39 protein-coding genes are annotated in these 44,805 nt (G+C 66.9%); 17 read left to right on the plus strand and 22 right to left on the minus strand.

Annotated features, from left to right (window positions below; translation table 11 throughout):
* Positions 1-388: 388 nt before the first annotated feature.
* The gene (locus N7367_RS13350) at positions 389-1,366 is read right to left on the minus strand and encodes a 2-oxoglutarate and iron-dependent oxygenase domain-containing protein (protein WP_111186385.1); all 978 of its coding nucleotides are present in this window, start codon (positions 1,364-1,366) and stop codon (positions 389-391) included.
* A 149-nt stretch (positions 1,367-1,515) separates the two neighbouring features.
* Between N7367_RS13350 and N7367_RS13355 the strand changes: the two genes are divergently transcribed.
* The 3 genes from N7367_RS13355 to N7367_RS13365 are packed head-to-tail and all read left to right on the plus strand — an operon-like array spanning position 1,516 to position 5,414.
* The gene (locus tag N7367_RS13355; protein ID WP_111186386.1) at positions 1,516-3,399 is read left to right on the plus strand and encodes a DUF3413 domain-containing protein; all 1,884 of its coding nucleotides are present in this window, start codon (positions 1,516-1,518) and stop codon (positions 3,397-3,399) included.
* Between the two features lie 19 nt (positions 3,400-3,418).
* Positions 3,419-4,564 (plus strand): glycosyltransferase family 4 protein, encoded by a 1,146-nt coding sequence (locus N7367_RS13360; protein ID WP_279942561.1) that lies wholly within the window; start codon positions 3,419-3,421, stop codon positions 4,562-4,564.
* Positions 4,557-5,414, plus strand: coding sequence for a polysaccharide deacetylase family protein (locus tag N7367_RS13365; protein WP_279942562.1), 858 nt, complete (start codon positions 4,557-4,559; stop codon positions 5,412-5,414). The genes N7367_RS13360 and N7367_RS13365 overlap by 8 nt, the downstream gene beginning before the upstream one ends.
* Positions 5,415-5,499: 85 nt before the next feature.
* Here N7367_RS13365 and glmM read toward each other — a convergent pair whose 3' ends face one another.
* The 5 genes from glmM to trpB all read right to left on the minus strand — a co-directional run bounded on the left by glmM (position 5,500) and on the right by trpB (position 10,659).
* Positions 5,500-6,864, minus strand: a complete 1,365-nt coding sequence (gene glmM, locus N7367_RS13370) for a phosphoglucosamine mutase (protein ID WP_053520077.1) — start codon at positions 6,862-6,864, stop codon at positions 5,500-5,502.
* Positions 6,864-7,739 carry an acetyl-CoA carboxylase, carboxyltransferase subunit beta gene (gene accD, locus N7367_RS13375; RefSeq protein WP_053520076.1) on the minus strand — a complete coding sequence of 292 codons (876 nt, stop codon included), beginning with the start codon at positions 7,737-7,739 and terminating at the stop codon, positions 6,864-6,866. Before accD ends, glmM begins: the two co-directional genes overlap by 1 nt.
* A gap of 205 nt (positions 7,740-7,944) precedes the next feature.
* Positions 7,945-8,754: a tryptophan synthase subunit alpha gene (trpA, locus tag N7367_RS13380; protein WP_279942563.1), complete on the minus strand. Its 810-nt coding sequence runs from the start codon at positions 8,752-8,754 to the stop codon at positions 7,945-7,947.
* 1 nt (position 8,755) lies between these two features.
* The gene (locus N7367_RS13385) at positions 8,756-9,445 is read right to left on the minus strand and encodes a hypothetical protein (RefSeq protein WP_279942564.1); all 690 of its coding nucleotides are present in this window, start codon (positions 9,443-9,445) and stop codon (positions 8,756-8,758) included.
* The gene (gene trpB / locus N7367_RS13390) at positions 9,442-10,659 is read right to left on the minus strand and encodes a tryptophan synthase subunit beta (protein ID WP_180876068.1); all 1,218 of its coding nucleotides are present in this window, start codon (positions 10,657-10,659) and stop codon (positions 9,442-9,444) included. Before trpB ends, N7367_RS13385 begins: the two co-directional genes overlap by 4 nt.
* Positions 10,660-10,755: 96 nt before the next feature.
* Here trpB and N7367_RS13395 point away from each other — a divergent pair, with 96 nt between their 5' ends.
* Complete coding sequence (locus N7367_RS13395; protein ID WP_279942565.1) at positions 10,756-11,643, plus strand: LysR family transcriptional regulator; 888 nt, start codon at positions 10,756-10,758, stop codon at positions 11,641-11,643.
* Positions 11,644-11,666: 23 nt separating this feature from the next.
* Here the strand turns inward: N7367_RS13395 and N7367_RS13400 are convergent, their stop codons facing one another.
* The 8 genes from N7367_RS13400 to prmB all read right to left on the minus strand — a co-directional run bounded on the left by N7367_RS13400 (position 11,667) and on the right by prmB (position 19,673).
* Positions 11,667-12,323 carry a phosphoribosylanthranilate isomerase gene (locus tag N7367_RS13400; protein ID WP_053520071.1) on the minus strand — a complete coding sequence of 219 codons (657 nt, stop codon included), beginning with the start codon at positions 12,321-12,323 and terminating at the stop codon, positions 11,667-11,669.
* Positions 12,320-13,090 carry a tRNA pseudouridine(38-40) synthase TruA gene (truA, locus tag N7367_RS13405; RefSeq protein ID WP_053520070.1) on the minus strand — a complete coding sequence of 257 codons (771 nt, stop codon included), beginning with the start codon at positions 13,088-13,090 and terminating at the stop codon, positions 12,320-12,322. The genes N7367_RS13400 and truA overlap by 4 nt, the downstream gene beginning before the upstream one ends.
* Positions 13,091-13,122: 32 nt before the next feature.
* Complete coding sequence (locus tag N7367_RS13410) at positions 13,123-13,482, minus strand: VOC family protein (RefSeq protein ID WP_065174912.1); 360 nt, start codon at positions 13,480-13,482, stop codon at positions 13,123-13,125.
* Positions 13,483-13,508: 26 nt separating this feature from the next.
* Entirely contained in the window at positions 13,509-15,425 is a 1,917-nt protein-coding gene (locus N7367_RS13415; protein WP_279942566.1) for a FimV/HubP family polar landmark protein, read from the minus strand.
* Positions 15,426-15,495: 70 nt separating this feature from the next.
* Entirely contained in the window at positions 15,496-16,524 is a 1,029-nt protein-coding gene (locus tag N7367_RS13420; protein WP_053516858.1) for an aspartate-semialdehyde dehydrogenase, read from the minus strand.
* 89 nt (positions 16,525-16,613) lie between these two features.
* Positions 16,614-17,651 carry a D-glycerate dehydrogenase gene (locus N7367_RS13425; RefSeq protein ID WP_279942567.1) on the minus strand — a complete coding sequence of 346 codons (1,038 nt, stop codon included), beginning with the start codon at positions 17,649-17,651 and terminating at the stop codon, positions 16,614-16,616.
* Positions 17,644-18,747: a chorismate synthase gene (aroC, locus tag N7367_RS13430; RefSeq protein ID WP_279942568.1), complete on the minus strand. Its 1,104-nt coding sequence runs from the start codon at positions 18,745-18,747 to the stop codon at positions 17,644-17,646. Before aroC ends, N7367_RS13425 begins: the two co-directional genes overlap by 8 nt.
* Positions 18,744-19,673 (minus strand): 50S ribosomal protein L3 N(5)-glutamine methyltransferase, encoded by a 930-nt coding sequence (gene prmB / locus N7367_RS13435; RefSeq protein ID WP_065174898.1) that lies wholly within the window; start codon positions 19,671-19,673, stop codon positions 18,744-18,746. Before prmB ends, aroC begins: the two co-directional genes overlap by 4 nt.
* 122 nt (positions 19,674-19,795) lie before the next feature.
* Here prmB and N7367_RS13440 point away from each other — a divergent pair, with 122 nt between their 5' ends.
* Both N7367_RS13440 and asd read left to right on the plus strand, forming a co-directional pair.
* Complete coding sequence (locus tag N7367_RS13440; protein ID WP_065174897.1) at positions 19,796-20,446, plus strand: SCO family protein; 651 nt, start codon at positions 19,796-19,798, stop codon at positions 20,444-20,446.
* Complete coding sequence (gene asd, locus N7367_RS13445) at positions 20,443-21,285, plus strand: archaetidylserine decarboxylase (protein WP_053516850.1); 843 nt, start codon at positions 20,443-20,445, stop codon at positions 21,283-21,285. The genes N7367_RS13440 and asd overlap by 4 nt, the downstream gene beginning before the upstream one ends.
* 61 nt (positions 21,286-21,346) lie before the next feature.
* Here the strand turns inward: asd and N7367_RS13450 are convergent, their stop codons facing one another.
* Both N7367_RS13450 and N7367_RS13455 read right to left on the minus strand, forming a co-directional pair.
* Positions 21,347-21,694, minus strand: a complete 348-nt coding sequence (locus N7367_RS13450) for a ribonuclease E inhibitor RraB (RefSeq protein WP_053516848.1) — start codon at positions 21,692-21,694, stop codon at positions 21,347-21,349.
* 23 nt (positions 21,695-21,717) lie between these two features.
* Complete coding sequence (locus N7367_RS13455; RefSeq protein ID WP_065174896.1) at positions 21,718-23,328, minus strand: transglycosylase SLT domain-containing protein; 1,611 nt, start codon at positions 23,326-23,328, stop codon at positions 21,718-21,720.
* Positions 23,329-23,451: 123 nt separating this feature from the next.
* Here N7367_RS13455 and N7367_RS13460 point away from each other — a divergent pair, with 123 nt between their 5' ends.
* Together N7367_RS13460 and greB are read left to right on the plus strand one after the other, a co-directional pair.
* Positions 23,452-24,957 carry a helicase HerA-like domain-containing protein gene (locus N7367_RS13460; RefSeq protein ID WP_279942569.1) on the plus strand — a complete coding sequence of 502 codons (1,506 nt, stop codon included), beginning with the start codon at positions 23,452-23,454 and terminating at the stop codon, positions 24,955-24,957.
* Between the two features lie 35 nt (positions 24,958-24,992).
* Entirely contained in the window at positions 24,993-25,499 is a 507-nt protein-coding gene (gene greB, locus N7367_RS13465; protein WP_053516845.1) for a transcription elongation factor GreB, read from the plus strand.
* 52 nt (positions 25,500-25,551) lie between these two features.
* Here greB and N7367_RS13470 read toward each other — a convergent pair whose 3' ends face one another.
* The 3 genes from N7367_RS13470 to N7367_RS13480 all read right to left on the minus strand — a co-directional run bounded on the left by N7367_RS13470 (position 25,552) and on the right by N7367_RS13480 (position 28,652).
* Positions 25,552-26,379 carry a DUF3025 domain-containing protein gene (locus N7367_RS13470; RefSeq protein ID WP_279942570.1) on the minus strand — a complete coding sequence of 276 codons (828 nt, stop codon included), beginning with the start codon at positions 26,377-26,379 and terminating at the stop codon, positions 25,552-25,554.
* 2 nt (positions 26,380-26,381) lie between these two features.
* On the minus strand, positions 26,382-27,743 hold the full coding sequence (gene rimO / locus N7367_RS13475; protein ID WP_053516842.1) for a 30S ribosomal protein S12 methylthiotransferase RimO: 1,362 nt from the start codon (positions 27,741-27,743) through the stop codon (positions 26,382-26,384).
* A gap of 384 nt (positions 27,744-28,127) precedes the next feature.
* Positions 28,128-28,652 carry a hypothetical protein gene (locus N7367_RS13480; protein ID WP_279942571.1) on the minus strand — a complete coding sequence of 175 codons (525 nt, stop codon included), beginning with the start codon at positions 28,650-28,652 and terminating at the stop codon, positions 28,128-28,130.
* A gap of 345 nt (positions 28,653-28,997) precedes the next feature.
* On the opposite strand from N7367_RS13480, the gene N7367_RS13485 reads away from it, so the two are divergent.
* From N7367_RS13485 to N7367_RS13495, 3 genes are read left to right on the plus strand one after another with little or no spacing between them, the layout of a single operon-like run.
* The gene (locus N7367_RS13485; protein WP_279942572.1) at positions 28,998-29,669 is read left to right on the plus strand and encodes a dienelactone hydrolase family protein; all 672 of its coding nucleotides are present in this window, start codon (positions 28,998-29,000) and stop codon (positions 29,667-29,669) included.
* Entirely contained in the window at positions 29,666-30,088 is a 423-nt protein-coding gene (locus tag N7367_RS13490) for an HIT family protein (RefSeq protein WP_053516834.1), read from the plus strand. Before N7367_RS13485 ends, N7367_RS13490 begins: the two co-directional genes overlap by 4 nt.
* Before the next feature lie 15 nt (positions 30,089-30,103).
* Entirely contained in the window at positions 30,104-30,271 is a 168-nt protein-coding gene (locus tag N7367_RS13495) for a DUF5668 domain-containing protein (protein ID WP_005410498.1), read from the plus strand.
* 66 nt (positions 30,272-30,337) lie between these two features.
* Here N7367_RS13495 and dcd read toward each other — a convergent pair whose 3' ends face one another.
* A complete protein-coding gene (gene dcd / locus N7367_RS13500) occupies positions 30,338-30,910 on the minus strand; it encodes a dCTP deaminase (protein ID WP_053516832.1) in 573 nt (190 codons plus the stop codon).
* A gap of 74 nt (positions 30,911-30,984) precedes the next feature.
* The gene (gene apbC, locus N7367_RS13505) at positions 30,985-31,839 is read right to left on the minus strand and encodes an iron-sulfur cluster carrier protein ApbC (RefSeq protein ID WP_053516830.1); all 855 of its coding nucleotides are present in this window, start codon (positions 31,837-31,839) and stop codon (positions 30,985-30,987) included.
* Between the two features lie 440 nt (positions 31,840-32,279).
* Here apbC and N7367_RS13510 point away from each other — a divergent pair, with 440 nt between their 5' ends.
* From N7367_RS13510 to N7367_RS13535, 6 genes are all read left to right on the plus strand, one after another.
* Positions 32,280-35,231 carry a TonB-dependent receptor gene (locus N7367_RS13510; protein ID WP_279942573.1) on the plus strand — a complete coding sequence of 984 codons (2,952 nt, stop codon included), beginning with the start codon at positions 32,280-32,282 and terminating at the stop codon, positions 35,229-35,231.
* Positions 35,232-35,328: 97 nt separating this feature from the next.
* Positions 35,329-37,362, plus strand: a complete 2,034-nt coding sequence (locus tag N7367_RS13515; protein ID WP_279942574.1) for a prolyl oligopeptidase family serine peptidase — start codon at positions 35,329-35,331, stop codon at positions 37,360-37,362.
* Between the two features lie 172 nt (positions 37,363-37,534).
* Entirely contained in the window at positions 37,535-39,637 is a 2,103-nt protein-coding gene (locus N7367_RS13520; RefSeq protein WP_279942575.1) for a M13-type metalloendopeptidase, read from the plus strand.
* A gap of 166 nt (positions 39,638-39,803) precedes the next feature.
* Positions 39,804-41,810 carry a M13 family metallopeptidase gene (locus N7367_RS13525; RefSeq protein ID WP_053516862.1) on the plus strand — a complete coding sequence of 669 codons (2,007 nt, stop codon included), beginning with the start codon at positions 39,804-39,806 and terminating at the stop codon, positions 41,808-41,810.
* Positions 41,811-41,931: 121 nt separating this feature from the next.
* The gene (locus N7367_RS13530; protein WP_053516822.1) at positions 41,932-42,414 is read left to right on the plus strand and encodes a VOC family protein; all 483 of its coding nucleotides are present in this window, start codon (positions 41,932-41,934) and stop codon (positions 42,412-42,414) included.
* A complete protein-coding gene (locus N7367_RS13535) occupies positions 42,411-43,997 on the plus strand; it encodes an NAD(P)/FAD-dependent oxidoreductase (RefSeq protein ID WP_128988865.1) in 1,587 nt (528 codons plus the stop codon). Before N7367_RS13530 ends, N7367_RS13535 begins: the two co-directional genes overlap by 4 nt.
* Positions 43,998-44,046: 49 nt before the next feature.
* On the opposite strand, the gene N7367_RS13540 is transcribed toward N7367_RS13535, so the two are convergent.
* The gene (locus N7367_RS13540) at positions 44,047-44,721 is read right to left on the minus strand and encodes a rhomboid family intramembrane serine protease (protein WP_053516819.1); all 675 of its coding nucleotides are present in this window, start codon (positions 44,719-44,721) and stop codon (positions 44,047-44,049) included.
* Positions 44,722-44,805: the final 84 nt, after the last annotated feature.

A 44,805-nucleotide genomic window follows, 5' to 3' on the forward strand; every position in this document is an offset into this window, starting at 1 on the left:
CACGGAAAGAGAAAAGAAGATCAAAGGCAAAAGCGGCATTGCGGGTGACTGCCGGGGTCAGATCCGGATCTGACCCCGGCCCCACCTCGACCTGACAGATCCCATCCAACCGTCACCGGGAAACTGTCGAAGGCGGGGAGGTGTCGGATGGCGGGGTGTCCGCGGCATGGATGCCGCGGCCAAGCCCCCAGGGATGGGTTTACGGCGTCCCCGCCATCCGACGCCTCCCCGCCTCCCCACGGAACATCCCAGAGCCGCTTTGGCTTTAGCTTTGGCTTTGGCCTCTGCGGGTGCAGGGTGCCGCCCTGCCGGGCACCTTCCACTGCGCTCGCCGGGCACGGCCCGGCGCTACCCGTAATGGAAAGGCCGCCTCGCGGCGGCCTTTTCATTACTTCAGCTTGATCTCGCGCAGGCGTTCCTCGAGGAAGCCGTGGGCGGTGATCGGCTCCGGATACCGGCTCGGGTTCTCCGGGGTGATGCAGGACGGCAGCACGTCGATCAGGAAGTCCGGGTTCGGGTGCAGGAAGAACGGCACCGAGTAGCGCGGCTGGCGGGCCAGCTCGCCCGGGGGATTGACCACGCGATGGATGGTCGAGGGATACACGTGATTGGTCAGGCGCTGCAGCATGTCGCCGATGTTGACCACGATGGTGTCCGCATCCGACGTGAACGGCACCCACTTGCCATCGTGCGACTGCACCTCCAGGCCCGCCGCGCTGGCACCGACCAGCAGGGTGATGAAGTTGATGTCGCCATGCGCACCGGCACGCACGTTGGGAATGTCGTCGGTGGTGATCGGCGGGTAATGGATCGGGCGCAGGATCGAGTTGCCGAAATTGGTCTTGTCGGCGAAGAAATCCTCCGGCAGGCCGATGTGCAGCGCCAGCGCCGACAGCACGCGCGACCCGAGGTTGTCCAGCGCCTGGTACAGGCCATAGCCCCGCTCACGGAAGCCCTCGACCTCGGTCGGCCACAGGTTCGGCGGCATCACGTCGCGGTACCTGGAGTCGTCGCCGATCTCCCGGCCGATGTGCCAGAACTCCTTCAGATCGAAGTGCTTGGACCCCTTCGCGGTTTCCACGCCGAACGGGGTATAGCCACGTGCACCGCCGCCGCCGGCCACGTGGTACTTCCGCTTGACCTCCTCCGGCAGGGCGAAGAAGGCCTTGAAGACATCGTAGGCCGCGTCGATGTCGGCCTGCGGAATGCCGTGGTTGCGGATGCCCGCGAATCCCCATTGGCGATAGGCCGCCCCCAGCTCGGCCACGAAGGCCTCGCGGTCGCTGTCAAAACGGGTGATGTCGAGGGTCGGGATCTGGCTCACAGCGGTTCCTGGCTTGTCATTGGGTCTGGAGGGCCGCCGCATTCAGGGCCCACCTGAACATTGTGACAGATCGCCCGCAGGTCGACACCGATACGTTGAAACAAACCGATACAATGCGCGACCCGCGCGCGGATCCGCCGGCCGCGGCGGCGCCGCCCCCTTGTCCCGCTCCTGCTGAACACGTACCGACGATGCCCTCCGCTCCACCCGCCGCCGATCCAGCTTCCCGACCCGGTTGTACCCAGCACTGGCGCCGGCTGGCCTGGTGGTCCTTGTTCGTGGCGGCGAACGCCGTACTGGCAGCCGTCATCACCCTGGGCAACGTGCCGCTGCGGGACAACCCCGGCGGCCCCGTCGGCCTGGCGTATCTGGCCGTTGCCCTGCCCGGCCACCTGCTGGCGTTCGGCGCGCTGGCCGGCCTGCTGCCGCTGCTGCTCGGACTGTGGGCCCGCAGCGCGCGTCCTCTGAGCATCGGCGCGGTGGTGCTGCAGGGCCTGTGGCTGTGCCTGCTGCTGGTCGATGCCAAGGTGTTCGCGCTGTACCGCTTCCACCTCAATGCCATGGTGGCGAACATGGTGTTCGGCGGCGCGCTGCACGATCAGGTCGCACTGTCGTGGAAGACCTGGCTGCAGGCGATCGCCCTGGTATCGGCCATCTTCGCCGCCGAAGCCCTGCTGGCGTGGGCCTGCTGGAAGCTGCTGCCCGCCCTGCCCCGACGGCGCCACGTCCTGCAGGCATGGACACTGGTCATCCTGCTGATGGCAGGTGGCCAGGTGGCGACCGCCTATTACGATGCACGCGGCGAGCGTGACGTGATCAGCCAGTGGAACTACCTGCCCTGGGCGCAGCCGATCACCGCCAAGAGCTTCATGCGTCGCCTGGGCGTGGTCAGCCAGCAGCAGGCGGGCCTGCCCGACCCCCGCCATGCCCAGCTGCACTACCCGCTGCATCCGCTGCGCTGCCAGAGCCACCGGCGGCCGAACGTGCTGATGGTGGTACTCGAATCACTCCGCCACGACGTGCTGACGCCACAGATCATGCCGAACACCACGGCATTGGCGCAGTCCTCCCGCGTCTACGAGCATCACTTCAGCACCGGCAACGCCACCCGCTACGGCCTGTTCGGCCTGCTCTACGGCCTTCCCGGTGGCTACTGGGCAAGCATGCTTGACGAGCAGCGTGGCTCGCAGCTGTTCCAGGTCCTGGGACAGCAGGGCTATGACCTGCACCTGTACGGCAGCGCGCCGATGTACAGCCCTGAATTCGACCGCACCGTGTTCGCCGATGTCCGTGACCAGCTGCACCAGGGGCCGTCGGCACTGAAGCCCGATGGCCGCGACCGTGCCATCGTCGCGTCGCTGCAGCAGGACATCCGTAACAGCCAGGCCGCGCAGCGCCCGTGGTTCGGTTTCGTGTTCCTCGACTCCACCCACGCGCCCTACCACCTGCCGGCCGACTATCCGCCCCTGGCCACGCCGATGGCCGCGGACATCGACTTCCTCAAGTTCGGGCCGGACCACGATCCGACGCCGGAACTGAACCGCTATCACACCTCCGTCCACTACGCCGACAGCCTGGTCGGATCGCTGCTCGATACCCTGCGTGCGCAGGGCCTGGAGCAGGACACCATCGTGCTGGTCACTGGCGATCACGCAGAGGAGTTCAACGACCTCGCGCTGAACTACTGGGGCCACAACGGCAACTTCTCCGACTACCAGTTGCAGGTGCCGTTCGTGCTGCACTGGCCGGGCGAGGCCAGCGGCCGTGATGCGCGCACCAGCTCGCATGAGGACTGGGTGCCCACGCTGATGCGGCACGCCCTGGGCTGCGAGAACCCGCTGGCCGACTACAGCACCGGCCAGGATCTGCTGGCGGCCCCGGAAGGGCTCCGTGCCCTGGTGGTGGAGAGCTGGTCGCAGCGCGCCGTCCGCCACGGCGATGCCCTCTACGTGTTCGACAAGTTCGGCAATGCCACCGCGCTGGATCGGCACTATCGCCCACTGCCACAACAGGCGCCGGACGCAGCCGCGATCCGTTCCGCCTGGGAAGCGCTGACGCGCTTCCGCAATCGTTGATATCAAGGATCGAGTCCGCATGAAACGTTCGCTGCGCATCCTGCACACCGAAGCCGCCAAGGGAATGGGCGGGCAGGAGATCTACATCTTCCGCCACATGCAGGCCATGCGCGCGCGCGGCCACGACGTCTCGCTGCTGTGCCAGCCCGAGGCACGGCTGGCGCAGCTGGCGCGCGATGACGGCTTCACCGTGCATACGCTGCGCATGGGAGGGCTGGCGCGCCTGCTGCGCGGCATCTGGTCGGTTTCGCGCCTGGTGCGCCGCGAACGCTATGACGTGGTGAACACCACCAGCCGTCGCGACGCCTTGATTGCCGCCGCCGGCGCCCGCCTCGGCGGTGCGCCGCTGGTGGTGCGCTCGCGCCACCTGATGAGTCCGGTCAACTCGCTGCTGACCTATACCGGCCTGCCGCACCGGGTGCTGACCGTCAGCAGCTTCGTCAAGCAGCTGCTGGCCGACCGTGGCATTCCCGCTGAGCGCATCGGCATCGTGCCGCCGATCGCGGTTCCACCGCGCTGGACCGATATCCGCAAGGAAAATCCGTGGCAGTGCCTGCAGGACGTGCGTGCCGAAGTCCGTGCCGAGCTCGGCTTCGGCGAACAGGACATCGTGGTCGGCTGCGTGGCGGTGCTGCGCGAGCCCAAGGGCCATGCCGATCTGCTGCAGGCAATGGTGCCGCTGTGCAAGGCCAATCCGAACCTGCACCTGGTGGTGATCGGCGACGGGCAGCCAGTGATGGAGCGCCTGCAGGCGATGTGCGCCGAGCACGGCCTGCAGTCGCAGGTCCACCTGCTCGGCTACCGCGACGGCGCCTGCCGGCTGATGGCCGGCTTCGATATCTTCGCCCTCGCCTCGCACAAGGAAGCCGCCGGCACCGTGTTCCTGGAAGCGGCGTACGTCGGCGTGCCGATCGTGGCGACGCGGGTTGGTGGCGTGCCGGAGATGGTCGTGGACGGCAGCAATGCGATCCTCACCCGGCTGGGCGACAATGCTGCCCTGACGGGCGCTCTGCGCCTGCTGGTGGACGATCCGGAACGGCGCCGGCAGATGGGCCGTGCCGGCTGGGAATGGATGCGCGCTGCGCACCGCTTCACACCCACCGGCCACGGCGAGACCACCGAACACTACTACCGCCAGTGGCTGAAGGAGCTGGGACATGGCTGATGCCCGAACCGTACCGGTGCTGATGCACCATCACGTCAGTCCGTCGCCCGGCATGATCACGGTGTCGCCGGAGAATTTCGAAAGCCAGATTGCCTGGCTGGCCAACAGTGGCTGGACCTCACTGACACTGGAGCAGTACGCCGGGTTCCTGGCCGGCAGGCCGGTGCCGCGCCGGTCGATCGTCATCACCTTCGACGATGGCTACCTGGACAACTGGGTCTACGCGCATCCGATCCTGCAGAAGTACGGCATGCACGCGGTGGTGTTCGTGGTCACCGGATGGATGGGCGAAGGCCCGGTGCGGCCGCATGCAGGCCTGCCCGGCGCGGTACTGCCGGCAACGCCGGACCATCGCGGCTGCGAGGCCGCCATCTACGAGCAGGGGCGCAGCGACGATGTAATGATGCGCTGGAGCGAAGCGCGCGCGGCGATCGACGCGGGCACCTTCGAGGTGCATTGCCATACCCACACCCATACACGCTGGTTGCGCCGCGAAGACCTGGACCGCGCGCAGCGCCGGGCCGGCATCAGCAACGACCTGGCACTCTCGCGCCGGGTCCTGCAGGACAAGCTGGGCGCAGTTTCGGACACATTGTGCTGGCCGTACGGTGACTTCGACGATGACCATGTCGAAGTCGCGCGCGAGCAGGGGTTCCGTTACCTGCATACCACCCACCCGTTCGGCCGCAACGTGATCGGCGGCGATCCCGAACGCATCTACCGCTTCGCGATCCGCAACCGGCCGGCCAGCTGGTTGCGCAAGCGCATCGCGCAGAGCTACAACCCGTTGATCGCGCCGCTGTTCAACGGCTTCAAGGCCCGCCAGAAGAAGATGGTGCCGGGCCCCTGAGTCCGCCTCGGCCCAGCAGCGGCCCTCTGAACAGAAAACGCCCCGGTCGTCCGGGGCGTTGTCCGTTGCGGAACCACCTGCGGGCTCAGGCCGCGGCGGCGGCCTTCACTGCGGCCGACAGGCGATCCAGCGTGTCCTGCATCAGTGTTGCGTCATCGGCCTCGACCGTCACCCGCACCACCGGCTCGGTGCCGGACGGGCGCAGGAATGCGCGCCCACGGCCGGCCACGGCCTGCTGCGCCTCCAGCAGTGCCGACTGCACGCTTTCGGCCTGCACGGTGGTCTTGGCCGAGACATTGCCCAACCGCACGTTCACCGTCTTCTGCGGGACCTTCACCAGCGGCTGCAACGCCTGCCGCAGTGTCTGTCCGCTGCTGCGCAGCGCAAGCAGGACCTGCAGCGCACTGACGATGCCGTCACCGGTCGTGGCCCGGTCCAGGCACAGCAGATGGCCCGAGGCTTCGCCACCGAGCACGCCGTCACCTTCGATCAGCGCCTGGTGCACGTAGCGGTCGCCGACGTTGCTGCGCTGGAACGGGATCTGCAGGTCGGCCAGCGCCTTCTCCAGTCCATAGTTGCTCATCAGCGTGCCGACCACCGGCCCACGCAGGCGACCTTCCGCCTGCCAGGTGCGTGCCAGGATGTACAGCAGGTCATCGCCGTCGACCGGATTGCCCTGGTCGTCAGCCATCAGCACGCGATCGCCGTCACCGTCGAAGGCGATGCCGAGATCGGCACGGGTCTCGCGGACCTTGGCGGCGAGGTTGTCGATATGGGTCGAACCGACGCCGGCATTGATGTTCACCCCGTTCGGCTCGGCACCGATGCCGATGACCTCGGCACCCAGTTCGCGGAACAGCAGCGGGGCGATCTGGTAGGTGGCACCATGCGCGCAGTCCAGCACCAGACGTACGCCACGCAGATCGAACGCACGTGGCACGCTGGCCTTGCAGAACTCGATGTAGCGGCCCACCGCCTCGCGCGCGCGCGACGCCTTGCCCAGCCGCTCCGATTCGGCCGTGGTGAACGGCACGTCCAGCGCGGCTTCCAGCGCCAGTTCGGTGGCGTCGTCCAGTTTTTCGCCCTGTGCGGAGAAGAACTTGATGCCGTTGTCGTAATGCGGATTGTGCGAAGCACTGATGACGATGCCTGCATCAACGCCCAAGGTGCGGGTCAGGAACGCCACCGCCGGGGTGGGCATCGGGCCGAGCAGCTGCACATCGGTGCCGGCGGCGACCAGGCCCGCCTCCAGCGCCGCCTCGAACATGTAGCCGGAAATGCGGGTGTCCTTGCCGATCACCACGATCGGGCGGCGCCCGTCCTGGCCGTGCCGGGCCACCAGCACGCGGCCCAACGCATTGCCCAGGCGCAGCACGAAGTCGGCCGAGATCGCTCCCTCACCGACACGTCCGCGGATGCCATCAGTACCGAAGTACTTGCGGCCTCCCATCAAGCCACCTCCGGCGCCGGCTGGCGGCCCAGCATCGCCAGCAGGTCGGACAGGCGGTCACGCATTTCGCGGCGGTCGCAGATCTGGTCGATGGCACCATGCTCCAGCAGGAATTCCGAACGCTGGAAACCTTCCGGCAGTTTCTCGCGCACGGTCTGTTCGATCACGCGCGGCCCGGCGAATCCGATCAGCGCCTGCGGCTCGGCGATGTTGATGTCACCCAGCATCGCGAACGAGGCCGACACGCCACCGGTGGTGGGATGGGTCAGCACCGAGATGTACGGCAGGCCGGCTTCGCGCAGCTTGCCCAGCGCAGCCGAGGTCTTGGCCATCTGCATCAGCGAGAACAGGCCTTCCTGCATGCGCGCGCCGCCACTGGCGGAGAAGCAGACGTAAGGCGCACCGATCTCCACGGCAGCCTCGGCCGCCAGCGAGAAACGCTCGCCGACCACCGAACCCATCGAACCGCCCATGAAGGCGAAATCGAACGAGGACGCGACCAGCGGACGCCCCTTGAGCAGGCCGCGCATGGCGATCAGCGCGTCGTACTCGCCGGTGTTCTTCTGCGCGATCTTGATGCGCTCGCTGTACTTCTTCTGGTCCTTGAACTTCAGCAGGTCGGTCGGCCCCAGGCGCGCACCGATCTCGGTGGTGCTGTCCGCATCGAACAGCGCGGCCAGGCGCGCGCGCGCGCGGATCGCCATGTGGTGGCCGCACTTCGGGCAGACCTCCAGGTTCTCTTCCAGTTCCGGCCGGTACAGCGCGCTGCCGCAGTTGCTGCACTTTTCCCACAGGCCCTCGGGGACGCTGCGCTTCTTGCTGGGGGTGTTGTCGGTGCGGATGCCGGACGGCATCAACTTGCTGAGCCAACTCATGCGGGAGGACACTTCCGTTCAGGGCGGCCCGGGGGCCGCAAAGGCGGACAGTCTAGCTCCGCTTTCCCCGCCCGTGCACCCCTTGCCGGCCTGTGGGCGGCGGCGGAAAAACCATGCTGGGACGTACGTTTAGCGCAGGCAGCGCCGGGCCACGCCCGGCGGATACCCCGTAGCGCGCACCGCCGGGCATGGCCGGGCGCTGGCGTCAGGCGTCCAAGGCCTGGCGCAGGGGCGCCAGGAACGCGTGCGCCCGCTGGGCCGCTTCTTCCGCCGAGCTCGCTTCGGCCAATGCCGCGACCAGGGCGCTGCCCACCACCACACCGTCCGCCTCGCGTGCCATAGCTGCAGCACTGGCGGCATTGCGGATGCCGAAGCCGGCCACTACCGGGACCGTGGCCCGTTCACGCAGCGCCTGCAGGCGTACGCTGGCGGCCTCGCTGTCGAGGCGGTCGGACGCACCGGTGACACCGGCAAAACTGACGTAGTACAGGTAGCCCCGCGCCAGCGCGAGCAGTTTGTCCGCGCGTGCCGGGCTGGTGGTCGGGGAGGCAAGCAGGACCAGGGCCAGGCCTTCCGCATCAAAGGCCTGCTGGGCTTCGCCGGCTTCCTCCGGCGGCAGGTCGACCAGCAGCACGCCATCCACGCCGGCGGTCACCGCAGCCTTGGCGAATGCCGCGTAGCCATGGATCTCCACAGGATTGAGATAGCCCATCAGCACCACCGGCGTCTGCGCATCGCGCTGGCGGAACTGCGCTACCGCCTGCAGGACGTAACGGCTGCCTGCACCGCGCGCCAGCGCACGTTCGGAACTGCGCTGGATGGTCGGGCCGTCGGCCATCGGATCGGAGAACGGCACCCCCAGTTCGATCACATCGGCGCCCGCCTCAACCAGTGCATGCATGACCGGCACGGTTGCTTCCAGCAGAGGATCGCCAGCGGTGACGAAGGGAATCAGTGCCTTGCGCTGCTGTTCGCGCAGGCGCTGGAAACAGGCGTCGAGTCGGGATACGGACATGTCAGGTACATCCTTCGATCAGGTCAACGGCGCCGCTGGCGCCCCAATGCATTCTGGATACGGTGCCATCCACGATCTCCACGCGGATCGCCAGATCGGAACCGGGGTCCTGCCAGAGCAGGGATTCGCCGGCGTCAGCATCAACGCCCAGCGCAGCGGCGATGACGCCCCGCGGCATCTGCTGCAGCACCTGCGCACGCGGCATGTCCAGGCGCAGTCCGAACGGCCCGGGCTGGGTCACCACCAGTCCCGAATCGTCGATCGGAGCCAGGTCGAAACGCACCACGTTGCCGTCCTGCACCAGCATCGCCACGCCCTCGGGCAGCGTGCCGCGCTCGTAATAGTCGCAGCGCCCGGCCGTCGCCTCGGCGAGGCCAGCCGAGTGCCACTGCGCCTCGGCCTGCAGTTCGCTGAAAGGCTGGCCGATCAGCACCTCGCCGGCATGGTCCAGCGCGACCGAAGCCACCGTCGGCGCGGCCCCGTCATCCGTGACCTCCCCTGCTGCAGGCAACGGTGCATCCTCGATCGGGTGATGGGCGGCATCGTCGTCGTTGCTGGCCACCTGGCGGGCCGGGGCGATGGCCGCCGGAGACGTCGCCGCGGGCGCCAGCACCGGCGGATCGGGCGGCGTGCAGCCGCCCAGCCCCACTGCCAGTACCAGCGCGCCGCCATGGCGCAGCATGGGCCTCACAGCACCAGCCCTTCGCGTGCGGCGATGGTATGCACGTCCTTGTCGCCACGCCCGGACAGATTGCACAGCACGATCTGGTCGCGCGGACGCTCGCGCGCCAGCTTGATCGCCTGCGCCAGCGCGTGGCTGGACTCCAGCGCCGGCAGGATGCCCTCGGTGTGTGCCAGCAGATGGAACGCCTGCAGCGCTTCTTCGTCGGTGATGCCGAGATAGCGCGCGCGCCCGCTGTCGGCCAGGAACGCGTGCTCCGGGCCGACCCCCGGATAATCCAGGCCGGCCGACACCGAGTGGGTCTCGATGATCTGGCCGTCGTCGTCGCACAGCACGTAGGTGCGGTTGCCATGCAGCACGCCTGGACGCCCTGCCGCGATCGAGGCGGCATGGCGGCCTGTGTTGATACCGTCACCGGCCGCTTCGGCGCCGATGATCTCGACCTGGCGGTCGTTGAGGAAGGCATGGAACAGGCCGATCGCGTTGCTGCCGCCACCCACGCACGCCGTGATCGCATCCGGCAGCCGGCCATACTCAGCCAGCATCTGTTCGCGCGCTTCGCGGCCGACGATGGCATTGAAATCGCGCACCATGCGCGGATACGGGTCCGGGCCGGCCACGGTACCGATGATGTAGAAGGTGTCCTGCACGTTGGTCACCCAGTCGCGCATCGCTTCATTGAGCGCATCCTTCAGGGTCGCCGAACCGGAGGTGACCGGCACCACCGTCGCGCCGAGCAGCTTCATCCGGTAGACGTTGATCTTCTGCCGCTCGATGTCGGTGGCGCCCATGTACACCACGCACTCCAGGCCCAGGCGTGCGGCAACGGTGGCGCTGGCGACGCCATGCTGGCCGGCGCCGGTCTCGGCGATGATGCGCGTCTTGCCCATCCGCGCCGCCAGCAGCGCCTGGCCGATGGTGTTGTTGATCTTGTGCGCACCGGTGTGGTTCAGGTCCTCGCGCTTGAGCAGGATCTGTGCGCCACCCACGTGGTCGCTCAGGCGCTGGGCGTGATAGATCGGGCTCGGCCGGCCCACGTAGTGAGCCAGATCGCGGTCGTAGGCCGCCTGGAACGCGGGGTCCTGGCGGGCCTGGTCATAGGCCTGGGCCAGCTCCTGCAGCGGACCGACCAGGGTTTCGGCGACGAAGCTGCCGCCATAGCGGCCGAAGTGGCCCTGGGCATCCGGGAAGGCGTGGTAGTCGGCAATGGGGGAGGCAGACATGGCAGGGACCGGTGATTCAGACAGGTGGATACTCTAGCGCACGGGTCATGACCGGAAAATGGATATTATCTGGCACCTATCGTCAGGAAATCTCACATGAGCCGATCCCTGCTGCCGCCACTCAATGCGCTGCGCGCGTTCGAGGCCACCGCCCGTCTGGGCGGTGTGGGCCGCGCCGCGCAGGACCTGCATGTGACCCATGGTGCGGTCAGCCGGCAGCTGAAGCTGCTGGAGGATCATCTGGGCCTGGCCCTGTTCCAGCGCGCCGGGCGTGGCCTGCGCCTGACCGCATCGGGAACACTGTTGCAGGCGGCCTGCAGCGAAGCCTTCGCCGGCATCGAAGACTGCGTGCGCGAGCTGCGGCGGCCCGCGGCGTCGCCAGCGCTGGTACTGGGCTGCAGCGGCAGCGTGCTGGCGCGCTGGATGATTCCGCGCCTCCCCGCCCTGCAGGTCGCACTGCCCGGTGTACGCCTGCAGTGGTCGGCACTGGACGGCAGCTTCACCGAGGCGCAGGCGGCACTGGATGCGGTCCTGCTGCTGGCGCAGGGGCCGTGGCCACGGGGCTGGCAGGTGCGCGAGCTGGCGCTCGAACGGGTGGGCGTGGTGGTGGCACCGTCACATCCGGCGGCGCAGCGCCTGCGCCATGTGCCGCCCTCGGCATTGCTGCAGGAGACGCTGCTGCACACCAGCTCACGGCCACAGGCATGGCCGACGTGGGCGCAGGCGCACGATCTCGACCCCGCCCGGCTGCGGCTGGGCACGGCTTTCGAGCACCTGTACTACCTGCTGGAAGCGGCGGTGGCCGGGCTGGGTCCAGCGATCGCGCCGGAGCCGCTGGTCGCTGAGGATCTCGCGGCAGGCCGGCTGCTGGCCCCATGGGGTTTCGCCGCCACGGGCGGCTTCTGGGTCCTGGCGCGGCCGGAGGGCCAGGCCGACGCACGCGTCGACGCCCTGGCGGACTGGGTCGCGGCCCAGCTGAGGTAACGTGACGCCGCAGCCTCCCGGTCCTACTCCAGCACGGTGCAGTCGGCGCGGCGCACTTCCTCGACGAAGGTGCGCATCCTGTAGCCGTCCTTGATGCCCGGCTCCAGTTCAATGCCGCTGGAGACGTCGACGCCCCACGGAAGGGTCGCCAGCACCGCGTCGTACACATTGTCCGGGGTCAGACCGCCGGCCAGCAGGAATGGCCGATGCAACCCGGTCGGGATGCGGGTCCAGTCGAATGCAACACCGGTACCGCCACCGCCCCCCGGTGCATGGCTGTCGAACAGGAAGCCGGCCGCGCTCGGATAGCGCAGTTGCAGGGTACGCGCGTTGACTTCCTCACGTCCCCCCATCGCGACCGCCTTCAGGTAAGGCATGTTGAAGCTGCGGCAGAAGCTCTCGTCCTCCTCGCCATGGAACTGCAGCAGGGTGGGCCGCACGGTGCGCAGCACTTCGCGCACCTCTTCCTTGCTGTTGTTGCGGAACAGCGCCACCACATCAACCATCGGCGCGATCGCCTGGCGCATCGCGCGCGCTTCGGCGGGCGCAACCCGGCGGCTGCTCTCGCGGGCGAAGATGAAACCCACCGCATCCACGCCGAGCTCGCCGGCCAGGCGCACGTCGCCGGCACGGGTCATTCCACAGAACTTGATGCGTGTACGGTAGTAGGAGCGGCTCATAGCGTGACCTCGGCGGGCAGATGCCAGTTGTCGGGGTACAGCGGTCCAAGAAACACCAGGCCCTGCGGCGGTGCAGTGGGACCGGCTACGGTGCGATCCCTTCCGGCCAGCAGCTCGGCGATCCACTCCACCGGTTTCTCGCCGCTGCCGACCAGGATCAGCGAACCGACGATATTGCGAACCATGTGATGAAGGAATGCATTGCCCTGTACCGCCACCTCGATCACCTCGCCGTGGCGGCTGACCTGCAGTGACTGCAGCTCGCGCCGCGCATGCAGGGCCTGGCACTGGACCGAGCGGAACGCGCTGAAGTCGTTCTCACCCAGCAGCGCCTGCCCGGCCGTGTGCATCAGCGTCGCGTCCAGTGCGCGACGCTCCCAGCTCAGCGTCTGCCGGTCCAGCGCCGGCCGTACTTCGCGATTGAGCAGCCGGTAACGGTAGCGGCGCGCCCGCGCTGAGAACCGCGCATGGAAATCCTCCGCCACCGGTACGCACCAGCGCACCGCGATCGAGCGCGGCAGGCGGGTGGTGGTACCCAGCATCCAGGCGCGCGGGTCGCGCACTACGTCGGTATCGAAATGCACGACCTGGCACTGGCCGTGCACGCCGGCGTCGGTTCGGCCAGCGCAGACCACCTGCAGCGGCGCGTCGGCCACCGAAGACAGGGCCTGCTCAAGACTGGCCTGGACGCTGGGACCGCCCTCTCCCAGGTTCTGCCAGCCTCTGAAATCGCTGCCGTCGTACTCGACGCCAAGCGCATAACGCATGTGCTACCTCGATGTTGCGGAGTGGACGACGCTCAGGCCGGATCGCGTTCCGACCAGACCGCCAGTTCATTGCCACCGGGTTCGACGAACTGGAAGCGGCTGCCGCCCGGGAAGGAGAACACCGGCCGCACCACCTCACCACCCGCCTGGCGCACGGCCATTTCGACCGGGGCCAGCTGATCGGCGTACAGCACCAGCAGCGGGGCGCCTTCGGTGGCGCGTTGCGGCTGGCCGCGGAAGAAGCCCCCCTGCAGGCGACCATCGTCGAAGGCGGTGTAGTCGCTGCCGTAATCGACGAACGACCAGCCGAACACCTTCTCGAAGAAGGCACGGCTGGCGGCCGGGTCGCGGGACGCGAACTCAACATAGTCGATGCGACGCTCGCGGGTCATGGCAGGGTCCTTGTCGAAGGTATCGGTCACGGCAGCCGGGCCAGCAGCTCGCGCGCCTGCGCCTGGCAGTCCGGGTCGCCCCCTTCGGCAACCTCCAGCAGCAGGGTACGCGCGGTCTGTGCGTCGCCCAGATCCAGGTAGGCGATCGCCAGTTCCAGGCGTTCCTGCCCGGCGCGGGGCGACCATGTGTCGCCGGCATCCTCCACCGACGGGGCGTCGTTGTCCTGCAGATCGGCGGGCAGGTCGAACACGCCGCGGAACTGCGGCTGCTGCTCGGCATGCAGCGCGTAGTCCGGGACCGAAACCCCGGAATCGGCTTCCTGGGCCGTCGGCCGGCCAACACCCCTCTCGTCCACCGGTTCGTCCCAGCGCGGCAGGTCGGTCACGGGTTCCGGCAACGGTGCCTCGTCCTTGCCATCGCCCGACGGCTGCCCGTCCGTGCCGCCCGATCCGTCTTCGGATCGGGCGTCGGCGATCGTCGCCCAGGCCGGCATCGCCGGCTCCTGGCGCCCGCTGTCGGCATCGGCGGTAGACCACGCAGACTGCTCGGCCAGCGTATCAAGCGCCGCACCGGCCGGCACGGCCGCCGCCAGAGCTGCGGCATCGTCCTCCTCGCGCAGCGGCGGCAGCGGCGATGGCTTGCGACGGCGCAGCAACCATGCGGCGCCTGCCAGCACCAGCAGCACCGGCAGTCCCAGCCAGTACCACGGCGTTCCGGCGTCACGCGCGCCCGGCGCCTGTGCCAGCCGTTGCTGAGCCGCCGCCAGGTCGTTGTCCTTCATCGCGATCAGCGACTGCTGTTGTGCCTTCAGCGTTTCCAGTTCGGCCACACGCTGTTTCAGCTCGCCGATCTCGGCATCGCGGGTGGCGATGTCCTCGCGCGCCTGGCGAAGTTGTTCGTTGCCCAGCATGTCACCCTCGCTGCCGGCTCCGGTGCCGGTGGTTGTGCCCGCGTGCGCGGCGTCGGACGCCAGCGCCGGGGCGATCTCAAGTCGTGCCCCGGCCGCGGCGGCCGGAGAAGTGGCCCGCGCAGCGACCGCAGGTGCAGGAACGCCTGCCGGCTGCGGCACGGTACGCGCCTGCCGCCACTGCGCGGCGTGTTCGCGGACCAGGGCACCGGCTTCGGCCGCATCCACCGCCGCCAGCGCGTCACTGCCGGGCATGCGCAGTACCGCACCCTGTTTGAGCAGGTTGATGTTGCCCCGGATGAAGGCCTCGGGATTGGCACGCAGCAGCGCAATCATCGCCCGGTCGCGGCTGACCTGGTTGCCGCGGGCGACCGCGCTGGCGATCTGCGACAAGGTCTGCCCGCGCTGCACGGTAATGCTGCCATCGGCAGCCGGCGGCAACGACGGTGCAGCGGCAGCGCGCGGACGCACCGGTGCAGCCGCCGTGGTCGCACTGGCCGGCGTCCCGCCCTGTGCAGGCGCCGGTACCGCCGCCTCGGCGGGCAGATCGCGGGCGATGGTATTGGAGAGCGTGCCCGCCGGTGCGACGATTTCCGGTTCCGCCACGGCCAGCGCGCTGGAGGGCGCATCGATCAGGGCCGAATACTCGCGCACCAACCGTCCCTGTCCCCAGTCGGCCTCGACCAGGAAGCTCAGCGACGGCGTCTCCACCGGCATCTGCGAGGTGACCCGCACCACGGCCCGCCCCTGCGCATTGCGGGTCAGCTCGAACTGGAGCTCGCCCACCAGGCCGGTCGGCTGTTGCAGGCCGACACGTTCGAAGGTGGCTGGCGATGCCAGCGCCACGCGCAGATTCTCCAGCTCCGAGGGATCGGCGGACACCACCGGAATCTCCGCCAGCAGCGGCTGACCGGGTCTGGACAGGACGCGGATGTCGCCCAGCCCCAGCGCGAACACCGGACTGCTGGCCAGAGCCAGCAGTGCGGCAGACAGATAGGTGAGCGGGCGCGATGCGCCCTTGGCCCGTTTATTCATGGGCGACACTATAAAGCGTGCGGACCGGGGTCCGCACGCACAGAGCAGCCCTGGGAGCCCGGGCTGTCGATCAACGCTGCTCGGCAGCGACCAGCTCTGCCAGCTGCACCGCGTTCAGGGCTGCGCCCTTGCGCACGTTGTCCGACACGATCCACAGATTGAGGCCACGCGGATGCGACAGATCCTCGCGGATGCGGCCGACGTACACCGCATCGGTGCCCGATGCGTGGGTGACCGGCGTCGGATAGCCGCCGGCTTCATGGCGGTCGACCACCTCGATGCCGGGCGACTGTTCAAGCAGCGCACGGGCCTCGGCCACGGTGACCTTGTCGCGGGTCTCGATCGCCACCGACTCGGAATGGCCGTAGAACACCGGCACGCGCACCGCGGTCGGGTTCACCAGGATGCTGTCGTCGCCCAGGATCTTGCGGGTTTCCCACACCAGCTTCATTTCTTCCTTGGTGAAGCCGTTGTCCTGGAAGTCGTCGATGTGCGGGATCAGGTTGAAGGCGATCTGCACCGGGAAACGCTGCGGATCGATCTCCTGGAAACTCAGCAGCTGGCCGGTCTGCTTGCCCAGCTCCTCCAGTGCGGAGCGTCCACCGCCGGACACCGACTGATAGGTGGAGACGTTGATGCGCTCGATGCCATAGCGACGATGCAGCGGCGCCAGCGCGACCAGCATCTGCATGGTCGAGCAGTTGGGGTTGGCGATGATGCCGCGCGGACGATTGCCGATCTGGTCCGGATTGACCTCCGATACCACCAGCGGCACGTCATCGTCGTAACGGAAGGCCGAGGAGTTGTCGATCACCACCGCACCGGCGGCGGCGAACTTCGGTGCGTACTCCTTGGAAACGCTGCCACCTGCGGAGAACAGGGCGATCTCCACACCCTTCGGATCGAAGCTCGCCAGGTCCTGGATCCTGACCTTCTCGCCGTTGAACTCGACCTCACCACCGGCCGAACGCTCGGAGGCAAGCAGGCTCAGGGTTCCGACCGGGAAACCGCGCTCGGCCAAGATGGCCAGCATGGTCTCGCCGACGGCGCCGGTGGCACCGACGATGGCGACATGGAAGCGGCGTTGTGCATTGCTCATGGGGGAACTCTCAAGAAAACGGATGGGAAAAATTCACGCACGACAGCTGGGTTCGGGGAACCTCCTCGGACGGAACGCGCGGAGGCTCCCTATCGTTTCCCGTTTTTTTTGCCCAGGGCGGCACGTGCGGCCAGCGCCGCGTCGGCATTGATCGCGCTCGGCATGTGCGCCGGCCCGCCGGCCAGGCCGAGCGCGGCCAGCAGGTTGTCCACGGCCCGCTGCACCATCGCCGTACGCGTGGCCAGCGAAGCGCTGCCGATGTGCGGGGTCAGCACGACGTTGCGCAGCGCCAGCAGTTCCGGGCGTACGGCCGGCTCGCCTTCGTAGACGTCCAGCCCGGCAGCGGCCAGGCGCCCATGGGCCAGTGCATCGGCCAGCGCTGTTTCGTCGACCAGGCCTCCGCGCGCGATGTTCACCAGCGTGGCCGTCGGTTTCATCTTCGCCAGCGCAGCGGCGTCGATCAGGTGGTGCGAGGCCGGGGTGTAAGGCAGCACGAGCACCAGATGGTCGGACTGCGCCAGCAGCGTATCCAGATCGACATAAGCGGCACCGACTGCTGCTTCGGCATCTGCTGGCAGTCGCGAGCGGTTGTGGTACAGCACCTTCATGCCAAAACCATGCGCGCCGCGACGGGCGATGCCCTGGCCGATCCGCCCCATGCCGAGAATGCCCAGGGTGCTGCCGTGGATGTCTGCACCGAGCATGGTCTGGAACGACCATTGCTGCCAGTGCCCTTCACGCAGCCAGCGTTCGGATTCGGTGATCCGGCGCGCGGCGGCCATCAGCAGTGCGAAGCCCAGATCGGCGGTGGTCTCGGTAAGCACGTCGGGGGTATTGCTGGCCAGGATGCCCGCCGCGCTGAGCGCGGTCACATCCAGGTTGTTGTAGCCCACGCCGACGTTGGCAACGACCTGCAGCCGCGAGGCATTGGCCAGCTCGGCCGCGCCGATACGCTCGTTGAGGGTGATGATCGCGCCATCGGCGCTGGCCAGTTGTGCGGCGATCTGCTCAGGCGACCACACGGTGACGGCGTCGGTGGTGCGCAGCTGCACGCGATCACGCAGCGGCGCGATGACCGCCTCGATCAGCGGCTGGCTCACCCACACCGTCGGCCGCGTTTCAGCCATCGACCTGCCCGGGAATGCGGGGCGTGATTGTGCCGACATCGCCGCATTGCGCGCGGTGACGCAATGCCTGGTCCATCAGCACCAGCGCCACCATCGCTTCGGCGATCGGCGTGGCGCGGATGCCGACGCAGGGATCATGGCGGCCAGTGGTGACCACTTCGACCACGTTGCCGGCGGTGTCCAGCGATGGGCCCGGCAGGCGCAGGCTGGAGGTCGGCTTCAACACCATCGACGCAACCACCGGCTGGCCGGTGGAAATGCCGCCCAGGATGCCGCCCGCGTGATTGCTGGCGAAACCCTGCGGGGTCAGCAGGTCACGGTGTTCGGTGCCCTTCTGGGCCGCGCTGGCGAACCCGTCGCCGATCTCCACGCCCTTGACCGCGTTGATGCTCATCAGCGCCGCCGCAAGCTCGCCATCGAGCTTGCCGTAGATCGGCTCGCCCCAGCCCGGGGGCACGTTGTCGGCAACCACGTCCACGCGCGCGCCGACCGAATCGCCGGACTTGCGCAGCGCATCCATGTACGCCTCCAGCTCCGGCACCTGCGCGGCGTGCGGCCAGAAGAACGGATTGTCTTCCACCGCCGACCAGTCGAAACCTGCAGGAGTGATCCCGCCCAGCTGCGACAGATACCCGCGCACGGTGACGCCGAAGCGCTCGGACAGCCACTTCTTGGCGACCACGCCCGCGGCCACGCGCATGGTGGTCTCGCGCGCCGAGGAACGGCCACCGCCCCGCGGATCGCGGATGCCGTACTTGTGCCAGTAGCTGTAGTCGGCATGGCCCGGCCGGAACTGCTGGCCGATGTTCGCGTAGTCCTTGCTGCGCTGATCGGTGTTGCGGATCAGCAGCGCGATCGGCGTGCCGGTGGTCAGGCCCTCGTACACGCCGGACAGGATCTCGACCTCATCGGCCTCGCGCCGCGCCGACGTGTGCCGGCTCTTGCCGGTGGCACGGCGCTGCAGATCGTGGGCAAATTCGGCCGCGTCCAGCGCCAGCCCGGGCGGACAGCCATCGATCACGCAGCCGATGGCCGGCCCGTGCGACTCGCCGAACGTGGTGACGGTGAACAGCTTGCCGAACGAATTGGAGCTCACGGCCGTTGCGCCGCCAGTTCGGTGATGCGGGCGCTGTGGGCGATCAGCTCGCGGCATTCGACCGCGAAAATGCCCATCTGCCCGACCTTGAACTCGATCCAGGCGAAGTCCACTTCCGGCAGCAGCTTGACCAGGTGCTGCTCGGACTCGCCCACTTCGCAGATCAGCAGGCCGTCCTCGCTCAGGTGCAGCGGCGCATCGCGCAGGATCTTCAGCACCAGGTCCAGGCCGTCATCGCCGGCACGCAGGCCCATTTCCGGCTCGTAGGAATATTCCTGCGGCAGGGCATCGGTCTCGTCGTTGGTGACGTACGGCGGGTTGGTGACGATCAGGTCGTAATGGCGGCCGATCAGGCCACTGAACAGGTCGGACTTGATCAGCGTGACGTTGTGCGCCTGCAGGCGCTCCTTGTTCTCTTCGGCCAGCGACAGCGCGTCGTCGCTCAGGTCCACGCCGTCCACCTCCCAGTTCGGGTAATAGTGGCCCATGGCGATGGCGATGCAGCCCGAACCCGTGCACAGATCCAGCGCGCGGCTGACGTCGCGGCCGGCCAGCCATGGTTCGAAACCACACTCGATCAGCTCGGCGATCGGCGAACGCGGCACCAGGGCGCGCGCGTCGCTCTTGAAGCTCAGGCCGGCGAACCACGCCTCGCCGGTCAGGTAGGCGGCCGGAATACGTTCGTCGATGCGGCGCTGGAACAGCTCCAGCACCCGCACCTTCTCCTCCTGCAGCAACCGCGCCTGGCCGTACGCCGGGCCCAGGTCATGCGGCAGGTGCAGGCTGTGCAGCACCAGTTGGGTCGCCTCGTCCAGGGCGTTGTCGTAGCTGTGCCCGAAGGTCAGCCCGGCGGCGTTGAAACGGCTGGTGCCGTAGCGGATCAGGTCGATGATCGTGTGGAGTTCGGCGGCCGTTTCAGCGGTCATGGCGGTACTGCGGGCAAAGTGGCCCCCGATTATAGGGGCTGGCGCCTGCGCCGGCATCCGTTGCGACGGAAACGATCAGGCCGCAGCCGGTATGATGGGGACCACTTCGCGCGGGGGCTCCCATGTTCAATCGCAACGTCGGCATCATCCTGCTGATCGCCCTGGCGGCGGGCCTGGGCCTGCTCGCCGCGCAGCAGGTCTTTGCTCCGAAGCCCCCGGCCGGCCAGCCGGCCACCGAAGCGATCACCCTGTACCCGCAGCCGCGCGAGCTGCCCGACTTCAACCTGGCCCAGTCCGATGGCACGCGGCTCATTCCGGGCGAGTTGAAGGGCCATTGGACCCTGGTGTTCCTGGGGTTCACCTTCTGCCCCGACGTGTGCCCGACCACCCTGGCCGAACTGGCCGGTGCGCAGCAGCAGTGGGAAGCACTGCCCGACGGGCTGCGTCCGCGGGTGCTGTTCGTCTCCGTCGATCCCGAGCGCGACAGCGCCACCCGCCTTGGCGAGTACGCGCACGGCTTCCACAAGGACACCCTGGCGGCCACCGCCGACGTCCCTTCGCTGGAACGCTTCGCCACCGCACTGGGCTTCGTGTTCCAGAAGGTGCCGGGCAAGCATTTCGATGAGAATCCCGAGGATTACACCGTCGAGCACTCGGCCAGCCTGGCCGTGCTCGATCCGCAGGGCCGGCTCGCCGGCCTGGTGCGCCCCCCGTTCAACGCGCCGGCGATCGCCCGCGACCTGCAGAAGCTGACCGAGAAAACCGCCCCATGAGCCTCACCACCGCCCTGACATACGCCCTGCCCCATCGCCTGTTGTCCTCGATGGCGCGCTCGCTGGCGTACTCGGACAACCCGCGCGTGTCGCGCTGGCTGATCGACACCGTCAGCCGCAGGTTCAACGTCAATCTGGACGAAGCCGCCAACCCCGACCCGCGCAGTTACGCCACCTTCAACCAGTTCTTCACCCGTGCGCTGAAACCGGGTGCACGCGTGGCCGATGCCGATCCGCGCACCCTGGTGATGCCGGCCGACGGCCGTGTCAGCCAGCTCGGCAACATCGAGGCCGGCCGCATCTTCCAGGCCAAGGGCCAGTCGTTCACCGCCGCCGAGCTGCTGGGCAGCGCCGAGGATGCCAAGCCGTTCAACGACGGCCTGTACGCGACCGTTTACCTGTCCCCGCGCGACTACCACCGTGTGCACATGCCCTGGACCGGCACCCTGCGCGAGACCGTGCATGTGCCAGGCCGCCTTTTCAGCGTGGGTCCGGCCGCCGTGGCAGGCGTGCCACGCCTGTTCGCACGCAACGAGCGCCTGGTCTGCCATTTCGATACCAGCTTCGGCCCGATGGTGAGCGTGATGGTCGGCGCGCTGCTGGTCTCCGGCGTGGAGACAGTGTGGAGCGGCGAGGAGATCCCTCAGTACGGTGACCGCATCACCCGCAAGGACTATCGCGGCCAGGGCATCCGCCTGGAGCGCTTCGCGGAGATGGCACGCTTCAACTATGGCTCGACCGTGGTCGTGCTGCTGCCGCCGGGCGTGGCGGAGTTCGCTCCACACCTGGCTGCGGAGTCACCGGTGCAGCTGGGCCAGGCCCTGGCCACGCTGCGCTGACAATCCCGCCACCGGGTTGCTGCGCAGCGCCGGGCACGCGCCCGGCACTACGCACAGGCCCCTACTGCAGGGTGGGGGCCGGGCCGACGTCCATGCCGTCGTAGTCTTCCACACCCATCTGCGCTGCCAGCGCTGCCAGCTCCTGGTTGCGGCGATCCAGCGACGCTTCGTCGTGGACCTCCACGCGCTCCACATGCAGCACGTGGAACGGCGCGTCCCCCTCGTCCGGCTCCTGCTCGAACACCTCCACCAGGGTGTAGCCCTGCGCCTGCAGATGCGCGGCCAGTGCCTGCAGCGGCTCGGCAGTGGAATGCACGAAGAAATAGCCCCACAGCAGCGGGCCGCTGATGTCCCAGTCGGTGTTTTCGCGCAGATTGGCGAACAGGTTGCGGGTTGCTTCAAGGTCCATGGCAGTTCCAGAGGTCGTGGAGATTACTTTTCGCAGCCCTGCAGCTTCAGCACCTGGCCGTGGCGCAGGCTGTAGGCCGGTGCCTTCAGACCGTTGGCGCGTGCCAGCGTCGGAACGTCGCACTGGAACTTGGCCGCGATGCGGCCCAGCGTCTCGCCGCGGCCGACCTTGTAGCTGCGTGCCGGCTTCGGTCGCGCGGCCGGTGCCGGCCGAGGCGCGGCCACTGCCGCCACCGGTGCGGTCGGTACGCTGGTCGAACTGGCTGCATCGGCCACCGGCACCACGCCGCCCACCGCCACGCTGCCGGTGTAGCTGGCAGCGCTTGGCCGCACGATGGCGGCGTTGAGGTCGGCCGTGATCAGGGTGCGCGCCAGGTCGGCACGCGGTCCGCTCACGCAGTTGCGCTGATACAGGCTCGCGATGCGGGTGGTTGCGTTGATCAGGGTGCCGGCCGGAATCCAGCCATCGGCCTCATAACGCGGATTGAGGTTGCGCAGCGCACGCATGTAGCCATCACGGGTGCCGTGGCTGCCCAGGCAGATGGTCAGCTCGTAGATGGTGGTCGAGCGCGCCAGGCGCAGGGTGGCCGGCTGCGCGCTGATCTTCGGGAACTCCACGCCGTACTGCTGGGGGTGCAGGAAGATCCACGCCGCAGCGATCACCATCGGCACGTAATCCTTGGTTTCACCGGGGAACTGGTTGTAGACACGGTCGACCCAGAAGCTCTGCCCCGGATTCTCGCGCGCCACGCGCAGGGCGCGCCCTTCACCGCCGTTGTACCCGGCCAGCGACAACTCGATGTTGTTGTTGAGCTCGCGCATGCGCTCGTTGAGATAGGTCGCACTGGCTTCAGCAGCGCTGTGGGCATCGAAGCGGGTATCGAACCCGGTGCCGTCCGGACCGAGGCCGAAACGCCGCCCGGTGGCCGGCATGAACTGCATCAGGCCGGCGGCGCCAGCGCGCGAGGACGCATGCACGCGGCCATTGGATTCCTTGGCCATGATGCCGAACAGGAGCGCTTCGGGCAGGCCGCGCTTCTCCCACTCCGGCCACATCACGGCACGCAGGTTCTGGTAGTTCTCGTAGCTGGTCAGCAGCGCCGGACGCATGTCGGTCAGCCAGCGGCGGATGCCGGCCTGGACGGCCGGGTTGTACTCGACCATGTTGTCGAAGGCGTGCCGCTTGTCGTTGAGCAGTGCCGCTGCGCGTGCGGCTTCCGGCACGTCGGCGGTCAACGGACCGATATGGTCGGGATCGGCTTCCAGCCGCTCGGCGGGCAGTTCACCGCCCTCGTCTTCCGCGGCCGCATCGGCATCGCGCTTGAGCAGGCGCTTGTAGGTGGCCAGCATGTTGCTCATCTGGCAACCCTTCTGCTTCACGCACTCACTGATGACATCCTCCATGTCCTCCAGCGCCGCGTCGGCCTCGTTGCTGCCCTTGGGGTCGGCGTTGGCCACCAGCAGCAGCGCATCGCTGTAACGCTTCTCGGCAGCCGTCATTCGCTGCTGCAGGGCATCTACCTTCACTTTGTCCCGGGCGGAAACCCGCTGGGCGTGGGCATCGGGGGCCAGGGAAACCAGGCCAGCCAGGGCCAGCAACGGCCAGGTGCGGGAAATCAGGACAGGAACGGGCATTTTTGGCACTGTGTGCGAAACAGGCAGGCAGAGTAGCGGCGCCGCCAAGGTCGGGGCAAGCCGACCTTCGGGCCGTCATCGCTGCCGGTTAACATTGGGCGCATTCACCACAGGGGCTGGACCATGGATCCGATTCTGCTCGGCAAAGGCATCACCGACGATGTGGCCGTTACCCTGCTGCCGAAACTCGGCAACCGCCACGGGCTGGTGGCGGGCGCCACCGGCACCGGCAAGACCGTGACCCTGATGACCCTGGCAGAAGGATTCTCGCGGCTCGGGGTTCCGGTGTTCCTCGCCGATGTGAAGGGCGATGTGTCCGGCCTGGCCGTGCCCGGCACGGGCAGCGAAGCGCTGCTGAAGCGCGCCGCGGACATCGGCGTGGCCGACTATGCGCCGGCGGGCAGCCCGGCCATCTTCTGGGACCTGTACGGAAAACTCGGCCACCCGGTGCGCACCACCGTCAGCGAGATGGGGCCGACCCTGCTCGCGCGCATCCTCGAATTGAATGACACCCAGGCCGGCGTGCTGGACATCGTGTTCAAGCTGGCCGACGACCGCGGCCTGCTGTTGCTGGACATGGATGATCTGCGGGCCCTGCTCGGCCTGGTCGCCGAAGAGCGCAAGGACATTTCCACCGAGTACGGACTGGTCAGCGCGCAGTCGATCGCAGCGATCCAGCGTGCCGTGCTGCGGCTGGCGCAGGACGGCGGTGAGAATTTCTTCGGCGAGCCGGCACTGGAACTGGCCGACATCATGCGGGTCAATCACGACGGCCGCGGTGTGATCGGCATCCTCGCCGCCGACCAGCTGGTGCTCAAGCCCAAGCTGTACTCGACCTTCCTGCTCTGGCTGCTGTCGGAACTGTTCGAACAGCTGCCGGAAGTGGGCGACCTCGACAAGCCCAAGCTGGTGTTCATCTTCGACGAGGCCCACCTGCTGTTCGACGATGCGCCTTCCTCGCTGGTGCAGCGCATCGAGCAGGTGGTGCGGCTGATCCGCTCCAAGGGCGTGGGCGTGTACTTCTGCTCGCAGTTCCCCGACGACGTGCCCTCCAACATCCTGGGCCAGCTCGGAAACCGCGTGCAGCACGCGCTGCGGGCCTTCACGCCGCGCGACCAGAAGGCGGTCAGGACCGCTGCCGAAACTTTCGTGCCGAACCCGAAGCTGGATGTCGCCAAGGTGCTGAGCCAGCTCGGCACCGGTGAAGCACTGGTTTCCACGTTGCAGGACAAGGGCGTGCCGATGCCGGTCCAGCAGACGATGATCGCGCCGCCCCGCTGCCGGATGGGGCCGGTCACCGAGGCCGAGCGCGCACAGGTGCGTGCCGGCAGTCCGGTCGGCAGCCGCTACGACGCGGCGGTCAACCGTGAATCGGCCGCCGAACTGCTGGCCCAGCGGGCGCAGAAGAGCGTGGAGCAGGCCCAGACCCCGGCCGCGCGCAGCCGCGAGCAGGACGAGGCACAGGAAGGTGGATTCGGCCAGGCGATCAAGGATGCGATCTTCGGCACCAAGCGTCGCCAGGGCATGATTGAAACCATGGCCAAGCAGACCACGCGCACGGTCGGGACCAAGCTGGGCAACCAGATCGTGCGCGGCATCCTGGGCGGCATCTTCGGCGGCAAGCGCTGAGGCCCTTTCGTATTCCTGAGAAGAAGCTGCATTACATGTCCCGTTGGCGTCCGCCCGCAGAGAAAAGCACCGCCCTGATCACCGCCGCCGGCCACGCCCGGCTGAAAGCCGAGCTGGACGACCTGTGGCGGGTACGCCGGCCCGAGGTGGTGAAGGCGCTGGCCGCTGCCGCCGCCGAGGGCGACCGCTCGGAGAACGCCGAGTACACCTACCGCAAGAAGCAGTTGGGTGAAATCGACCGCCGCGTGCGCTACCTGACGAAGCGGCTCGAATCGCTGCGTGTGGTCGATACCACGCCGACCGATCCACAAGCGGTGTTCTTCGGTGCATGGATCGAACTGGAGAACATCGACAGTGGTGAGACCAGCCGTTACCGCATCGTTGGGCCGGATGAAACCGACGCCGGCCTGGGCTGGATCAGCATCGACTCGCCGCTGGCGCGGGCCGTGCTGAAGAAGCGCCTGGACGATGAATTCTCGGTGGAACTGCCGGGCGGCCGGTTCACTTTCGCGGTGATCAGCGTCGAGTACCCGTCTTCGTAACACCGAGCCCTCCCGGCGTTGCTGTCAATCCAGCGCCGGGCATGGCCCGGCGCTACCGGGGCAAGAGCGGCGGCGGGTACAGGCGGCCCTGCCGCAGCGGGCGGAAGTAGTCGGCGTTGCCATGGAAGGCGGCGTCCTGCTGCGGGTGCCAGCCGGGGATTCCGGCCAGTGGCAGCGGGCGCAGCTGCAGCGGATCGGTCACCGTCGCGCCCTGCTCGATCGCCCGGGCCACGGTCTCGATGCAGGCACCCTCATCATCGCCGCGCACCACCACGCACTTGCCGACCAGCAGGCGCCCCGGCAGCAACGCCTGTTCCATCAGTGCATGGCCGAACACCGCGGCGATGGTGATGCGACCGGCCTGCCAGTGCGGCAGCGCGAACAGCATCGGCCAGTCGTGGGCGTCCCACGCGGCGATCAGCGCATCGTCCTGGACGCACACGATCACGCCGTTCTCGTCGAACTGGGTCAGCGCCGCCTGCGCGCGATTGCGTTGACCGGTTGGCATCGTGGCGACATGCAGGCATTGCCGCCTGTTGAGCACGTGCTTCAGCTGCGGGTAACACGCCCATACCAGTGCATTGAACAGATCGTGCCAGCTCGCCGCACGGGTGGCGATACGCCCCTGCGCGATGCGCGTTTCGTAGTGCAGGCCATCGGCCAGCAACGCTGCATCCTGCTCGACCAGTCGCCGCCCGCGCAACGCCAGCCGCGCATCCAGCTCGGCAACGGTCGGCCAGCGGTCGCCGGACAGAAGATCGCGGAAGGCACGCACCCGGGCAAACAGCGGATGATCGAACACCGCCGGGTCCACCGCCGCGCGCGGCGGCGGCACGAATCGCCGAGGGCTGCCAGCGTGGCCGGCAGCACCCTCGGCCATGATCAGAGCACCTTCAGGTCGAAGGCCGGGCGCGTGGTCGGCGGCAGCGCGTCGCCATACAGATCGTGTTCGTCGCTCTCGGTGATTTCCACGTTGATGAATTCGCCTACGCGCAGTGGCACCTGGTCGGCATTCTGGATATGCACCAGTCCATCGATTTCCGGTGCATCGGCCCTGGAACGGGCCACGGCGATGTCACCTTCGATGGCATCGACCAGGCACTGCTGCACCGTGCCGATCTTGGCCTCCAGACGTGCGGCCGAGATCTGTGCCTGCTTTTCCATGAAGCGCGCCAGGCGCTCCTGCTTCACCTCTTCCGGGACAGGGTCCGGAAGAGCGTTGGCGGTAGCCCCCTCGACCGGCGAATACGCGAACGCACCCACGCGGTCCAGCTGCGCCTCATCGAGGAACGACAGCAGCTCCTCGAACTCCGCTTCGGTCTCGCCCGGGAAACCGACGATGAAGGTCGAACGCACGGTGATGTCCGGCGCGATGCGACGCCAGTTCTGCACGCGCTCCAGCGTCTTCTCCACCGCACCGGGGCGCTTCATCAGTCGCAGGATACGCGGGCTGGCGTGCTGGAACGGAATGTCCAGGTACGGCAGGATGCGGTTCTCGGCCATCAACGGCACCACGTCATCCACGTGCGGGTACGGGTACACGTAGTGCATGCGCACCCACGCGTCCAGTTCGGACAGGCCCTCGCACAGCGCTTTCAGGCGGGTCTGGTAGGCCTTGTCGCGCCACATCTTCTCGGCGTACTTCACGTCCACGCCGTAGGCGGAGGTGTCCTGCGATACCACCAGCAGCTCACGCACACCGCCCCGGACCAGGCGCTCGGCTTCGCGCAGCACTTCATCGACCGGGCGCGAGACCAGCTTGCCGCGCATCGACGGAATGATGCAGAAACTGCACGCGTGGTTGCAGCCTTCGGAAATCTTCAGATAGGCGTAGTGGCGCGGGGTCAGCTTGATGCCGTAGTCGGGCACCAGGTCCACGAACGGATCATGCCGGGGCGGTAGCGCCTCATGCACCGCCTCCATCACGCTCTGGTAGTCCTGCGGGCCGGACACCGCCAGCACGTTCGGGTACGCCTCACGGATCTGTTCGGGGCGCTTGCCCAGGCAGCCGGTGACGATGACCTTGCCGTTCTGGTTCATCGCCTCGCCGATGGCGTCCAGCGACTCCGTCACCGCCGAGTCGATGAAGCCGCAGGTGTTGACCACCACCACGTCGGCCGAGTCATAGGACGGGACGATGTCGTATCCCTCCGACCGCAGCTGGGTCAGGATGCGCTCGGAATCGACAAGGGCCTTCGGGCAGCCAAGGCTGACGAAGCCGACTTTGGGGTTCAGCTGGGACATGGAATCGCGGGACTCTGGGGGCCTGGGCCCCTGCCGGAGTGGCAGGGGTTCCTGGGGGCCGGGGCCTGAAAGGGCGCCAGTATACCGGGGTTGAGGGCCGCGCTCTGAACGGCCCCGGGGTGTACTGAGGGGAGCGCCCAGGATTCTGCCCCACGTGCCATCTCCATCAGCGGGGTACTCGTGAATGCGTCAAGGCCCCCGGCGGCATGAGCTGGAGCTCCGGCTCGACCCGGCGGAACGCGCTGCGAAGGCTCGACGCTCACGGAGCGGCAATCGTCTCACGGTCCACCGTCGCCACGGCCGCACGGGAGCGTTGATTGCGACATCAATAGACGTTGATCGATCCGTTGCTTGTTGGACCCGCGTATTCATCGCTCGCGGAGGTCATGCAGCGCCTGTAGATTTCCCTGCCAACGAATTCTGGAAACGAGCAGTTCCCACCGAATTGAAATTGACTCCGATTGGCGCACTCCCACTTGGCGCCAATGCAAAAACGTAATACCCCGCCTTGGGCTGCGTCATGTCGCTGGAGGCTGGATTCGAATCCTCCGCCGGATCTGAATCACCCTCACAGGACCAACCCACGACGGCCGACTCGCCAGATATCACGGTTTCGCCACGCCGCACCTTGGAGTTCATGACTTCGCAGGCGGTCTGGTGATAGAGCTTTGTGGCTTCATTCTGATCATCGTAACGATATACAGGACCGCCCTTTCCATCCTTGAAAAGGCGCACCTGGACAGCCACGTCGCCGCCTTCGAAATCAGAAAGGCGCACCGACCGCTCAACCCACTGCCTGCCATCCGATGACGCCATCTGGCGGTCCTGGTACGACGATTGGTTGGCCATAGCCACCGTGTGCATTGTTGCCATCCCCAATGCACACAGGAGGCGAAATTCCTTTTTCATTTCACGAAACTCCATTTGTCGGGCGCCTGCGCCTTCACGCCGCGCCCCGGAAACATGCCGAGATATGATCAGCCCCACATCGCCCCTCCAGACTGGAGTTCCGCGAACGAAACGCTATCTGCTCGCCCTCTTGGCTTCAGCAGGTGCTTTACTGAATCTACTGTCAGAGCCAGGCCGGATCAGATGTCAGAATCCCTGGCAGGATCGTCCGCGACGCATTCGGTCAAGTCGCGATCCGACGTCGCTCGATGCATCAGCCGCCCGATCACGCACAGCCGCAGACGCCGCGCTAACCCGCCCAGCGCCGACAATGCAGGCCTGTCCACTGCTATGAGGAACCCGACGATGTCCGAATGGATCACCCTGGATACGCATCATGGCCCGGTCCGGGCCTGGCAGGCCCTGCCGGCGGGCACGCCGCGTGGCGGCCTGGTGGTCGTGCAGGAGATCTTCGGCGCCAATCCGCACATCCGTGGCGTGGCCGAGCGCTTCGCCGCCGAAGGCTATGCCGTGCTGGCGCCGTCGTTCTTCGACCTGGTCGATGGCCCGGACGCCGACCCCGACGCCCTGCCCTATGACCCTGAAGGGGTGAAACAGGGCCTGGAACGGGTAAGTGCGCTGGGCATTGAACGGGCACTGGAAGTGGTGCGCGCCGCAGCAACCCGGCTTGCCCCCTTCGGCAAGGTCGGCACGGTCGGCTACTGCTGGGGCGGAACGGTGGCGATGCTGTCCGCGCTGCGCCTCGGCCTGCCCTCGGTGAGCTATTACGGCGCACGCAATGTGCACTATCTGGACGAGACACCGAAGGCGCCGGTGATCTTCCACTTCGGCGCGCAGGACCGCAGCATCCCACCTGAGGCCGTGGAGGCGCATCGCCAGAAGCTGCCGCAGATGGCGACCTATGTCTACCCGGCCGACCATGCCTTCAACCGCGAGGTCGGACATGCGTATGATCCAGACAGCGCCACCCTGGCGCTGCAACGCACCCTGGACTTCTTCACGGAGCATCTTGGATGAGCGATTTCGAACTTGATTCCCGCCTGGCCACCGACAGCGTTCTGGTGGCGCAAGGCCCGCTGTCGCAAGTGCGGTTGATGAACGACGAACGGTTTCCCTGGCTGATCCTGGTGCCGCGTCTGGCCGGGGTAACGGAGTGGATCGAACTGGACGGCGACCAGCAGGACAAGCTGCGCACCGAACTCAACCGCGCCTGCAAGGCCCTGAAGGGCTCCGACGGGGTGGAGAAGATCAACATCGGCGCATTGGGCAACATCGTGCGCCAGCTGCATTTCCACGTGATCGGCCGCCACGACGGCGATCCGGCGTGGCCGGGACCGGTGTGGGGCAGCGGTCCTGCGCACCGCTACGAACCGGACGCCCTGCAGCAGCATGTCGCCTACTGGAAGGAACGGCTAGGATATCCGGCCCACTCCTGAGACCGTGCCGACACGATGCGATTCAACCTCGTCGCCGCCATCCTGCTGATCCTGATCGGGCTGTTCATGCTTGCCAGCAACCTGGGCTGGACGCACCTGAACCTGTCCAAGCTGCTGCTGACCTGGTGGCCGGTGGCCCTGGTCGGCGTCGGCATCGCCATGCTGTTCGGCCGCGGCAAATAAGCGAAGGCGGCGCAAGCGCCGCCTTCGGTCGTGCGACGCCGCGCATGGCCCGGCGCTACTGGTCCGTCAGGTACGCGGCAGGGTGACGCCGGTCTGGCCCTGGTACTTGCCGCCACGGTCCTTGTAGGACGTTTCACAGACATCATCGGCCGCCGCCTGGAAGAACAGCATCTGGGCCACGCCTTCGTTGGCGTAGATGCGCGCCGGCAGCGGCGTGGTGTTGCTGAACTCCAGGGTCACATGGCCTTCCCACTCCGGCTCGAGCGGAGTGACATTGACGATGATGCCGCAACGCGCGTAGGTGCTCTTGCCCAGGCACACCACGAGGGTGTCGCGCGGAATGCGGAAATACTCCACGGTACGCGCCAGCGCGAAGCTGTTGGGCGGGATGATGCATTCGTCGGCGGTGATGTCGACGAAGCTGCCCGAATCGAAGTGCTTCGGGTCCACGATGGTCGAGTTGATGTTGGTGAACACCTTGAACTCGCGCGAGCAACGCACGTCGTAGCCGTAGCTGGAGGTACCGTAGCTGACGATGCGCTGGCCGTTGACCTGCTTCACCTGCCCGGCCTCGAACGGCTCGATCATGCCGTGCTGTTCGGACATGCGGCGGATCCAACGGTCACTCTTGATGCTCATGCTCTGTCCTGGGTGCGAGGGGGCGCGAGGATTCTAGCAGGGGGCCGGGCGCCACCGCCCTCCCCGCCCGATCCCTACAGCAGCGACGACAGGATCGGGATCGAGGCACGCGGGCGCTTGCCCACTTCCTCGATGAGCCGCTGCGCGGCGTGGCGATAGGCCTGGGCCGGCAGGGAATCCGGCTGCGCGGCGGTGATCGGTGTGCCTGCGTCACCCTGCTCACGGATGCCGATCTGCAACGGCAGCGATCCCAGCAGCGGCACGCCGTACTGCGCCGCCATGCGCTCCCCGCCCCCCTCGCCGAACAGGTGCTCGACGTGGCCGCACTGGCTGCAGGTATGTACCGCCATGTTCTCGACGATGCCCAGCACCGGCACTTCGACCTTCTCGAACATCTTCAGTGCCTTCTTCGCATCCAGCGTGGCGATGTCCTGCGGCGTGGTGACGATCACCGCACCGGCCAGCGGAATCTTCTGGGTCAGCGTCAGCTGGATGTCACCGGTGCCGGGCGGCAGGTCGATCAACAGGAAGTCGAGGTCGTCCCACAGGGTGTCGTTGAACAGCTGGGTCATTGCCGAGGTCGCCATCGGCCCACGCCAGATCATCGGCGTGTCTTCCTCGATCAGGTAACCGATCGACATGGTGTCCACGCCGAAGGCACGCAGCGGTTCGATGCTCTTGTTGTCCGGGCTTTCCGGGCGGCCGGACAGGCCCAGCATGGCGGGAACGCTGGGGCCATAGATGTCCGCATCGAGCACGCCCACCCGCGCGCCCAGCTGCTGCAGCGCCACCGCCAGATTGACCGCCGTGGTGGACTTGCCGACACCGCCCTTGCCCGAGCCGACCGCGATCACGTTGCGGATGCGCGCGTGCGGTGCCAGCCCCTTCTGCACCTGGCTTGCATGGGGACGACGGGTCGGACTGTTCACTGCGGGCTCCGGCGGAAATCAGGAAGGAGAACCCGACATCATACCGCCGGAGCCTCAAGGACCGGCGCGCAGGATCGCGTTGGTCGAAGATGTGGGCGCCGCGGAGAATTTTCGCTCCCTGTTCACCCCAGCCCCCCCCCCGTTAAGGAAGCAGACACGATTTGCGAAGGAACAGAAAAACCAGTTGAATCAATACACTGCGCGGTTTTCGACACGCCTTGATACGTTCCGCCAGGAAATCGACCACAGAAAGATGACTGCGTTGTGAACGTTTGACACGCTTGGTTAATGGCGTGTTAATCTCGAGTCACTGGCTTGTGAAGCCGGTACCAAAACCGGGCGGCGGCACGCTGCCGATACCGGGGTAGGGGCACACGGAGACGCCCGCAAGGTCATGTCCCCGGTGTACGACGCAATCATTCGATTCAAGGGGATTTCAGATGATCAATCGCAAGTCGCTCGGCAGGAACCCGCTGAGCTTCGCCCTCGCCTCTGCCGTGCTGCTCGCCGCAGCCGCCCCGGCGATTGCCCAGGATGCGTCGGGCTCGACGCAGACGACACAGGACACGCCGCAGGAAGCGCCGAAGTCCAAGGCGACCAATCTGGACACAGTGACCGTCACCGGTTCGCGCATCAGTCGCGACGTGTTCAACTCGGTTTCGCCGGTGCAGGTCGTGACCCGTGAGGAGACCACCCTGGCGGGCTTCAACTCGACGGCCGCCGCGCTGCAGAGCAACAGCGTCACTGCCGGCAGCGCACAGATCAACAACTCCTTCGGCGGATACGTCACCAATGGCGGCCCGGGTGCCAACACCCTGTCGCTGCGTGGCCTGGGCGCTACCCGCACCCTGATCCTGCTCAACGGCCGCCGCGTTGCACCGGCGGGCTCGCGCGGCTCGGTCGGCTCGGCCGACCTGAACGTGCTGCCCAGCGCGATGGTCGACCGCGTGGAAATCCTGAAGGACGGTGCTTCGTCCATCTATGGTTCCGACGCCGTGGCCGGCGTGGTCAACATCATCACCCGCAAGAACGTGGACGGTGTTGAAGCCGAGTTCCAGCACAACGCCACCGAGGGCGGCGGCGGCGACGAAACCCGGTACTCGATCGTGTTCGGCAGCACCGGTGAGCGCTCGCACTTCTCCGGTTCGTACGAGAACTACCGTCGCAATGAGATGACCATTGGCGATCGCAGCTGGGCCAGCTGCCCGACCGATAACCTGCGCGACATGGACGTGGGCAACTACTTCGGCAGCGGCGACTACATCGATCCGACCACCGGTAAGCCGAAGTGCTTCACCCTCGATTCCGGCGGCGTGACCATCAACACCCTGGGCACCGCCACCTTTGGCGGGTTCAACCGCTGGCGTCCGAATCCGGCCGTCACCACCGGCCGCCTGCCGGGCTATGAGTCCGTCGGCTACTACGACCGCGACACCTACGATCCGGGCCTGCTGAAGGAATCGCTGGTGTCCCCGGCCGAAACGCACACCCTGTTCTTCCAGGGTGGCGTGGATCTGGGCGTGATGGGCGACGCCGAGTTCTACTACGAGTTCCTCGGCAACAAGCGCGACTCCACCCAGACCGGCTACCGCCAGCTGTCGTATGACTACTCGGTCGGCAATCCGCTGCTCGGTAACCTGTCCAACCTGCCGGCCTTCGCCCTGCCGACGGAAACGTCCAATGGCAAGAACGTAGCGGCCCGCACCTTCATCGGCTTCGGCAACGACCGCAGCAAGCAGTCGGTGGACTTCTTCCGCGCCACCGCTGGCGTGCGCGGCAGGCTCGGTTCGGAGTGGAACTATGACTTCATGGTCAGCCACGCCGACTCGGATGCCGATTACACCTTCAACTCGTTCCTGACCGACCGCCTGGCACAGAGCCTGGATGTTGTGTCCGACGGCGCAGGCGGCTTCAACTGCGTGAACCCGGCCAATGGCTGCGTTGCCGCACCGATGCTCAACGCACAGACCCTGGCCGGCAATCTGCCGTACGAGTGGAAGAACTTCGTCTATACCCCGGTCACCGGCAACACCAGCTACCAGGAATCGACCGCGAACCTGAACGTCAATGGTCCGCTGTTCGACCTGCCGGGCGGTACCGCTGCCGGTGCCTTCGGTGTCGAATACCGCAAGGCCAAGATCGACGATACCCCGAGCATCCACTCGATCAACCGCAACCTGTACAACCTGACCAGTTCCGACCCGACCCGCGGCAGCGACTCGGTGTGGGAAGCCTACGGCGAAATCGAACTGCCGCTGCTGTCCGGCGTCACCGCTGCCGAAGAGCTGACCTTCAACGCCTCGGCCCGCTACACCGACTACCAGTCCTACGGTTCGGACACCACCTGGAAGCTGGGTGGCCTGTGGACGCCGGTCAAGTGGCTGTCGCTGCGCGCGTCCTACGGCACCTCGTACCGCGCCCCGGCGCTGTTCGAGCAGTTCCTGGGTGCCACCAGCGGCTTCCTGGCCGCGTCCAGCGACCCGTGCAACAACTACGGCTCGCGCAATCCGACCAGCCCGCGCTACATCAACTGCGCCTCCGAAGGCCTGCCCACCAGCTTCACCGCGACCAACTCGGTGCGCGTGGACTCCATCGGTGGTGGCCTGGTCGGTGCCAATCTGAAGGCTGAAACCTCCGACGCGTTCACCGTCGGCCTGGTGTTCCAGCCGGAGTTCGGCAGCGGCTTCGGTGATCTGTCCTTCGCCGTCGACTACTACGACATCGAAGTGGAGAACGGCGTTGCACAGATGGGTGCGAGCTACATCCTGAGCACCTGCTACAACGGCACCACCGGCGACTTCGCCGCCAACAACGGTCTGTGCCGTCTGATCAGCCGTTCGCCCAACAACACGCTGACGGTCCAGAACGGCTATGCCAACCTGGCCACCGACAAGGTGCGCGGCCTCGACTTCACGACCCGCTACGTGCGCGACATCGGTCCGGGCGAGTTCCGCGCCAATGTGCAGGTCTCGCGGTTCCTGGAGCAGTCCGGCAAGGTGTTCGAGGACGATCCGCTGGTTGACTCCAACGGCCTGATCAACAACCCGAAGTTCACCGGCCAGCTCGACCTGACCTATCGTGTCAAGGAATGGCGCGTGCGCTATGGCCTGAACTGGGTGGACAACATGTCCAGCTACGCGTACTACGAGGAAGATCCCGCAACCTCGGCGTACAAGCTGGCCGTGCCGAACTACATCACCCAGGACTTCTCGGTGCAGTACACCGCCGACAAGTGGCAGGCCACTGCCGGCGTGCGCAACTTCGCCGACAAGGAACCGCCGACCATCAGCCCGGGCGCCGGCATCTACAACACCGTCGGCAACGCCCCGCTGTACAGTGGCTACGACTACTTCGGCCGTACGTTCTTCGTGAACCTCAGCAAGAAGTTCTGAGCCATGCGTCAACAGCCGCCGCCCGCAAGGGCGGCGGCTGCTTTTGGGGTGGGTGCAATGCCCGCCCTCCCATTGCACGGACACAGTGAGACGTCGCATGAAGCACTACCTGCTGCTGGCCGCGCTGGCCGTCGCCGCGCCGCTGCACCTCAACGCCAAACCCGCGGTCCCCACGATCGAACAACTGGCCGCCTTCCCGGATATTTCAAGCCTTTCCGTGTCGCCTGACGGCACGCAGATCGCCGGTCTGCAGGCCCGCGGCGAAGAGCGCGTGATCCTGGTCTGGAAGACCGATGATCTCAGCGCAGCACCGACCACGATCGGTGCGGGCCGCATGAAGTTCCAGAGCGTGGGCTTCATCAAGAACGGGCTGCTGGCAGTCACGCTGTGGCAGCCCTTCGACCTGCGCACCGACCGGGTCAACAAGACCTTCATCAGCAAGTTCTTCATCACCGATACCGAAGGCAAGCAGTGGAAGGAACCGATCAGCGTTCCGCGCGCCACCAGCCGCAACGAAGAACTGGAACAGGCGCTGTCCAATGCCACGGTGCTGGACACGTTGCCCAACGACCCCGACCACATCCTGGTGGTCAACGGCTCGGGCAGCAATTCCGGTGACGTCTACAAGGTCAACCTGCGCAGCTTCACGTCCCAGCGCATCCAGAAGACCGAAGAACGTGTCGCTGGCTACCTCACCGATCTGAACAGCGAACTGCGCGCACGCCTGCGCCAGGACGTGGACGGTACCGGCGCCTACGTCGCCACCGAGTTCCGCAACCCTGCAACCAACGCGTGGGAAGAACATTTCCGCTCGCACGTGAAGGACCGCGATATCACCCAGGTCGTCGGTTTCGCCGATGATCCGAACATCGCCTTCATCCAGAGCAACGTCGGACGCGACAAGACCATCATCTATGAGTACGACATTACGGCCCGCAAACAGAGGGAAGTACTGTTCGAGCACAAATTCTTCAATGCAGGCACCGTCCATGTGAACCGTTACAAGGACGTCGAGGGCGTGCCGTTCGGCGCACTGCTCGGCGTGACCTACAGTGGTCCGCGCGAGAACGAGGTTGAATGGACCCATCCGGTGTTCAAGGGCCTCAACCAGGGCGTCCGACAGGCCCTGGGCATCCAGTCCAGCGACGTCACCCTTGTCGATCCCGCAACGGGCCAGCGCGCGACTACCCAGGCCGACACCGGCCGCGCGGTGCGCGTGATCGACTACAGCAAGGACCTGAAGACCTTTGTGCTGGCCGTCTCCGGGCCGGCGAACCCGCCGGAATACCACCTGTTGCGCAACGGCAAGCTGACCCTGCTGGCCAAGTCCTATCCGAAGATCGATCCGGCTGCGCTGGGCGATACCAGGCTGGTCTATTACAAGGCCCGCGATGGTCTGGATATTCCGGCGTTCCTGACCACACCGAACACCGAACTATGCGGTGCCGGCCCGTGGAAGGCGGTGGTGCATCCCCATGGTGGGCCGTGGGCGCGCGATGGCATGGACTTCGACGGTTCGATGTGGGTACCGCTGATGGCCTCACGCTGCATGGCGGTCCTGCGCCCGCAGTTCCGCGGTTCGGCCGACTGGAGCCGCAAGCTGTGGATGGCCGGTGACGCCGAGTGGGGCCAGAAGATGCAGGATGACAAGGACGACGGCGCCAAGTGGATGATCGAGCAGAAGATCGCCCAGCCTGGCCACATCGCCATGTTCGGCTTCTCCTACGGTGGTTATTCCGCGTTCGCCGCCTCGGTCCGCCCCAATGGGTTGTACAAATGTGCCATCGCCGGTGCTGGCGTCTCGGACATCAAGAAGATCTGGGCACGCTTCTATACCAACCCGTTCTTCCGCCAGGCGCAGTCCAAGACCGTTGACGGCCTGAATCCGCTGGACAAGGCCGGCGAGATGAAGATCCCGCTGATGGTCTACCACGGTGACCGCGACCGTACGGTGCCGATCGAGCAGTCGGAGTGGTTCGTGAACAAGGCCAAGAATTCAGGACAGCCGATCGAATTCCACGCCATCGCCGACTACGCGCATGGCCCCGCCTGGACACGCGCGATCATGGGCGACCAGCTCAGGTTGATCGACGACTACCTGACCAAAGGCTGCGGCGGCGGCGGCCTGTAAGCCTCATCGCTGCCAGGCAAGGGCGCCCACGGGCGCCCTTGCCCGTTCTGGCCCTTGCACCCGCCCATGACCTTCGACACCCTTGCGGGGTAGGCTGGCGGCGTATCGTTCGGCCCACGGCCGTCCCCGCGGCTCTTCCCTGACTCACTCGGCCTGGAGGCCAAACATAGTGATCACGCGTACTCCCAAGATCGTGCTGCTCAGCCTGGCCGTGTCGGCCGTGCTGGCCGGCTGTGGCAAGAACGAAACCCCGGCCAAGGAGGCCGCCGCGCCTGCCCCGGCCGCCGCCGAAGCCACCACCTACACCCTGGATGAGAGCAAGCTGCCGGCCTATAACGCCTTCCAGCCCAGCGATCTGGACACCAACCTGGACGCCTGCACCGCATTCGGCGACTACGTCAACAGCAAGTGGCTGGCCGCCAACGAGATTCCCGGCGACCGCACCAGCTGGGGCGCGTTCACCATCCTCGACGAGCGTTCGGTGGCAGTGCAGCACCAGCTGGCCGAGCAGGTCGCGCAGGTCAAGAACCCGAGCCACATCGAGAAGATCGTCGGCGACCTGTGGGCCACCGGCATGGATGAGGCCAAGATCAACGCCCAGGGCATCGAGCCGCTGAAGGCCGACCTGGCCGCCATCGACGGCCTGCAGGACAAGGCCGCCATCGCCGACTACCTGCGCACCAGCGCAGCCAAGGGCGAGAACGTGCTGTTCGGCTTCGGCGCCGAGGCCGACTTCAAGAACTCGACCATGAACCTGGCCTATGCCAGCCAGGGCGGCCTGGGCCTGCCTGACAGCACGTACTACACCGACGCCAAGAACGCCGACAAGCTCAAGGCCTACCAGGCGCACGTCGCCAAGGTGCTGGAACTGTCCGGCGTCCCGGCAGCCGACGCCGCCAAGCAGGCTGAGGACGTGGTCAAGTTCGAGACCCGCCTGGCCAAGGCATCCAAGTCGCGCGTCGAACTGTCGCGCAATGTGGAGCTGTACTACAACCCGGTCACCCTGGCTGACGCCGACAAGCTGACCCCGAACTTCAGCTGGACCGAGTTCTTCAAGTCGCAGGGCGTTGCTGCGCCGGAGAAGTTCTCGCTGGCGATGCCGGCCTTCCATGAGGAAGTGAGCAAGGCGCTGGGCGACACCGACCCGTCGGTCTGGCGCGCCTACCTGCGCTTCCACACCGTCGATGGCGCCTCGCCGTACCTGGCCGATGCCTTCGTCCAGGAGAACTACGCGTTCTACGGCAAGACCCTCAACGGCCAGAAGGAACAGAAGCCGCGTTGGAAGCGCGTGCTGGGCACCATCGAGAACGATGCCGGCGAAGCGTTCGGCCAGCTGTACGTGAAGGTTGCCTTCTCGCCGGAAGCCAAGGCGAAGATGGAAGAACTGGTGAAGAACCTGGCTGCCTCGCTGAAGGAACGCATCCAGGGCCTGAGCTGGATGAGCGAGGAAACCAAGGCCAAGGCCATCGCGAAGTGGGAGACCTTCACTCCGAAGATCGGCTACCCGGACAAGTGGCGTGACTGGTCGGGCCTGCAGACCCAGCGCGACAGCTACCTGGCCAACGTGCGTGCGGCCAACGAGTTCAACTACAAGTTCAATCTGTCCAAGATCGGCAAGCCGGTGGACAAGACCGAGTGGGGCATGACCCCGCAGACGGTCAACGCCTACTACAACCCGCTGCAGAACGAGATCGTGTTCCCGGCCGCCATCCTGCAGCCGCCGTTCTTCGATCCGAAGGCAGACGATGCGCTGAACTACGGTGGCATCGGTGCGGTGATCGGCCATGAGATGACCCATGGCTACGACGATCAGGGCGCGCGCTTCGGGCCGACCGGCAACATGGAAGACTGGTGGACGCCGGCCGACAAGAAGAACTTCGAAGGCCTGACCGGCAAGCTGGTCAAGCAGTTCGACCAGTACAAGGTTGACGGCCAGGCCGTGAACGGCCACCTGACCCTGGGCGAGAACATCGCCGACCTGGGTGGCCTGGCCACGGCCTACGATGCGCTGCAGAAGGCCTCGGCCGGCAAGGAAGATTCGAAGGTCGACGGCTTCACCCGCGATCAGCGCTTCTTCTTCAACTGGGCCACCGTGTGGCGTACCAAGTACACCCCGGAAAACGCCAAGGTCCGCCTGGCCACCGATCCGCACGCCCCGGCGCAGTTCCGCGCGATGGGCGCGCCCTCGAACCTGCCGACCTTCGCGGCCGCGTTCCAGTGCAAGGCCGGTGCACCGATGGCGCGCAGCGGCGAGCAACAGGTGGTGATCTGGTAAGCCACGGCTGACGCCAAGGCAGACCTGCAAGGGCCCGGGATCTCCCGGGCCCTTGTTTTTGCGCGACCCGCCACGGCCGCCAGGCATACCGTGATACGTGCATGCTGCGCCCATGCGCGGCTTGCTATAGTGCGCCCGCCCTCAATCCATCATGGATTCGTTCTACATGCCCAATTTCCGTCCGCTTGCCATCGCCCTGGGCATCAGCCTGGCGACCCTGGTCCCGAGCCATGATGCGTTCGCCGCGAAGAAAAAGGCAGCCCGCGCCCCGGCCGTCAGTGCCCAGTGCAGCGACTTCTACGGCGCCACCAACGCTGGCTGGCTGAAGGCCAACCCGGTACCGCAGACCGGAGCCACCACCGCGCTGGGCCAGCTGGTCGAGCGCAGCAGGCAGCAACAGCGCGAACTGCTCGATGCGGCCATGACGTCGCCGCAGGGCAACGTGCAGAAGCTGCTGGGCGACTTCTGGGCCAGCGGCCTGGACGAGGCGGCGGTGGAAGCCGATGGCTCCAATCCGATCGCGCCGCTGCTGACCCGCATCAATGCGATCAAGAAATCCAAGGATGTGCCGGCGTCGATCGCTGCACTCCATCAGGTCGGCATCCCGGTCGCCTTCAACTTCGGTCCGGACGTCGACCTGAAGGCACTGGACCGTCATATCGGCTACTTCATGCAGGGCGGCATGGGCCTGCCGGATCCGGCGTTCTATACCCGCACCGATGCCGATACCGTGGCGCTGATGGGCCGCTACCGCACCTACGTCAAGCAGATCCTGGCACTGACCGGTACGCCGGCAGCCAAGCTCGATGCGGAGTCGCAGGCGGTGATCGCGCTGGAAACCGAGCTGGCGCGCAATGCACAGTCGCTGGCCGGCATCAACAACCCGTTCAACAACTACGCGCCGATCTCCACCAAGGAACTCAACAGCCGCTACCGCAACCTGCAGCTGGAGGCGTTCCTGAAAGTACAGGGTGTGAACGACGATCTGGTATCGCTGGCCGACCCGGGCCTGTTCCAGCAGCTGGATGGCATGGTCACCAAGCTCAAGCCGGACCAGTGGAAGGCCTACCTGCGCTGGCGCGTGGGCGACTCGATGGCGCCGTACCTGTCCAAGGCCTACCGGGACGCCGAGTTTGAGTTCCGCGGCCGCGTACTGCGCGGGCAGACGCTGCCGCCGCAGCGCTGGGAAGCGGTGCTCGATGCCATCAATGTGGCGGCCGGTCCGATGGTCGGCCGCGAGTACGCTGCCCGCCATCTCTCGGCCGAAGACCGCCGGCAGGCGGCATGGATCGTCGACAAGGTCCGCGAGGTGCAGATCGAGGCCGTCAGGAACAGCACGTGGATGAGTGCCGAAGCCAAGGCTGAAGCACAGGCCAAGCTGGCGGCGCTGAAGATCGAGATCGGCACCCCGCTGCGCGACCTCGACTACACCGTGCAGCCGATGGGCCGGGGCTCGTTCGGTGGCAACATGCTGATCGCCTCGACCTGGCGCCATCGCGAGGAGATGAAGCGCATCGGCAAGGGCAATGCCGACCGTCGCTGGGACGTGCTGCCGCAACAGCCGTCGCTGGCCTATGACCTGGCGCAGAACCGCCTGATCGTCACCGCGGCCATCCTGCAGGGCCCGGTGTTCAACGCCAAGGCCGACAGCGCCGACAAGTTCGGCAGCTTCGGCGGCCTGGTCGGCCACGAGCTGACCCGTGCCATCGATGCCAAGGGCGCGCTGGTCGATGCCAAGGGCGAACTGCGCAGCTGGTGGACGCCGGCCGACAAGACGGCCTGGACCCTGCTCGGCAGCCGCGTGGCCGCCCAGTACGGCGCCTATGAGTTCCCGGGCGTGAAGGGCGCCAAGGTCAATGGCACGTTGACCCAGGAAGAGAACCTGGCCGACATCGCCGGCCTGGAACTGGCCTGGGCGGCCTACACCGCACAGGAGCCGAAGGCCAAGCCGGCCCAGCAGCAGGGCTTCTTCCGTGCCTGGGCCGCGTTGTGGGCGCAGCAGCTGTCGCCCAACGAAGCCGCACGCCGCCTGACCGCCGACATCCGCGCGCCGGGCATGTGGCGCACCAACGGCACGCTGGCCAACCTCCCGGCGTTCGGCGCCACCTTCAGCTGCAAGGCCGGCCAGCCGATGCAGCGCAGCGATGCCGAGCAGATCAAGGTCTGGCGCTGAGCCAGCCGGCCGTGACATGAAGGGCGCCCTCGGGCGCCCTTTTTTTTGCGCATGCAGCACGATCCGCCATTAACACGCGGCATGCTATCGCTGCGCCTTCGTCCTGCAGCGGAACCCGACCATGGCCCACAAGAACACGATCTGCATCTGGTACGACAGCGAAGCACTCGAGGCCGCCACGTTCTACGCCGGGATCCTGCCCGACAGCGCGGTAACGGCCGTGCATCACGCACCGGGTGACTATCCGGACGGCAAGGAGGGCAACGTGCTGACGGTCGAGTTCACCGTCTGCGGCATTCCCTGCGTCGGGCTCAACGGCGGCACCGCGTTCAGGCACAGCGAAGCGTTCTCGTTCCAGATCCAGACCGAGGACCAGGCCGAGACCGACCGCCTGTGGAACGCGATCGTCGGCAACGGCGGGCAGGAGAGCCAGTGCGGCTGGTGCAAGGACCGCTGGGGCATCTCATGGCAGATCAGTCCGCGCATGCTGATCGAAGCGGTGACCAGCCCGGACAAGGCCTTGGCCAAGCGCGCCTTCAACGCGATGATGCCGATGAAGAAGATCGACATCGCCACCATCGAAGCGGCGATCCGCACCGCATGACCGCGTGGGATGCGGTCATCGTCGGCGGCGGCCACAATGGCCTGGTCTGCGCGGCCTATCTTGCCCGTGCCGGCAGGAAAGTACTGGTGCTCGAACGCCGTGGCGTGCTCGGCGGCGCAGCGGTCACCGAGGAATTCCATCCGGGCTTCCGCAACTCGGTCGCCTCGTACACCGTCTCGCTGCTGCAGCCTAAGGTGATCGACGAGCTGCAGCTGCACGCGCATGGCCTGCGCGTCGTCGCCCGCCCGGCCAACAATTTCCTGCCGTTGCCTGACGGCCGCTATCTGCTGTCGGCACCCGGTCGTACCCAGGCCGAGGTGGCGAAGTTCTCCGAACGGGATGCGCAGCGCCTGCCAGCCTATGAGGCGAGGCTGGAGGTCTTCGCCGACGTGCTGCGCGCCTGGGCCCTGCGCGCGCCGCCGGACCTCGGCGTCGCAGGCGGCTGGCGCGCATTGCCGGCACTGTGGCGGATGGGCCGGCTCGGCCGGGAACTGGCGGCACTGTCCCCTGCCCTGCGCCAGGAGCTGCTTGATCTGTTCACCCTGTCGGCCGCCGACTATCTCGACCGCTGGTTTGAAAGCGAGCCGATCAAGGCCCTGTTCGGATTCGATGGCATCGTCGGCAACTACGCCAGTCCGTACACGCCCGGCAGTGCCTACGTCCTTCTGCACCACGTGTTCGGCCAATGCAACGGAGTGAAGGGCGCCTGGGGCCATGCAATCGGTGGCATGGGCGCGATCAGCCAGGCCATCGCTGCATCGGCGCGCGCGGCCGGCGCAGAACTGCGCGTGGATGCCGGCGTGAAGCGGCTGCTGGTCGAGCACGGACGCGCGGTGGGCGTTGAGCTGGCCGGCGGGGACGTACTGCGCGCGCGCGTGGTGGTGGCCAACGTCAATCCAAAACTGCTCTACGAGCAGTTGCTGGAACCGGAGCAGGTGCCCGCGGCGACGCGCGAACGCATGGCGCAGTGGCGCTGCGGTTCGGGCACCTTCCGGATGAACGTGGCGCTGTCGCGGCTGCCGGACTTCCACGCCCTGCCCGGCGCCGGTGAGCACCTCAGTGCCGGCATCATCATGGCGCCCAGCCTCGACTACATGGACCGCGCGTGGCTGGATGCGCGGCGCGACGGCTGGTCGCGCGAGCCGATCGTGGAGATGCTGATTCCCAGCACGCTGGACGATTCGCTGGCGCCGCCGGGCCAGCACGTCGCCAGCCTGTTCTGCCAGCATGTGGCACCGGTCCTGCCCGGGGGTAGGCATTGGGACACGCATCGCGATACCGTCGCCGACCTGATGATCGCCACCGTCGATCGGTATGCGCCCGGCTTCGCCGACAGCGTGCTCGGTCGGCAAGTGCTGTCACCGCTGGATCTGGAGCGGACGTTCGGCCTGGTGGGCGGCGATATCTTCCACGGTGCGCTCAGTCCCAACCAGCTGTTCTCGGCGCGGCCGATGATCGGCCAGGCCGGCTACCGCGGTGCCCTGCCCGGGCTTTACCTGTGTGGTTCAGGCACGCATCCCGGCGGCGGCGTGACCGGCGCGCCGGGCCACAATGCCGCGCAGGTGATCCTGCAGGATCTGTAGGGGTGTGCCAACCACGGTTGGCACCTGCTGCATCAAATGACCCTGCGGATCATTTGACGCTGCGCAGATGATTCGGACGGTTCGGCGGGCCGGGGGGACGGCGCTTGTTGAACGGTGGCTGGCCGCGCCAGTAGCGGATCAGCAGCCAGCCGAACAACATGCCACCCAGGTGCGCGAAGTGCGCCACGCCCGGCTGCCAGCCGGTCATGCCCAGCACCAGTTCACCGACACCGAACAGGATCACGAACGTGCGCGCCTTCATCGGAATCGGTGGGAACAGCAGCATCACCCGCTGGTTCGGGAACAACATGCCGTACGCCAGCAGCAGGCCGAACACACCACCGGACGCGCCCAGCACCGTGGCCGGATTCTCCAGCAGCGTCCCCACCAGCAGCTGGCAGACGCCGGCGCCGGCCACGCACACCAGGTAGTAGAGCAGGAAGCGCTTCTCGCCCCAGGTCTGTTCCAGCGGCGCACCGAACATGAAAACGGCCAGCATGTTGAAGAACAGGTGGCCGAAGCTGCCGTGCAGGAAGCCGTAGGTCAGCAGCTGCCACGGCTGGAAATTGCCACCCGGGGAGAACGCATCGAAGCCCTGCTGCAGCGGCTGCAGCATGAACGGCTCGAAGGTCTGGTTGCCGAGCAGGAACGGCTGCTGCAACAGGAACAGGATCGCGTTGGCGATCAGCAGGGCCTTGGTGACGGTTGGCAGTCGCGGGAACATGGGGACACCGGCATGAAACGGTCTCCATCATAGCCGCACCGTCGTGTCGTGTCGGCGACTGCCGCGTGCGGCCCGTTCAGACCC

The organism is Stenotrophomonas sp. GD04145, from assembly GCF_029835135.1.
GTDB classification, from domain to species: domain Bacteria; phylum Pseudomonadota; class Gammaproteobacteria; order Xanthomonadales; family Xanthomonadaceae; genus Stenotrophomonas; species Stenotrophomonas maltophilia_P.

What these genes read in the sequence shown, in the direction of transcription:
- N7367_RS13420 (WP_053516858.1), bottom strand. Translation starts at nt 16,524, where the DNA reads ATGAGCAATGCACAACGCCGCTTCCATGTCGCCATCGTCGGTGCCACC.
- N7367_RS13460 (WP_279942569.1), top strand. Translation starts at nt 23,452, where the DNA reads ATGGATCCGATTCTGCTCGGCAAAGGCATCACCGACGATGTGGCCGTT.
- N7367_RS13425 (WP_279942567.1), bottom strand. Translation starts at nt 17,651, where the DNA reads ATGGCTGAAACGCGGCCGACGGTGTGGGTGAGCCAGCCGCTGATCGAG.
- N7367_RS13415 (WP_279942566.1), bottom strand. Translation starts at nt 15,425, where the DNA reads ATGAATAAACGGGCCAAGGGCGCATCGCGCCCGCTCACCTATCTGTCT.
- N7367_RS13400 (WP_053520071.1), bottom strand. Translation starts at nt 12,323, where the DNA reads ATGAGCCGCTCCTACTACCGTACACGCATCAAGTTCTGTGGAATGACC.
- N7367_RS13480 (WP_279942571.1), bottom strand. Translation starts at nt 28,652, where the DNA reads ATGAAAAAGGAATTTCGCCTCCTGTGTGCATTGGGGATGGCAACAATG.
- N7367_RS13490 (WP_053516834.1), top strand. Translation starts at nt 29,666, where the DNA reads ATGAGCGATTTCGAACTTGATTCCCGCCTGGCCACCGACAGCGTTCTG.
- N7367_RS13530 (WP_053516822.1), top strand. Translation starts at nt 41,932, where the DNA reads ATGGCCCACAAGAACACGATCTGCATCTGGTACGACAGCGAAGCACTC.
- N7367_RS13395 (WP_279942565.1), top strand. Translation starts at nt 10,756, where the DNA reads ATGAGCCGATCCCTGCTGCCGCCACTCAATGCGCTGCGCGCGTTCGAG.
- N7367_RS13350 (WP_111186385.1), bottom strand. Translation starts at nt 1,366, where the DNA reads ATGCGGCGGCCCTCCAGACCCAATGACAAGCCAGGAACCGCTGTGAGC.
- N7367_RS13485 (WP_279942572.1), top strand. Translation starts at nt 28,998, where the DNA reads ATGTCCGAATGGATCACCCTGGATACGCATCATGGCCCGGTCCGGGCC.
- N7367_RS13540 (WP_053516819.1), bottom strand. Translation starts at nt 44,721, where the DNA reads ATGTTCCCGCGACTGCCAACCGTCACCAAGGCCCTGCTGATCGCCAAC.
- N7367_RS13440 (WP_065174897.1), top strand. Translation starts at nt 19,796, where the DNA reads ATGTTCAATCGCAACGTCGGCATCATCCTGCTGATCGCCCTGGCGGCG.
- rimO (WP_053516842.1), bottom strand. Translation starts at nt 27,743, where the DNA reads ATGTCCCAGCTGAACCCCAAAGTCGGCTTCGTCAGCCTTGGCTGCCCG.
- N7367_RS13410 (WP_065174912.1), bottom strand. Translation starts at nt 13,482, where the DNA reads ATGACCCGCGAGCGTCGCATCGACTATGTTGAGTTCGCGTCCCGCGAC.
- N7367_RS13360 (WP_279942561.1), top strand. Translation starts at nt 3,419, where the DNA reads ATGAAACGTTCGCTGCGCATCCTGCACACCGAAGCCGCCAAGGGAATG.
- trpB (WP_180876068.1), bottom strand. Translation starts at nt 10,659, where the DNA reads ATGTCTGCCTCCCCCATTGCCGACTACCACGCCTTCCCGGATGCCCAG.
- trpA (WP_279942563.1), bottom strand. Translation starts at nt 8,754, where the DNA reads ATGTCCGTATCCCGACTCGACGCCTGTTTCCAGCGCCTGCGCGAACAG.
- N7367_RS13470 (WP_279942570.1), bottom strand. Translation starts at nt 26,379, where the DNA reads ATGGCCGAGGGTGCTGCCGGCCACGCTGGCAGCCCTCGGCGATTCGTG.
- greB (WP_053516845.1), top strand. Translation starts at nt 24,993, where the DNA reads ATGTCCCGTTGGCGTCCGCCCGCAGAGAAAAGCACCGCCCTGATCACC.
- glmM (WP_053520077.1), bottom strand. Translation starts at nt 6,864, where the DNA reads ATGGGAGGCCGCAAGTACTTCGGTACTGATGGCATCCGCGGACGTGTC.
- N7367_RS13355 (WP_111186386.1), top strand. Translation starts at nt 1,516, where the DNA reads ATGCCCTCCGCTCCACCCGCCGCCGATCCAGCTTCCCGACCCGGTTGT.
- asd (WP_053516850.1), top strand. Translation starts at nt 20,443, where the DNA reads ATGAGCCTCACCACCGCCCTGACATACGCCCTGCCCCATCGCCTGTTG.
- N7367_RS13450 (WP_053516848.1), bottom strand. Translation starts at nt 21,694, where the DNA reads ATGGACCTTGAAGCAACCCGCAACCTGTTCGCCAATCTGCGCGAAAAC.
- prmB (WP_065174898.1), bottom strand. Translation starts at nt 19,673, where the DNA reads ATGACCGCTGAAACGGCCGCCGAACTCCACACGATCATCGACCTGATC.
- accD (WP_053520076.1), bottom strand. Translation starts at nt 7,739, where the DNA reads ATGAGTTGGCTCAGCAAGTTGATGCCGTCCGGCATCCGCACCGACAAC.
- N7367_RS13535 (WP_128988865.1), top strand. Translation starts at nt 42,411, where the DNA reads ATGACCGCGTGGGATGCGGTCATCGTCGGCGGCGGCCACAATGGCCTG.
- truA (WP_053520070.1), bottom strand. Translation starts at nt 13,090, where the DNA reads ATGCGTTATGCGCTTGGCGTCGAGTACGACGGCAGCGATTTCAGAGGC.
- N7367_RS13510 (WP_279942573.1), top strand. Translation starts at nt 32,280, where the DNA reads ATGATCAATCGCAAGTCGCTCGGCAGGAACCCGCTGAGCTTCGCCCTC.
- N7367_RS13515 (WP_279942574.1), top strand. Translation starts at nt 35,329, where the DNA reads ATGAAGCACTACCTGCTGCTGGCCGCGCTGGCCGTCGCCGCGCCGCTG.
- N7367_RS13365 (WP_279942562.1), top strand. Translation starts at nt 4,557, where the DNA reads ATGGCTGATGCCCGAACCGTACCGGTGCTGATGCACCATCACGTCAGT.
- dcd (WP_053516832.1), bottom strand. Translation starts at nt 30,910, where the DNA reads ATGAGCATCAAGAGTGACCGTTGGATCCGCCGCATGTCCGAACAGCAC.
- N7367_RS13455 (WP_065174896.1), bottom strand. Translation starts at nt 23,328, where the DNA reads ATGCCCGTTCCTGTCCTGATTTCCCGCACCTGGCCGTTGCTGGCCCTG.
- N7367_RS13495 (WP_005410498.1), top strand. Translation starts at nt 30,104, where the DNA reads ATGCGATTCAACCTCGTCGCCGCCATCCTGCTGATCCTGATCGGGCTG.
- N7367_RS13525 (WP_053516862.1), top strand. Translation starts at nt 39,804, where the DNA reads ATGCCCAATTTCCGTCCGCTTGCCATCGCCCTGGGCATCAGCCTGGCG.